General features: G+C 56.5%; 57 protein-coding genes (2 of these 57 running past the window's edge). 44 read left to right on the forward strand and 13 right to left on the reverse strand.

Annotation, left to right across the window (positions count from 1 at the left end; all coding sequences use genetic code 11):
• From MID00_RS16580 to MID00_RS16600, 5 genes are all read left to right on the forward strand, one after another.
• A protein-coding gene (locus MID00_RS16580; protein WP_254499134.1) for a nuclease PIN crosses the window boundary here: on the forward strand, positions 1 to 1,031 show its 3' portion. 421 nt of this gene lie to the left of the window's left edge; only the last 1,031 of its 1,452 coding nucleotides appear in the window; its start codon lies beyond the left edge, outside the window; the stop codon is at positions 1,029 to 1,031.
• Positions 1,032 to 1,077: 46 nt separating this feature from the next.
• On the forward strand, positions 1,078 to 2,319 hold the full coding sequence (locus MID00_RS16585) for an HAD hydrolase-like protein (protein WP_254499135.1): 1,242 nt from the start codon (positions 1,078 to 1,080) through the stop codon (positions 2,317 to 2,319).
• A complete protein-coding gene (locus tag MID00_RS16590; RefSeq protein ID WP_254499136.1) occupies positions 2,316 to 4,043 on the forward strand; it encodes a DNA-processing protein DprA in 1,728 nt (575 codons plus the stop codon). Before MID00_RS16585 ends, MID00_RS16590 begins: the two co-directional genes overlap by 4 nt.
• A 90-nt stretch (positions 4,044 to 4,133) precedes the next feature.
• Complete coding sequence (locus MID00_RS16595) at positions 4,134 to 5,261, forward strand: phosphoribosyltransferase (protein ID WP_254499137.1); 1,128 nt, start codon at positions 4,134 to 4,136, stop codon at positions 5,259 to 5,261.
• Positions 5,262 to 5,428: 167 nt separating this feature from the next.
• On the forward strand, positions 5,429 to 7,408 hold the full coding sequence (locus tag MID00_RS16600) for an ATP-binding protein (protein ID WP_254499138.1): 1,980 nt from the start codon (positions 5,429 to 5,431) through the stop codon (positions 7,406 to 7,408).
• Between the two features lie 241 nt (positions 7,409 to 7,649).
• Here the strand turns inward: MID00_RS16600 and MID00_RS16605 are convergent, their stop codons facing one another.
• Positions 7,650 to 9,104, reverse strand: a complete 1,455-nt coding sequence (locus tag MID00_RS16605; RefSeq protein ID WP_254499139.1) for an integrase arm-type DNA-binding domain-containing protein — start codon at positions 9,102 to 9,104, stop codon at positions 7,650 to 7,652.
• A 210-nt stretch (positions 9,105 to 9,314) separates the two neighbouring features.
• On the opposite strand from MID00_RS16605, the gene MID00_RS16610 reads away from it, so the two are divergent.
• The 9 genes from MID00_RS16610 to MID00_RS16650 are packed head-to-tail and all read left to right on the forward strand — an operon-like array spanning position 9,315 to position 16,924.
• Complete coding sequence (locus tag MID00_RS16610) at positions 9,315 to 9,716, forward strand: hypothetical protein (RefSeq protein ID WP_254499140.1); 402 nt, start codon at positions 9,315 to 9,317, stop codon at positions 9,714 to 9,716.
• Positions 9,713 to 10,315 carry a pilus assembly protein TadE gene (locus MID00_RS16615; RefSeq protein ID WP_254499141.1) on the forward strand — a complete coding sequence of 201 codons (603 nt, stop codon included), beginning with the start codon at positions 9,713 to 9,715 and terminating at the stop codon, positions 10,313 to 10,315. The genes MID00_RS16610 and MID00_RS16615 overlap by 4 nt, the downstream gene beginning before the upstream one ends.
• Positions 10,312 to 10,932 carry a hypothetical protein gene (locus MID00_RS16620; RefSeq protein ID WP_250755804.1) on the forward strand — a complete coding sequence of 207 codons (621 nt, stop codon included), beginning with the start codon at positions 10,312 to 10,314 and terminating at the stop codon, positions 10,930 to 10,932. The genes MID00_RS16615 and MID00_RS16620 overlap by 4 nt, the downstream gene beginning before the upstream one ends.
• Positions 10,929 to 11,810 (forward strand): Flp pilus assembly protein CpaB, encoded by an 882-nt coding sequence (gene cpaB / locus MID00_RS16625; RefSeq protein WP_254499142.1) that lies wholly within the window; start codon positions 10,929 to 10,931, stop codon positions 11,808 to 11,810. Before MID00_RS16620 ends, cpaB begins: the two co-directional genes overlap by 4 nt.
• 32 nt (positions 11,811 to 11,842) lie before the next feature.
• Positions 11,843 to 13,177, forward strand: a complete 1,335-nt coding sequence (locus MID00_RS16630; RefSeq protein ID WP_254499143.1) for a type II and III secretion system protein family protein — start codon at positions 11,843 to 11,845, stop codon at positions 13,175 to 13,177.
• Positions 13,164 to 14,816, forward strand: coding sequence for an ATPase, T2SS/T4P/T4SS family (locus tag MID00_RS16635; protein WP_254499144.1), 1,653 nt, complete (start codon positions 13,164 to 13,166; stop codon positions 14,814 to 14,816). Before MID00_RS16630 ends, MID00_RS16635 begins: the two co-directional genes overlap by 14 nt.
• Positions 14,813 to 15,658, forward strand: coding sequence for a type II secretion system F family protein (locus MID00_RS16640; protein ID WP_254499145.1), 846 nt, complete (start codon positions 14,813 to 14,815; stop codon positions 15,656 to 15,658). The genes MID00_RS16635 and MID00_RS16640 overlap by 4 nt, the downstream gene beginning before the upstream one ends.
• Before the next feature lie 2 nt (positions 15,659 to 15,660).
• Positions 15,661 to 16,521: a type II secretion system F family protein gene (locus tag MID00_RS16645; protein WP_250755795.1), complete on the forward strand. Its 861-nt coding sequence runs from the start codon at positions 15,661 to 15,663 to the stop codon at positions 16,519 to 16,521.
• 4 nt (positions 16,522 to 16,525) lie between these two features.
• Positions 16,526 to 16,924, forward strand: a complete 399-nt coding sequence (locus tag MID00_RS16650) for a hypothetical protein (protein WP_250755793.1) — start codon at positions 16,526 to 16,528, stop codon at positions 16,922 to 16,924.
• Here the strand turns inward: MID00_RS16650 and MID00_RS16655 are convergent.
• On the reverse strand, positions 16,921 to 17,697 hold the full coding sequence (locus tag MID00_RS16655; RefSeq protein WP_026483380.1) for a BPSS1780 family membrane protein: 777 nt from the start codon (positions 17,695 to 17,697) through the stop codon (positions 16,921 to 16,923). The genes MID00_RS16650 and MID00_RS16655 overlap by 4 nt on opposite strands.
• A gap of 14 nt (positions 17,698 to 17,711) precedes the next feature.
• The gene (locus tag MID00_RS16660; protein ID WP_021446523.1) at positions 17,712 to 18,683 is read right to left on the reverse strand and encodes a homoserine kinase; all 972 of its coding nucleotides are present in this window, start codon (positions 18,681 to 18,683) and stop codon (positions 17,712 to 17,714) included.
• A 203-nt stretch (positions 18,684 to 18,886) separates the two neighbouring features.
• On the opposite strand from MID00_RS16660, the gene dusA reads away from it, so the two are divergent.
• A complete protein-coding gene (gene dusA, locus MID00_RS16665; protein WP_254499146.1) occupies positions 18,887 to 19,879 on the forward strand; it encodes a tRNA dihydrouridine(20/20a) synthase DusA in 993 nt (330 codons plus the stop codon).
• Positions 19,880 to 19,899: 20 nt separating this feature from the next.
• Here dusA and MID00_RS16670 read toward each other — a convergent pair whose 3' ends face one another.
• The gene (locus MID00_RS16670) at positions 19,900 to 20,361 is read right to left on the reverse strand and encodes a CBS domain-containing protein (protein ID WP_009462173.1); all 462 of its coding nucleotides are present in this window, start codon (positions 20,359 to 20,361) and stop codon (positions 19,900 to 19,902) included.
• Entirely contained in the window at positions 20,345 to 21,724 is a 1,380-nt protein-coding gene (locus MID00_RS16675) for a YihY family inner membrane protein (protein WP_009462171.1), read from the reverse strand. The genes MID00_RS16670 and MID00_RS16675 overlap by 17 nt, the downstream gene beginning before the upstream one ends.
• 56 nt (positions 21,725 to 21,780) lie before the next feature.
• Between MID00_RS16675 and MID00_RS16680 the strand changes: the two genes are divergently transcribed.
• The 7 genes from MID00_RS16680 to MID00_RS16710 all read left to right on the forward strand — a co-directional run bounded on the left by MID00_RS16680 (position 21,781) and on the right by MID00_RS16710 (position 28,634).
• Positions 21,781 to 22,191 (forward strand): DUF2069 domain-containing protein, encoded by a 411-nt coding sequence (locus MID00_RS16680; RefSeq protein ID WP_009462169.1) that lies wholly within the window; start codon positions 21,781 to 21,783, stop codon positions 22,189 to 22,191.
• A 10-nt stretch (positions 22,192 to 22,201) separates the two neighbouring features.
• Positions 22,202 to 23,668, forward strand: coding sequence for a YdiU family protein (locus tag MID00_RS16685; RefSeq protein ID WP_254499147.1), 1,467 nt, complete (start codon positions 22,202 to 22,204; stop codon positions 23,666 to 23,668).
• A gap of 93 nt (positions 23,669 to 23,761) precedes the next feature.
• A complete protein-coding gene (gene aroC, locus MID00_RS16690) occupies positions 23,762 to 24,823 on the forward strand; it encodes a chorismate synthase (protein WP_045929988.1) in 1,062 nt (353 codons plus the stop codon).
• 66 nt (positions 24,824 to 24,889) lie between these two features.
• Positions 24,890 to 25,717 (forward strand): M48 family metallopeptidase, encoded by an 828-nt coding sequence (locus tag MID00_RS16695; protein ID WP_254499148.1) that lies wholly within the window; start codon positions 24,890 to 24,892, stop codon positions 25,715 to 25,717.
• A 220-nt stretch (positions 25,718 to 25,937) separates the two neighbouring features.
• Complete coding sequence (locus MID00_RS16700; RefSeq protein WP_254499149.1) at positions 25,938 to 27,404, forward strand: sensor histidine kinase; 1,467 nt, start codon at positions 25,938 to 25,940, stop codon at positions 27,402 to 27,404.
• Positions 27,401 to 28,039: a response regulator transcription factor gene (locus MID00_RS16705; protein WP_254499150.1), complete on the forward strand. Its 639-nt coding sequence runs from the start codon at positions 27,401 to 27,403 to the stop codon at positions 28,037 to 28,039. The genes MID00_RS16700 and MID00_RS16705 overlap by 4 nt, the downstream gene beginning before the upstream one ends.
• 94 nt (positions 28,040 to 28,133) lie before the next feature.
• A complete protein-coding gene (locus tag MID00_RS16710) occupies positions 28,134 to 28,634 on the forward strand; it encodes a heme-binding protein (protein WP_196784024.1) in 501 nt (166 codons plus the stop codon).
• A 259-nt stretch (positions 28,635 to 28,893) separates the two neighbouring features.
• Here the strand turns inward: MID00_RS16710 and MID00_RS16715 are convergent, their stop codons facing one another.
• Positions 28,894 to 29,325 carry a carboxymuconolactone decarboxylase family protein gene (locus tag MID00_RS16715; RefSeq protein WP_088450159.1) on the reverse strand — a complete coding sequence of 144 codons (432 nt, stop codon included), beginning with the start codon at positions 29,323 to 29,325 and terminating at the stop codon, positions 28,894 to 28,896.
• Between the two features lie 181 nt (positions 29,326 to 29,506).
• Here MID00_RS16715 and MID00_RS16720 point away from each other — a divergent pair, with 181 nt between their 5' ends.
• From MID00_RS16720 to MID00_RS16775, 12 genes are all read left to right on the forward strand, one after another.
• Complete coding sequence (locus MID00_RS16720) at positions 29,507 to 30,934, forward strand: PLP-dependent aminotransferase family protein (RefSeq protein WP_254499151.1); 1,428 nt, start codon at positions 29,507 to 29,509, stop codon at positions 30,932 to 30,934.
• Positions 30,935 to 31,168: 234 nt separating this feature from the next.
• A complete protein-coding gene (gene leuC / locus MID00_RS16725; protein ID WP_009462151.1) occupies positions 31,169 to 32,572 on the forward strand; it encodes a 3-isopropylmalate dehydratase large subunit in 1,404 nt (467 codons plus the stop codon).
• A gap of 13 nt (positions 32,573 to 32,585) precedes the next feature.
• Positions 32,586 to 33,230 (forward strand): 3-isopropylmalate dehydratase small subunit, encoded by a 645-nt coding sequence (leuD, locus tag MID00_RS16730; protein WP_009462149.1) that lies wholly within the window; start codon positions 32,586 to 32,588, stop codon positions 33,228 to 33,230.
• Positions 33,231 to 33,350: 120 nt separating this feature from the next.
• Positions 33,351 to 34,427 carry a 3-isopropylmalate dehydrogenase gene (leuB, locus tag MID00_RS16735; RefSeq protein WP_009462147.1) on the forward strand — a complete coding sequence of 359 codons (1,077 nt, stop codon included), beginning with the start codon at positions 33,351 to 33,353 and terminating at the stop codon, positions 34,425 to 34,427.
• Between the two features lie 45 nt (positions 34,428 to 34,472).
• The gene (gene asd, locus MID00_RS16740) at positions 34,473 to 35,597 is read left to right on the forward strand and encodes an aspartate-semialdehyde dehydrogenase (protein WP_009462145.1); all 1,125 of its coding nucleotides are present in this window, start codon (positions 34,473 to 34,475) and stop codon (positions 35,595 to 35,597) included.
• Between the two features lie 2 nt (positions 35,598 to 35,599).
• Positions 35,600 to 37,006 (forward strand): FimV family protein, encoded by a 1,407-nt coding sequence (locus MID00_RS16745; protein ID WP_254499152.1) that lies wholly within the window; start codon positions 35,600 to 35,602, stop codon positions 37,004 to 37,006.
• 12 nt (positions 37,007 to 37,018) lie between these two features.
• Positions 37,019 to 37,834, forward strand: a complete 816-nt coding sequence (gene truA, locus MID00_RS16750; protein ID WP_137430292.1) for a tRNA pseudouridine(38-40) synthase TruA — start codon at positions 37,019 to 37,021, stop codon at positions 37,832 to 37,834.
• A gap of 184 nt (positions 37,835 to 38,018) precedes the next feature.
• Positions 38,019 to 38,636: a TRAP transporter small permease subunit gene (locus MID00_RS16755; RefSeq protein WP_009462141.1), complete on the forward strand. Its 618-nt coding sequence runs from the start codon at positions 38,019 to 38,021 to the stop codon at positions 38,634 to 38,636.
• A 2-nt stretch (positions 38,637 to 38,638) separates the two neighbouring features.
• The gene (locus tag MID00_RS16760; protein WP_021446531.1) at positions 38,639 to 40,312 is read left to right on the forward strand and encodes a TRAP transporter large permease subunit; all 1,674 of its coding nucleotides are present in this window, start codon (positions 38,639 to 38,641) and stop codon (positions 40,310 to 40,312) included.
• A gap of 59 nt (positions 40,313 to 40,371) precedes the next feature.
• Positions 40,372 to 41,034, forward strand: coding sequence for a phosphoribosylanthranilate isomerase (locus MID00_RS16765; RefSeq protein ID WP_009462139.1), 663 nt, complete (start codon positions 40,372 to 40,374; stop codon positions 41,032 to 41,034).
• A 97-nt stretch (positions 41,035 to 41,131) separates the two neighbouring features.
• Positions 41,132 to 41,947: a TlpA disulfide reductase family protein gene (locus MID00_RS16770; protein ID WP_009462137.1), complete on the forward strand. Its 816-nt coding sequence runs from the start codon at positions 41,132 to 41,134 to the stop codon at positions 41,945 to 41,947.
• Positions 41,948 to 42,174: 227 nt separating this feature from the next.
• On the forward strand, positions 42,175 to 42,657 hold the full coding sequence (locus tag MID00_RS16775; RefSeq protein WP_022983149.1) for a hypothetical protein: 483 nt from the start codon (positions 42,175 to 42,177) through the stop codon (positions 42,655 to 42,657).
• Between the two features lie 91 nt (positions 42,658 to 42,748).
• On the opposite strand, the gene MID00_RS16780 is transcribed toward MID00_RS16775, so the two are convergent.
• Positions 42,749 to 43,753, reverse strand: a complete 1,005-nt coding sequence (locus MID00_RS16780; protein ID WP_009462133.1) for a bile acid:sodium symporter family protein — start codon at positions 43,751 to 43,753, stop codon at positions 42,749 to 42,751.
• 85 nt (positions 43,754 to 43,838) lie between these two features.
• Here MID00_RS16780 and MID00_RS16785 point away from each other — a divergent pair, with 85 nt between their 5' ends.
• A complete protein-coding gene (locus MID00_RS16785) occupies positions 43,839 to 44,666 on the forward strand; it encodes a helix-turn-helix domain-containing protein (protein WP_035271826.1) in 828 nt (275 codons plus the stop codon).
• On the opposite strand, the gene MID00_RS16790 is transcribed toward MID00_RS16785, so the two are convergent.
• Together MID00_RS16790 and crcB are read right to left on the reverse strand one after the other, a co-directional pair.
• The gene (locus MID00_RS16790; protein WP_009462129.1) at positions 44,615 to 45,367 is read right to left on the reverse strand and encodes a glutamine amidotransferase; all 753 of its coding nucleotides are present in this window, start codon (positions 45,365 to 45,367) and stop codon (positions 44,615 to 44,617) included. The two genes, MID00_RS16785 and MID00_RS16790, sit on opposite strands and share 52 nt — an antisense overlap.
• On the reverse strand, positions 45,364 to 45,750 hold the full coding sequence (gene crcB, locus MID00_RS16795; RefSeq protein ID WP_009462127.1) for a fluoride efflux transporter CrcB: 387 nt from the start codon (positions 45,748 to 45,750) through the stop codon (positions 45,364 to 45,366). The genes MID00_RS16790 and crcB overlap by 4 nt, the downstream gene beginning before the upstream one ends.
• Positions 45,751 to 45,949: 199 nt before the next feature.
• Between crcB and MID00_RS16800 the strand changes: the two genes are divergently transcribed.
• The 3 genes from MID00_RS16800 to MID00_RS16810 all read left to right on the forward strand — a co-directional run bounded on the left by MID00_RS16800 (position 45,950) and on the right by MID00_RS16810 (position 48,729).
• A complete protein-coding gene (locus MID00_RS16800) occupies positions 45,950 to 47,602 on the forward strand; it encodes an acyl-CoA synthetase (RefSeq protein WP_009462125.1) in 1,653 nt (550 codons plus the stop codon).
• A 74-nt stretch (positions 47,603 to 47,676) separates the two neighbouring features.
• Positions 47,677 to 48,162, forward strand: a complete 486-nt coding sequence (locus MID00_RS16805; protein ID WP_009462123.1) for a YajQ family cyclic di-GMP-binding protein — start codon at positions 47,677 to 47,679, stop codon at positions 48,160 to 48,162.
• 69 nt (positions 48,163 to 48,231) lie between these two features.
• Complete coding sequence (locus tag MID00_RS16810; protein ID WP_026483352.1) at positions 48,232 to 48,729, forward strand: GNAT family N-acetyltransferase; 498 nt, start codon at positions 48,232 to 48,234, stop codon at positions 48,727 to 48,729.
• Between the two features lie 90 nt (positions 48,730 to 48,819).
• On the opposite strand, the gene MID00_RS16815 is transcribed toward MID00_RS16810, so the two are convergent.
• The gene (locus tag MID00_RS16815; RefSeq protein ID WP_254499153.1) at positions 48,820 to 49,581 is read right to left on the reverse strand and encodes an ABC transporter permease; all 762 of its coding nucleotides are present in this window, start codon (positions 49,579 to 49,581) and stop codon (positions 48,820 to 48,822) included.
• A complete protein-coding gene (locus MID00_RS16820; protein ID WP_009462116.1) occupies positions 49,578 to 50,522 on the reverse strand; it encodes an ABC transporter ATP-binding protein in 945 nt (314 codons plus the stop codon). Before MID00_RS16820 ends, MID00_RS16815 begins: the two co-directional genes overlap by 4 nt.
• A 61-nt stretch (positions 50,523 to 50,583) precedes the next feature.
• On the opposite strand from MID00_RS16820, the gene tadA reads away from it, so the two are divergent.
• From tadA to MID00_RS16850, 6 genes are all read left to right on the forward strand, one after another.
• On the forward strand, positions 50,584 to 51,132 hold the full coding sequence (gene tadA / locus MID00_RS16825) for a tRNA adenosine(34) deaminase TadA (protein ID WP_051359103.1): 549 nt from the start codon (positions 50,584 to 50,586) through the stop codon (positions 51,130 to 51,132).
• A 39-nt stretch (positions 51,133 to 51,171) separates the two neighbouring features.
• On the forward strand, positions 51,172 to 52,134 hold the full coding sequence (locus tag MID00_RS16830) for an LD-carboxypeptidase (RefSeq protein ID WP_060185160.1): 963 nt from the start codon (positions 51,172 to 51,174) through the stop codon (positions 52,132 to 52,134).
• 63 nt (positions 52,135 to 52,197) lie between these two features.
• Positions 52,198 to 53,796, forward strand: a complete 1,599-nt coding sequence (locus tag MID00_RS16835; protein ID WP_035271819.1) for an ABC-F family ATPase — start codon at positions 52,198 to 52,200, stop codon at positions 53,794 to 53,796.
• Positions 53,797 to 53,804: 8 nt separating this feature from the next.
• On the forward strand, positions 53,805 to 54,401 hold the full coding sequence (locus MID00_RS16840; RefSeq protein ID WP_203145786.1) for a YigZ family protein: 597 nt from the start codon (positions 53,805 to 53,807) through the stop codon (positions 54,399 to 54,401).
• Positions 54,402 to 54,609: 208 nt separating this feature from the next.
• A complete protein-coding gene (locus MID00_RS16845) occupies positions 54,610 to 55,071 on the forward strand; it encodes a peroxiredoxin (protein ID WP_254499154.1) in 462 nt (153 codons plus the stop codon).
• A 93-nt stretch (positions 55,072 to 55,164) separates the two neighbouring features.
• Positions 55,165 to 55,428 carry a DUF2024 family protein gene (locus MID00_RS16850; RefSeq protein WP_254499155.1) on the forward strand — a complete coding sequence of 88 codons (264 nt, stop codon included), beginning with the start codon at positions 55,165 to 55,167 and terminating at the stop codon, positions 55,426 to 55,428.
• 63 nt (positions 55,429 to 55,491) lie between these two features.
• On the opposite strand, the gene trxA is transcribed toward MID00_RS16850, so the two are convergent.
• On the reverse strand, positions 55,492 to 55,872 hold the full coding sequence (trxA, locus tag MID00_RS16855; RefSeq protein WP_009462103.1) for a thioredoxin: 381 nt from the start codon (positions 55,870 to 55,872) through the stop codon (positions 55,492 to 55,494).
• Between the two features lie 120 nt (positions 55,873 to 55,992).
• Positions 55,993 to 56,112, reverse strand: the final stretch of a protein-coding gene (locus MID00_RS16860; protein ID WP_021446536.1) for an NCS2 family permease. The gene runs 1,173 nt beyond the window's last position; 120 of the gene's 1,293 nt are visible here — the last part of the coding sequence; its start codon lies off the right edge, out of view — the gene reads right to left on this strand; the stop codon is at positions 55,993 to 55,995.

Raw genomic sequence — 56,112 nt, forward strand, 5'->3', positions numbered from 1 at the left:
TGCGTCGGCTAGAGGCGATGCGCAACGAATTTGATGTGGTTGTGGTGCATTTTCCGGAAGCATGGGGGCCTGCGACTCGAAGTGTGGCGTTTGATGCGCACGATGCCTTGAAGGCGCTGGGGGCCAAGTACAACATTCCCACGCAGGTTATCAACGACAGGGCCTTTCATTTCAGGCACCGGGCATCACTGGCTTGGCGGCTTGCCATCGCACTGTATGTCAAGGCGGGCGGTATTCCCTGGAAGTTGGCCCGTGTGCCGAGCGTGCCCGATGAAACGGCCTATATCGGCCTGGCGTATGCCTTGCGAGGGGATCAACGTGACGCGCACTTTGTGACGTGCTGCTCGCAAGTGTTCGATATGGACGGCGGCGGCATGCAGTTTGTGGCTTTCGAGGCGCGTGACCCCGTGACGAACCTCGAAGAGGCCAGGCGCAATCCGTACCTGAGCCGCGATGATATGCGTGCGGTGCTGGCGCGTAGCCTAGCGCTCTATCAGGACCGAAACGGGGGCAGCCTGCCCAAGCGGTTGGTCATACACAAGACCACCGCTTTCAAGGCCGAAGAGTTGGACGGCGCCTTTGATGCGCTGGCGGGTATTCCGGAGGTCGAGTGCATCGAAATCGGTGCGCGAGCGAACTGGCGGGGTGTTTGGCTGATCGATTCCGGTAGGCAAGTGCCGCCCAGTAAGCCGTCTGCTTACCCCGTGCCGCGCGGCACGGTCGTCGTGCGTTCTGGTGTGTCCGCGCTGCTGTGGGTGGCAGGCAATGCCCCCGACGCGTCCACGACCGGGGACTACTATCAAGGCAAAAAGAGCATTCCCAAGCCGCTGCTGCTTACGCGCCATGCTGGACGCGGCCCGCTGGAAGTGGTGGCTGCGGAGGCACTTGCCCTATCCAAAATGGACTGGAACAACGATGCCTTGTATGACCCGGTGCCGGTCAGTATCCGGTACTCCCAACGGTTAGCCAGAACCATCGCCAACGTGCCGGACCTGCCCGGCAAGATTTACCCGTACCGACTATTCATGTAGCGCCGCCAGCGTAGACAAAGCACTGATGACGAGGAGATAAGTCCGCATGTTTGATATTTGCCTATTCGACCTGGATGACACGCTGGTTCGTACGTCGGATCTGAAGGAGATACGGGAGGCATGTAAACGTAACAGCGACCCCCAACGGTTACACGCGCTGACAGAGCAGCTAGAGGCGGAGGACGGGCGGCATATTTATAGCATTGAGCTCTTGCGGCGGATACGTGCAGAATTTCCTCAATTGAAGCTGGGTGTATTTACCCGGTCTCCCCAAAGCTATGCGCTGACGGTGTTGGACTGGGCGTATCCGGGGTTCCAGTGGGACATTGTGGTGGCCTATGAGAGTGTAGAGCGAACCAAGCCCTATGGGGATGGAATCGACCTGGCGATGGCGACCTTCGACGTTGACCGCCTCGATCGAGTGGTTTTGGTGGGGGACAATGATGTGGACGTGTCCGCTGGCTATCATTGCGGATGCGTGGTGGCGCTGGATAGCAGCGCTTGGCCGTACCGTAAAGAGCCCATGCACTGGAACGCCGTAGGACTTGTCCCAGACGCGGTCATCGACGCTCCCGAGGGCTTATTGGGCGTTTTGCGTCGACCGCTGTCTCATCTTCCCGAGCTGGAGCGACTACTGGCTGATGGGGAGCCGTCGCAGATGCCACGTTTCGATAAAATCAATCATTTCGTTCCGCAGGTGGCGGGTGGGGATCGGTCTGCGTACCCAATTTATGTGGCCGGTAGATCCTTTGCCAACTACGAGTCTGTGAAGTATCGCAAACAGTGGCATGCCCTAACGGAATCTATTGGGGATAATAAGGAGGCGGATGTATTTCCCGATGAATGGATTGCCGCGATTCGGCATTTCATTGATAACCATTACGTAGTGTGGTTTGGCGTATTGCGTGTCGTGGTAAGTGTGGTGCCGCACCGACCTGGACGAAAAGCGCGCTTGGAGATGTTGCTCAAACAGCTTGAGCAGTCTGTGGAAGAACGGCCGATTGAGGGTTTTGAGATTATTTGCCAGCCGGAACTGCTGGCATACAAACAGGGCGTCAAGTCGCAACACAATGATTATTTGGGTCGAGATGAGCGGTTTATGAATGTGAGAGATCACTTATACGTACGAAATCCTGAAGAGGTAGCCGAAAACACATCCTATTTGGTGATTGACGATGTGACGACAACAGGGGCTTCATTGATCTACGCAGGGAAATATCTCAACGCGATTGGTATCAAGGATGTCACGCGTCTGTCCTTGACTAAAAATATAGGCAAGATTGTATGAGTGTTGTTTCGCCAGCCACGCTAAAGCTGCTGACCCTGTCAATGTTGAAAGGGGTGGGGCCGGCCGCGCTGAAAAAAGCAGCGGCCCTGCCTGGCTTTTGCGATAAGCCGATAGACGAACTGGCAAAGGCTGTTCCTGCTATAGAAAAGGCTCTGTCGGAATCCGACGCATGGGCGAATGCTCAGAATGCCGCAGCACACCAAGTTGATGAGGCACATCGGCACGAGGCGCGGATTCTTTCCGCTTTGGATGCGGAGTATCCGCCGTTGCTGGCGGCCACCAAGGACGATCCCTTCATACTGTTTGTCAAAGGTACGCTTGCCCAGCCGCCGGAGCGCTCGGTAGCGATCATTGGCACGCGCGAGCCCACCATGCATGGCCAGCGTATTGCTACGAGCATTGCGAAGTTCTTCATCGAACAAAGGTGGAGCATTGTTAGCGGTTTGGCAATAGGGAGTGATGCTGTGGCGCATCAGGTGACGCTGGATGCCGGTGGCCATACGGTGGCTGTGCTGGCGCACGGGCTGCAGATGATTGCGCCGGCCAAGCACAAGAAGCTAGCGGAAAATATTCTTGCCTCCGGCGGGGCGCTGGTCAGCGAGTATCCTTTCGGGCAAACCGTGCGCAGTCAACAGTATGTGAAGCGGGATCGCACCCAGGCGGGCTTGGCCCAAGGGGTGGTGATGATTCAATCCGATATCAAAGGCGGCAGCCTGTATGCGTCGCGTGCATCGCTGGATTATGGCCGTTGGCTCGCCGTTCCGTATCCCACGGAAAAGGACCGCGAAAGAGAAGAGCCCAAGGTACAAGCCAATCTGCTGATCGCCGATGGGAACGACGATCAACGAATGGATCTATTGCGTTGTTCCAAAAGTCACCTCAACAGAGTGATCGTACTGCATAGCCGCGACGACTATTTTCAGCTGATCGCCCCTGGGGAGGAGGTCGCGCACGCAGGGTCATCGGGGCCGCTCCACGTACAACGTGGCGACCCTCAATCGATATCGAACGTCCCGGCTAAGCCAGCATCGGCGAATGCGCATGCAAGCAACGTCGGTGTGACGAGCAACGGTAGCCCATCGAGCGCTGGACAAAATGATGGGGCAGCGACCGTTATTTCCGAAAGGCCTGCTTCCTTGCGCGAGCCTGCGTTGCACCGGATCGTACTTGATAAGGCCACGCTGTCCGACTTGAGCATTCAGCAGATACCCTCCGAGGATTTTCAAGGCGCTAAAAAAAATGCATCCCAGGTGCCTGATGTTGATTTGTTGGTGGCGTTGTCAGCGCGGTTTCGATATCTCCAGATGCAGCTGGATCTATTGAACCGTCTATATGCTGATAGCCGGGCTATTACGGATAAAGAACGTCGCTTGACGATTCAGTTCGTCGTCGAAGACATGCTCGTGCATATGAAACGGGCCATAGATTCGCTGACGGAACTGACTGGGGAGACTCATCCTGTACAGAACGACCTGTTCGCCACCAAAAGCATGGGGAGTCCGAGGATCCCACAGCAGTACGAACTGGGCGGCATGGCAATGCCAGAGCAAGAGCCCGATTTCTTACGCGGGATGCTGGACGAATTTTTGGGTACATTGCTTCAGCCGTTGAAGTTTGCCGAGGAGGGGGACGGGGCGTACCCATTGTCCGGCGGTGCTGACCTCCGTTTTGATGATCTTGTGACGGCATTTAATGCCTTGATTTCGAGAGGTTTACGTGTGTAGCGAACAATATCTGTCTGCGTTGGGTGACGTGACGGAGCAAAGACGCGAAGAGCGCGTAATAAGAATAAAGGGTTGAGGATGCTGATCATAATGACTTCACCTGACGCGGTGCTACGCGCCGGCGCGCCGGATCCTGAGTTCGTCAATGTACTGATCGAGGCTAAGCGGGCGGGTAATCCTGTGGCTTTGATCTCGAATCATGCGAAACCGCACTGGTTTCAGGACGTATTTGGTGGCAGCGGCGTACAGTTTTTGCAGGAGCGGGGCCGTCAGTCTGGTGAAATTGTCTCGCGTAACGCCGAGCGGTTTAAGTTGAATCCGTTTGATGTCATTGTTCTGGCGTCCAAGGATGTGGACGTCCAGATGGGTAAGAACGGGCGGGCGCTGCTTGTGGCTACCGGGGCGTCGGCGGGAAACCAGGTGCAATCTCTTGGTATACGCGTTCGTGATGCGGATGAGTTTGCTCAGGTAATTCAGTTGACTGCGGGCTGGTCAGGGCATTGGTGGTTTAGCGGTGACGCACCGCATTATTGTGTGCGGGCACTCTCTGATTTATCTGGATATGGTAAGTCGATCACACAGCAGGACTTTGCGCGGCGGTTGACGAATACCGTAAAAAATGGAGGCGCTCGCCTTAATGCCTTGCTGGCGGTCACCGCGCGCTCCTTACTTATAGACGGTGCGGATACAGTCAAAAATTTGGTTTGGGGGGTGTATCCGTCCTCTCAAAGTGCAAACGATGACAGCGATACCTTGTGTGACTTTACGCATCGTTTGCGGACTACCGTTTCACGGGTTCGTTATGCCGAGCGCGGCGAGCCACTTTTTATTCGGCATACCCCGTCGGTGAAGCGATCTGCGGGAGGTGGGGGGGATCGTACCGATCCAAGCGGACAGATGCAGACGGTTCATTTGAATCCTAGATACAACACCGGCAATCAGCTGCGGGGTAAGCACGTCATTGTGGTGGATGACTGCACCACGTATGGCGTGTCGTTTGGGGTGGCGGCCGCGTTCTTGCGCAAGGCGGGTGTTGCTTCGGTCACAGGCCTTGCGCTTGGAAAATTCGGGAATCAACTGCGGCAGTACGACATTGAGATTTTGACTGATCCTTTTGCGCCGGTGATGGCAGGGCAGTATGTTTTTAAGTCGTCGGAACAATTGCACGGAACGGCTAATCCCGCTAGCCAGCAGGTGTTGCAGACGCTTATTTCATAACGCAGACGTGTGTTGATTTATATAGCGAAACTGACTGGGTACCTTAGACATCCATCGGGCAGAAGCGGTCAGTTAGCCCGCTTTCGTGACTCGCCATTTCAGGCGAAAAGCGGTGTCCCTTCGTTCAAGGAGTCAGGGAAAAACCGTCATAAAGGGAGGTGTACCAGATGCCAAAAAAGCCAGTCGTGAAGGGCAGTGCTGCCATCGGCAATTCCGGAATCAAGAAGCACTTCAAGAATGCGGAGCCCTGGCAACCTCTGTTCGAACTGGTTTGGAACGGCTTTGATGCCGCCGCGAGTTTCGTATCGATCAATGTGATCGAGAACGAGATGCATGGCTTGGAGCGGGTTGTTGTACTAGACGATGGTGATGGTATTGAGTTCGACGCCCTGAACGAAACATTCGGTAGTTTTAACGAATCGGCAAAGAAAGCGAGCCTCACGTTGAAGGGCGAGCATGGCCGTGGACGCCTTGCGTTCCATCGGCTTTGCCGCAACGCTTCATGGTTCACCAAGTGCAACGGCATTGACGCAGTCATCGATGTTTCCGAGCCGACCATCAAAGATTTCGAAGGTCGGCTGTTGGACGAAGTCGAGCAGAAGGCGGATATACTGAAGCAGGGAAAAGGCACTCTCGTGGAGCTTACGAATTTCACGGGCGTTCTGCCGGAGTCGGACGCGCTCCGCGAAAAGTTCTCCGTCGAGTTCGGGTGGTACCTTGCCGTGCATCCCGACAAACAAGTGGTGCTAAACGGCGTCACCATTCAGGTTCCGAAGCATGAAGCGGTGCAGCAGGAGATTGCGGCAGACGACGCTATCTTCCAAGTTCAGGTGATTCGTTGGGAGCAGCGGCCCACCTCGGAGAAATCGTACCTATACCTGCTCAATTCCAGCGGTACTCCGGTCTACAAGGTACTGAGTTCGCTTAACCAGAAGCCTAACTTCTTCACCAGCGTGTGCGTAACGTCGACATGGGCTGATACCTTCTCGAAAGAGCAGGATCTGCTGAATTCGGGAGCGCACACGCTGGCATCACCAACCTGGAAGAAGTTTAAGTCCCAGCTGGATCGCCTGAGTCAGGCCATCTACGACAAGTTCTTGCGTATGCGAGCCGAAGAGGTGGTGCAGAGCTATGAGGATGAAGGCTACTTCCCGAGTTACGTAGGACTGGATGATACGGAGAGGGCGTGGCGACATCAGCACACCCGTGACTTGGTACGAAATCTCTACATCGCCGAGCCGCGTGTGTTCAACAGCGCCACCAAGAAGCAGGCGAAGCTCATTATTCGACTGCTGGACCGACTCGCTGTCTCAAACGAGAACGAGGCGCTGTTCGAGGTACTAGAAGGTGCGCTTGAGCTCGATGCGAAGTCGATGCAAGCCCTCGCGAAACAGCTGCATCGGACGACCCTAGAGAACATCGTCGCGAGTATCGAGGTATTGCAGCGACGAGCCACTGCAGTACAGCAGCTGCGACACGTCATGAACGAGCACTACCGCGAAGTTCTCGAGACGCCTGACCTGCAGAAAATCATCGAGAACAACACGTGGCTGTTCGGACCACGCTACGAGACTATCGGTGCGGAAGAAGACACCTTTGCGAAAGTGGCTCGTCGAATGCGTGATGAGGTCATGGATCGAGCTTCCGTGAGCATGGACGACGTAGACGATGAGGAGGACCTGCCGGGGGCAAGGCGGCAAACAGACCTCTTTTTGGCACGTAAGTTCCCGTCTACTGACTCTTTGGGGAACAAGGTCTACAGATGTATCGTGGTGGAGATAAAGCGGCCGGCGATTTCGCTGAATAAGAAGCACCTTCGACAGCTCGAAGACTATGCAGACATCATCAAGCGTCAGCCCGAGTTCAAGTCGGAAAAGATGCATTTCGAGCTCATTCTGCTCGGACGTCAAATATCGTCAGCGGACACCATCATTCCTAGTCGCTTGAATAACCTCATTGCGCGCAACGACCCCGGGCTGGTGACAGACGACCCGCGCATGAAGCTATACGTTATGAATTGGTACACGTTGCTTGATGGGTTTGAGTTGACTCACGGATTCATGCTCGACAACCTCAAGCTCAAGCGAGATGACTACACCGCTGCGACCAGGGAGGACTTGGTTGCTGAGTTGCAGACGGAGCATTGAAAACAAGAGTGACGCAACCGAATGAGCGTAGGCGGGATGGGAAGGTTGTATGGAGCTTTCTCCGCACATCGTAAGCTTGACTGGAAGCATTGTTCCCTGGCATTGCCGCGCGGCCTTTTCCCTTTTCACCGTGCGGGTGACTAGAGCTAGGTGAGCCGATTCCGCTGTAGAGTTGCCGTTAAAGCCTGAATCCAGAACGACAACGAGGGGCCTTTCTGTGTCGTTGGAACTGACCACATAGTTAGTGGGAGGACGCCGATTCGGTCAGAAACGCGTTCAACCGGTTCTGTAGCTGTAGGCGGTCGATGCCACTTGGGGACTGATGAAGCTCTGCGAGCAGTTTTTGTGCGACTTGTGCGGCCAGCAGCTTTTCATCGCTTTCGGGGAGATGGGACGCCGTTGTCCATTGCGTGTGCGCGCTGGGCAGCAGCACATGTTCCGGGTTGGTTTCTTGCGGCACCTTGTGCCAGTCCTTGGGATGCCCCAGCAGGGCGATCAGGTAGTCGCTGAGCAGATCGAACGCAGCTTTTCGGTCATGCAGCCGCTGTTGTTGTTGGTAGGTATAGACGAGAGCACTTTCAGCGGTGCGATGGTTGAGGCATTTTTCGATGACTTCCTCGGGAATACCGAGCTCTCCCATTAGTGTGGCACCGGTTCGTCGTATGTCGTGCATCACCCATGCGCCATTGGGCATGACCAGTGTGCCAGCGTCTTCAATCTGTGCATCTTTTTTTTGACGCTGGGTGATCTGATGCGAAAAGCTCGTATTCTTGGCGTGCACAGCGCCTCGTGTGCCTGGAAAAAGATAGTCGTCACGCCGAAACGGGCTATCACGAAGTTGGCAAAGCCAGTGGTAGGCGAACTCGGACAGGTGGATAAGGTGTTCGCGCTTGGATTTGGTCTGATGGGAGTGGAGGAACCAGGTTCGCTTTTCCCAGTCGATCTCTTGCACGCGCAGCCGGGCCAGCTCACCGGCTCGGGCCAGAGTGGATAAGGAGAGCCATATGCCGGCTTTGCAGGCATTGGTCATCCGGATGTGGCGGGTGAGGGCGTTGCGAAGCAGGACGAGTTCGTGAGGGAAAAGCACGCGCTTTCTCACGACGTCGACGATATCAAGGTCACGTTTTTTCAGATTGCGTACGGGGTTCATGGCGATCCAGTGGCGGTCTTCCGCGTAATTGAGCATTTGAACAAGGTCGATGAGGATGCATCCTGCTTGGGCGGGTCGCCCGCTGGTTCGAACTCTGTCTAACAGAGCGATGATCTGTGGACGGGTAACGGTGCGGAGCAGGTTATTGCCGATCTGCGAAAGAACGTCTTTCTTTAGCCTGAGTCGGCAGGCATAAATGCCGCGGTCATTGCGTCGTCGCTTCAAGGATTCGTTGATCCATTGGGCAACTGCCTGGTTGACCGTTTTTGGAACGTTCTGCGGCTTTGATCGGGGATCGATGCCATCGAGCAAAGAGCGTTTGCACTTGACAGCGATTTCCCGCGCATTGGCTAGCGTGCGGGCGGGATACGATCCCAAGGCATACTTTGCGGCCTTTCCTGAAAGATCCGTGTATCGGTAGTACCATGTTCTACTACCGCTCGGCATGACCCGCAGATAGAGTCCGCTGCCATCTCTGAGCACATACTCTTTTTCTCGGGGTCTGGCGGCTGCTACCTGACGGTCAGTCAGGAGATGTTGGGCCATTTCTTGCTCCTCACGCTATAGCTGTACCTGAAAACGTACCAAGGGACGGATTCGGGGACATTTGTGCATGCGCTCAAATGAGCCGTTACGAGACAAAAAGAAACTAACCTATTGATTTATAAGGTTAATTATAGCTCATCCCTGAATCGTCGCGATACCTCTTGACGACGATAATTGTGCTCCTACCGCGAATATGCCATGGCGTGGGCCTTGCAAACGCCAACTCATGCGTCCGGAATTGATGCGCCAGACGACTTTTCAGGGCAGAGCTTCTGGAAGTGGGCGCTGGAGCAGGGCAATAGCTCTTTGCTATCGGCTCAAGGCAATACAGTGGCGCAATCCTGGGCGCGGCGAGATGCCAGACCCTGGAGTCAAAGGTCATGGGTAGACGGGTATGCCTTGGCTGATTCTGAAAAGAGAGCAGGCCCCGATCTGGTGCTGACATTACAGGCTCAAGGCCATTGGGGACAAACCGTTCATACACGGGCGGCGGCGCAATCATTTTTCTCCCTGCCACCGGATAGGGCAGATTCTGGTGTGGATGCCAAGCCCAGCCTGTTTTTGCCCTTTTGGCAGGCACGGCTGATGGATGCAGGAGGCCGCCAATTATGAACACGCGACAAAAAGGGATCGCACTGGTCGAGGCCTGTTTGCTGGGTGTGGTGTTGGGCCTGATGGTGATGGCGGGACGTTGGCTGATGCAGCAGCAGTATCGCTTGCAGCAAATGCAGCAGAGTACACACTTGAGCCTGTTCACGCACGATGCCCATGGCAAGCCAGTTCGAGCAGCGAGCAGCCCCGTTCAAGAAGCAGTACCGACCCGTTTTTCGGAGTCGCCGATAGCGACAACCCAGCCCTTGCAATGGGAGCTTTTGAGCTTGCGCAGTGGATTCTGGACGGCACAGTCGCGTGTTTCCATTCCGTGGCCGCGTTGGCTGGCAACTCTGTCCATCAAAACACAGTTGCAGCGCCAATCCCGGCTGTGGGCGGCTGCGGGGCAGGCTAGCAGTACACAACAAACACGTCAGCGTCTGGAAAACAGTACGACTGCTTGGGGTGAGGCCATGGCCTCAAGCCGGCCCGCTGCCAGAGAAACGATACGGCAGGCAGGGCCTATGGACGCGGCCTGGGGGCGGACACGAGCCGATTTGGATTGGCTGAGCCGGTGGCAGGATTACGTGCCGGATCATGGCCCCAAGGAGCGACCATGAGACAGCTGCTTGCCTTGATCTTGCTGTTTTTCTTGATGTTCAGCCCTTTGCCGGCCAAAACGCGGCCCTTGCTCCTACCTTTGCAGGACTCCCAAGTTCAGTGGGGTCAAGGGCAAATGGCACAGACCGATGTTGGACCTGTGTATAGCTGGGGACTGAGCACAGACCTGGATGCGCAGACTTTGGCTTCTCGTTTGGAGCCATTCTGTGGAGCTCATTACGGCGCAATCAGATTGGAAGGGCAATGGGTATTTCTGCGTGCCAAAGATGGCAGGAATTGCGTTTTGTGGTTGGAGGATATACAGGCCTCGACCTTGTCGGGTTTGTTAAGTGTTTCCGAACACAGTCAGCCTGTTTCCCCCTCATCGGTTTGGTCAGCGCCACCCGTTGCTGGTGCCGTCCTGTGGCAACACGAACAGCCAGGGCAAGTGCAAAGCTGGCTGTTGAAGGCCGAGCCTGGATGGCGAGCCGATTTGCGGCGCAAGGACTGGGGAGCCGAGGCGGGCGAGCGTTATTGGCGCAAAGGCCCGGCCGAACTGGATGTCATGGAGCTGGAGCATGAGCGGCAGCGCTACTTGCTCTTGATCTGCCGTGCCTGTGGAAAGGAGGCCTCATGATACGGGCGAAATTCTTGTGGCTATGCCGTCATCCCAGCGCAGGGTTTGGCCTGCTGGCCTTGGTGGCTGGTTTGATGGCCGCCGGGACCAGCAGCCGTTACTTGGACCGGCAGGAAGAGGCTCTGCGGCAAGCGGCGCATCGTGTGCAATTGGATAGGGTGGTAGCCGCCTCCAGTCTGACAGCGGGGACGGTGTTGCAGGCGGAGCATTTGGCCGCCCGCGCCTTTCCTGCTGAACTGGTGCCTAGTGACAGCTGGGATGTAGCGCAGTTTGAGAGTCTGCTAGGGCAAGTGCTCAGCCAGCCTTTGCGGGCAGGGGATTTGATCAGCAAGGCGCATGTGCAGGAGGTCAGCAGTCCATTTTCACAGCAATTGCTCTCTGGCAGGCGTGCCCTGACTGTGCCGGTGGATGCGATCAGTTCGGTGTCGGGGTTGATCCGGCCAGGAGATCTGATCGATATCTATGTCAGTTTTGATGATCGGCAGCGGCGGGTAACGGCCCCCTTGCTGCAGTCTGTTCTGGTTCTGGCGACCAGACAAAGGTCGGGTGAAGGCTCGACCACGGCCAGATTGGATCAGGACGTCTACAACACCTTGACCCTGGATGTAGGCCCGGACGATGCCTTGAAGTTGCTGGCAGCCAGGCAACATGGACGCATCAGTGCCTTGCTGCGCAATCCGGATGACCATACACCCCATCAGGCTGCCGTGCGGGGTGAGCTGGCTGACATTCTGGGTCTGGGGCCGGGTGCAAGGCCCAAACAGCCTGTACAAGTTTTGTACGGCAACAGACCGGCAGGGCAACTTGGCCAGACAGAAGTGGAGCGTCTGGGTTGGCTGGATATGCCGGACGGCTTTTCTGTGGGGCAGCAGCCATGAGCAAAAATCGCTATTGGTGTAGGCGGGCCGCTGTGAGTTTGCTGTCTGGTGCCCTGTGTAGTGCAACTTTGCAAAGCCAGGCCCAGGGCTTGGGGCTGCAAGTCGGTGAGTTGATGGTTCTGCCTGACACGCAGGTGGAGCGGGTGGCGGTCGGCGACGGTGATATTGTTCACGCTGTCACCACGGAATCGGGCGAATTGATTCTGTTTGCACGCAAGACGGGCAGCACGGTGGTGCAAGTCTGGTCCCATTCCGGGCAAAGCCAGTCCTACCAAATTGAGGTGTCGCCAGAAAATCATAGGCAAACCTTGGCGGAGCTACGAAGTTTGCTGGAACGCATTCCCGAGTTACGCATCAGCGAACTGGGTGGCAAGCTGGTGCTGGAAGGAGAAGGTTTAAGTGATCAGGACAAGCAACGCATTCAGGCATTAAGTCAGGAGCATCCTCAATTGCTGGATTTCACGCAGCAGGACGGTTGGGAACCGATGGTCTTGCTGGATGTGCAGGTAGTGGAGGTGCCGCGCAACAGTCTGCGAGAGCTGGGAGTGCGTTGGGATGGGAGCTCTCAGGGTGGTTTGAGTATGGGCGGTGCCTGGGATGCGGCTACTCATCAGTTTTTGGACAGGCCAGGTGAAGCTGTTTTGCCTTTGGCGTTTCCTGCCAAGCAGGGGGCAGCATTCTTTGGTGTTGGCGCCTTGATGTCTGCTCGCGTTCAGGCCATGGCACAGGAAGGACATGCGGTTGTACTGGCGCAACCGCAGCTATTGGCACGCAGTGGTTCTCAAGCCGAGTTTCTGGCCGGGGGCGAGCTGCCTTACACCACCACGGACGACAAGGGAAACAGCAAGACCAGCTTCAAGCCTTACGGTGTGTCGCTGCGCATTGTGCCGCGAGTTGAGCGTGGCGGGTTGGTGCGTTCGCAGATCGAGGTGGAGGTTAGCTCCGTTGACGCCAGCCTGTCCCAACCCGCCGGGCCGTCTTTGAAAACCCGACGAGCTTCGACCGAGTTCAATGTCCGTTCAGGACAAACGCTGGTGCTGGCAGGGTTTATCTCGCGTGAAGAATCTCGGCATGTGGATCGTCTACCGGGATTGGCCAGTTTGCCAGTGCTGGGCGCCTTGTTTCGTTCCGAACGCTTTGCCCGACAGGAAACGGAGTTGGCGGTATTTGTGACGCCGACTTTGGTGGCGGCAGAGCATCCTGATTTGCTGGCTCGGCAGGCGAATGCTGCCCAGTGGTTGGATCAAACCTTTCCTGATGCTCCGCGCTTGAATACACCTGTGCGTGCCATCCCCAAGGGAGCAGGGCGAGGCACCTGGTCGCAATGGGTAGAACCTGATAGTGAGGTATTTCGTGTTGAACCTTGAGCTTGAGTCGGAGCTGGGGACGACGCGCCCCTGCACGGTCAGTTTGCCGGCCTTGATAGGGCGTGACCCGGCCTGTGATGTGGTTCTGCCGTCCTGGCGTATCGCGCGCCAGCATGCCAGTTTTCTGAAGCGGGCGGGGGCGGTGTACATCCAGGATCATGGCTCTTTGACGGGCGTTCAGCTTAATGGCAAACGGGTTTATGACGATGGGCCTTTGCGCTTGGGCGATGTGCTGGTGCTGGGAGGGTTCAAGTTGCGCATCGTCGGTTTTGGGCAGAAGGTTCTGCCCAGAGTTGACATGGCCGCTTCGGACTTGGGAAACCCACCGGAAACCTCAACACCGCAGTCCTTTACGAGGGAAGAACCGCGTCAGACACCACAGGGTGAGCAAGGTTTTTTCCCTCCTGGGCAAGCTGATCTTCCGGTATCCGATAGTGCTCTGTTCAGACAGGAACAGCAACGCCTGCATCAAGCCTTGTTGAGTGCGTTGGAATTGGAGCGTCGAGACCTCTCCCGCGTCACAGACAGACAGTTGAAGCAGGAAGCCTTTGATTGCTTGGGTCGTTTGATCCAGGCCCAATGTGCTGTCCCCAAGCATGAGCAAGCCAGCCTGCAAGCCAGTGTTTGTGCCGAGGCGGTGGGTTTGGGCCCTCTGGAGCCTTTACTGGCTGATACCTCGGTTTCGGAAATTATGGTCAATCATTATGATCGGGTATTTGTTGAGCAGGCGGGGCGGCTTCAGGCCCATCCCCTGGTGTTCAGCAGCGAGTCGGCCTTGCGGGCGATTATTGACCGCATCCTGGCTCCCTTGGGTAGACGGCTGGATATCAACTCGCCCGCAGTGGATGGGCGCTTGGCCGATGGCTCGCGTTTTCATGCGGTACTGTCGCCCATTGCGGTCAAGGGAACCTGCGTGACCATACGCAAGTTCCCCAAACGACGCCTGGGGCTGGAGGATCTGTTGCAGACGGGCAGTTTGTCGCCGGAGATGGCCGCTTTCCTGCAACAGGCGGTGCAGCGACGCTGCAATATTCTGGTTTCGGGTGGAACCGGGACAGGCAAAACGACGTTGCTGAACGTGCTTAGCACCTGCATTGATTCAGGTGAAAGAATCGTGACCCTGGAAGACGCGGCTGAGCTGCAGTTGCAGCACAGTAATTGGGTGGCTTTGGAGTCCCGACCCGCGAATGCAGAAGGTCAGGGGCAAGTGGATATACGGAGCCTGTTACGACAAGCCTTGCGAATGAGGCCAGACCGGATTGTGGTGGGGGAGTGCCGGGGCGCAGAAGCTTTCGATATGTTGTCGGCCATGAACACCGGCCACGAAGGCTCGATGGGGACCTTGCATGCGAATACGCCTCGCGATGCTTTGTCCCGCCTGGAAGGGATGGTGTTGATGGCAGGTCTGGATTTGCCTTTGCTGGTTGTGCGAGAGCATATCGCGCGGGCTTTGCACATTATCGTGCAACTGAGCCGCTTGCCTGATGGCAAGCGTTTGGTGCACGAGATTGTGGAGGTGACCGGCATCGAGGCGCAGCGTATTCAACTGCAAACCTTGTACCGCTATCGCCCGGAGTTCGGTTTTGCCGCCAGTGGCTTGCGTTCCGAACATGTTTCGTCTGCAGAGAGGCAATCATGAGATTTCTCAGTATTTTGCTGATTGTCTTGGGTACCACGGCGTTGGCCTATGTATTGCTACGTTCAGGACAGCGTCTTGCCAAGCGTTATAGGCAGCAACTGCTCAGGCAGTCCGAGCAGAGTTTGCAATCACATTTTGTATTTGTGCGCAGTCAGTATTTGGCTTTTGGGGCCTGGGCTTTATTGCCCCTGATCTTTTTGACGGCTTGGTGGCTGATGCAGTCGTTCTGGCTGGCAGCGATGGTAGCCCTGCTGGCTGCAGTCACGCCTTTACTGGTTCTGCGCTGGATGGGACAGCGGCGCTTGGCAAGCTTGCGACGACAGTTGCCTGACTTTGTTCTGTCTTTGGCCTTGAGCCTGCAAGCAGGTTTGGCCTTGCAAGCGGCTTTGCAGCAGCTGTCTCAATCTTTGCCTGCGCCCTTGGGGCAAGAGCTGCGTTTGCTATTGCGTCAGCAGCGCTTGGGGGTGAGTGCCAAGGACTCGTATCAAGACCTTCTGGATCGAGTGCCGGTGTCAGAACTGGCCATGTTGTTCAGTGCCTTGCAGATGGGCCAGAGCACGGGGGCTGGATTGGGGGAGCGTTTGAAAATATTGGCGCAAACCATTCGGGCGCGACTGACCATCGAGGACAAGATTGTTGCCTTGACCACGCAGGCCCGTTTGCAGGCGCGCATCATGTTCTGCTTGCCGGGTTTTGTGGCGGGCGCCTTGTACCTTCTGGATGCCACGGCATTTGAGCAGGCCTGGTTCAACACATTGGGTGTTTGGGTGGCGGGGGCGCTAGTGGCCATGCTGCTGATGGGGCTGTGGTGGATGCAAGTGATCCTGCGAGGGGAGGGGTGATCATGCTCACACTGATCTGGATGCTCTCTGCCTTGAGTGCAGCCTTGTTCCTGATGGCATTCCTGTGGGCTTGGCGCGGTCGTTATCTGCTTTTGCTGCAAGGAGGCAGCAGTTTGGGGCAGGCGGCCTGGCAGGCTTGGGAAGCCCCGTTTTCCAGAACTCTGAATCTCTGCCTGTCCTTGCCTTTTATGCATGAGTGGCCCGAGCGATTGTGGGGTTCGTATGCCAAGGAAGTACGGGGGTTTTTAAGCAAACGTTTGGCCTTGACTGGATTGCTCACGAGTCTTGTCAGTGCTTTCTTGTTAACTCAGGGAGCCTCATTGATGGAGCTTGCAGGGCTGGCTGTGACTGGCTTCTTCCTGAGCGTACTGCAAGCTATCTCACGAGGAAGAAAACTGCAGCGTCAGTATCATTTCCGTTGCCGCCGGGACTTGCCATTTTTTCTGGATCTGCTGGTGCTGGCTGTCGAATCCGGACTGGGCTTGCAGCAAGCCTGGGCGCGTGCAACGCAGGCCCTACCGCAAGGCAGTCTGCTGATCAGCTTGAACAAGGTACAGGGCGAGGTTCGGGCGGGACGACGTTTGCCGCAAGCCATGCGCAATGTCGCTTTGAGTTTCAGGCAGGCAGAGCTGGAAGAATTGGCTTTGTCTTTGGAACTGGCACAGGACACGGGTTTGTCTTTGGCTTTGTTGCTACGCGCTCAAGCTGAAAAATTGCGTAGTCATTTGCACTTGGAAGCTGAGCAAAGAGCCCTCAAGCTGCCTGTTTATTTGCTGGCCCCTTTGGTCGTGTGCATTTTCCCCTGCACGTTTCTGGTGATTGCGATGAGCCTGTTAGGCCCTTGGCTGGCAGGGGGAGGCTAGGGCGATGTCTATCTCAGTACTGATCAAACAGCCGCTGCAACAGGTGCCACAGCAGCCCTTGTATCTGTTCGACGCCAATATTTTCTGGGCCCGTTGGCGTGGCTGGAAGGCATTGCCACAGAACAAGAGTTTCGCAGTTGCGGTGTGGCTGCGGCCTTGTAGGGCGGTGCACCTATGGGGAATGCGGCAGGCTCTGGATATCTGCTTTCTGGATGAAGATGATCAGCCCTTGAGGTTTTGTCCGGCTGTACCTGCGGGAGCGATACGTTGGCACAGAAAAGCCAGATCGGTACTGGAGGCGCCGGTCACTTCTCTGTCGGGGCCGGAGCAGTTTTCGCCCTGGGCCGCCGCCCTGCAGGAAATACGTCAAACAGGGGGCGGGGTATGGCTGGACCGGGCTTAGCCTTGTGCGGCGTCGCGCATCGGATCACCAAACACGCTGCGGTAAGCCGGGTAGAAGCTGGCGTACAGGATGGCAGCCATCGCCAGATTGATAGGCGTCAGCACCATGGTGGCCGTGCCTGGGCTTAAACCTGCACCCAGCAGCAATTCGCCCAGGGTCTGGATGGCGAAGAAAGCAGCCGCCCAGCACAGGCCGTACAGCAGGAAGGCGGCCTTGTTGCGCCAGCAAGCCACCATGGAAAAGAACAGGGCTTGCTTGACCGGGATGGCATGCCAGCCTACCAGGGCCGGAGCGTGCCAGAACAGGGCGGACAGGCCCAGGTACAGCACGAAGAACAAAATGATGGGCTTGCGAAAGGCCGCCATGACTTCCTGTGGAGTGGCATTGCTGTTGTCCATCAACTGGGACAGCTCATTCACAAAAGGGAAAGTCGCCACAAAGCCGACGACCAGGCAGGCCAACAAGTAAATGATGCCCAGTTTGATCAGGCGGTTGCGTACCGGGGCGGGCTTCAAGGGCTCGGTCCACATGCCCAGGCGAATGACCTCTCCCTCATGAATGCGGCGACAGGCATTCTGAATGATAAAGGTCATGGTCGGGACCAGCACGATCAGCACCATCTGGCCGATGATGGGGAAAATATTGCTCAGGTTGATCAGGATGGAGGTGATCAAGCTCCAGAAGAACAGAGCAGCCGGTTGCAGCTTGAACAAGCGCAATCCTTCCTGAATCCAGTACCACCCGTAAAGAAAGGGGAGCTTGGCAGCTTGCATATCAGTATCCGTATTTATCGAGGGAGCGCCGGTACAGCATGGTCGCGACGCTGGCGCAGCACACGCTCAAAGTGCCGCGGGTCATGCGGCTTGAGGGTTTGAGCGGGGCGGGGCAGATAAAAGTCGTACAGGCGCGAGATCCAGAAGCGCAGCGCGGCGGCCTGGATCAGTATAGGCCAGGCGCTGTGTTCGGCTTCGGTAAAGGGGCGCACCTGGGCGTAGGACTCCAGCCAGGCCTGGGCTTTTTCCAGGTTCAGGGCACCGCTCAGGCGGTCGATACACCAGTCGTTCACGGCCACGGCCACGTCAAACAGCCAGGTGTCGCAACCGGCAAAGTAAAAGTCGATGATGCCGCCCATCTGGGGCGCTTCCGAGGTGCCGGCAAACAGCACGTTGTCGCGGAACAGGTCGCAGTGAGCCGGGCCTTGTGGCAAGGCGCGATAGGTGTCGCTGTCGGCAAAACGGCTTTGCTCTTGCAAGACGGTCTGGATAAGCTCGGACTGGCTCTCGTCCAGAAAGGGCAGAACCTGGGGAACGGTGGCTTGCCACCAGCTCAGGCCGCGCAGATTGGGTTGTTCCAGAGGGAAGTCCTGCGCAGCCAGGTGGGCCTGAGCTTGTGTACGGGCGATCTGGCGACAATGTTCAACCGTGGGCTCGGGCTCGTAACCACCACGCAGGCGCGTCACAATCGAGCACGGCTTGCCGTGCATGACACAGATGCGTTTGCCATCGCGGCGTGTCATGGGCTCGGGCACCGGCACGCCTTTGGCGGCCAGGTGGTGCATCAGCTCGATATAGAAAGGCAGTTGTTCCAGCGTCAGGACTTCAAACAAGGTCAGAACATACTCGCCCTGGGTGGTGCTCAGAAAGTAATTGGTGTTTTCAATGCCGGCGGTAATACCACGTAAGGAAACAAATTCGCCAATTGTGTATTGTTCCAGCAGTTCGCGGGCGTCAAGTTCGCTGACAGAAGTAAAAACAGCCATGCTTTCAGTGAGGGTCCGGTTGTTGGCGCACTATCAGGCGCGCAAGTATGTCAAACGGCCGATTTTAGACCAGTGTGCCCGCTTTTTGGAGCCTTGCGGCGATTTACCGCGCTTTATCTTCATCCTGTGGTCGGCTGAAACCACTAAAATGGGTGTTTACCCTTTTTCACCAAGCCTGCGATCAGGCTATTTGCCCCCTGTTTATGACTAATTTTGTGATGCCGGACAGCCAGATGTGGCGTTTGAGTGTGGCGCCCATGATTGACGTGACTGACCGCCACAGCCGCTTTTTTCATCGTCTGCTGGCGCCGCGCGCTTTGCTGTTTACTGAAATGATCACCACGGGCGCACTGACGCACGGCGATCAGGCACGTCATCTGGATTTTGATCAGGCGGAGCATCCAGTTGCCTTGCAACTGGGGGGCAGCGACCGGGACGCCTTGGTGACCAGCGCTCTGGCAGGTGAAAAGTGGGGCTACGACGAAATTAATCTGAACTGTGGCTGCCCCTCGGAGCGGGTTCAAAAAGGCGCTTTCGGTGCCTGTTTGATGAACGAGCCGCAGTTGGTGGCAGACTGCGTTAAAGCCATGCAGGACGCGGTCTCTGTGCCTGTGACGGTCAAGCATAGGCTGGGGCTGGATTACAACGAGTCCTATGGCTTTGTGCGGGACTTTGTGGGGATTTTGTTCGATTCCGGGTGCCGTGTCTTTACGGTTCATGCCCGCAATGCGGTCTTGAAAGGCTTGTCACCCAAGGACAATCGGGAGATTCCGCCTTTGCGCTATGACATGGCCATGCTGTTGAAAAAGGACTTTCCTGAAGCACTGTTCATCTTGAATGGCGGCATTCAGGAGCCGGATCAGGCGCTAGCGCTGGAGGAACAGTTCGATGGTGTGATGCTGGGCCGGGCAGCCTGGCATACGCCGGCGGTATTAAGCGAGATTCATCGTCGGCTGTGGCCTGAGCATCCCTTGATGGGCGAGGATGCCGTGGTGGAGCAGATGATTGCTTATGCCCGGCACCATGTTCAGGCAGGTGTGCCGTTACGCATTGTGATCAAGAGCATGTTGGGCTGGCCGCACGGCAAGAAGGGCGCACGTCAGTGGCGTCGTACCTTGTCAGATCACAATTGGTTGGCCAAAAACGATCCAGGCCTGCTTGCGCAGGCCTGGGAAGAATTGCAACGCCGTCAGTAAAGGCGGCCTGATCCAGGGGATCAGGATGCGCTGGCTTGCTCGGAATCGGTAGGCCAGTCGCGGATGTAGGCTTTGAGCATATTGTTCTCGAACTGCTGGGCGTGAACAATGGCGCGGGCCATATCAAAGAAGGAAATAACTCCCATCAGCACGGGACCGTCCATCACGGGCATATAGCGTGCGTGGTTGTTCAGCATCAGGCGCTGCACCTCGTCGGCGCTGGTGTTGGGGGTGACGCTGACAGGGGCGTCATCCATGATGCTGCGCACCGTAAAGCCCTGGGCCTTGTCGCCCTGAGCGTGCCAGTGGCGAATGATCTCGCGAAAGGTCAACATACCCACCAACTGACCATGCTCCATGATCACCAGCGAACCAATATCCAGCTCGCTCATGCTCTGTACCGCTTTTTCAACGGTCATTTCGGGGGTGCCTGTATAAAGCGTGTCTCCCTTGACACGCAGGATTTCACTGACTTTTAGCATACTGGGTCTCCTGACCGGGATCGGCGTTTAGTATGGCTGGTTGTCCTGTCAGAATGCCTTGCGGCGACTCAAACAGTTCTTCCAGATTGGATAGTCGCTGATCGAAAAACTGAGAAAGATAATTGAATACATATTCTAGCGGACCCTCGTGGGTATGGGAGCGGTCCAGCAGAAATGCCTTGGTAAGTTGTTTCAGGCTGACCTGACGCAGATCGCAACTCAGTACCCACTGTTCGTCATTGTCTTGCTGGGTGTCAGCAATCAGTCCCATGGACTTGAGCTTGCATAAAATGCTGTAGAGCTCGTCCGGGTCGCGTTCCAGCTTGTGGCTGAGTTCACGTACGCTAAGTCCCTGCTGGCTCTGACGGTTCAGCCACAGCTGGTAGAGCAGGTTCACGGCATCGGTAAAGGCGATGCCGGGCACATTGGTCTTGACCCAGTTGCGGCCACGCCAGTCGGGCAGAATCGCCACCATGGAGGCACCCAGCAGGACGATCAGCCAGGAAATGTAGATCCACAGCAGGAAGATCGGCAGGATGGCAAAGGCGCCGTAGATAATCGTGTAGGTGGGAAAGCGGGTCAGGTAAAAGGCGAAACCGGCCTTCATCAGCTCCAGTAAGGCAGCGGTAACCACCCCGCCAATCAGCGCATCGCGCCACCATACGCGGCGGTTGGGCACATACATGAACAGCGCCGTCAGCCCCAGGGCGGTAAACAGGAAGGGGACGTAAGACAGGGCAAAGGTCACTATGCCGGACAAGTCGCCGATATAACCCAAGGACTCCCGAGCCAGAATGGTCGTGGCCCACAGGCTGGCGCCGGTCAGAATCGGGCCCAGCGAAATAATGGCCCAGTACACCAGCAGGCGTTGTCCCAGTGGGCGTTGCACGTGGACCTGGAAAATATTGTTGAAGGTCTCGTCAATGGTCATGATGAGCATGATGGACGTGACAATCAGGAACAAGCTGCCTACCGCCGTCAGGCCTGACGCTTTGGAGGCAAACTGGTTCAGATACAACATGATGTTTTCTGACACCACTTCGGGCATCAGGTTACGGGTCAAAAACCCTTCCAGGGCACTTTCAAATTCCTGGAACAGTGGAAAGGCCGTGAACAGCGCCAGTACCACCGTCAGCATGGGGACAATGGCCAGGATCGTGGTGTAGGTCAGGCTGGAGGCCACCTTCATCAGATCTTTTTCAGCCACCCGCTTGATGGCAAAGCGCGCCACACTTAAAAAGTGATGCTTGGCGGTGGGGGCGGGCGGGGGCTCCTGCGCGGAGACAGGATCGGTGTTATCTGGGTTCAAGTCTGTTTGTTCAGCTTGCTCAGAGGGCATAGGGAAGTTCTCGTCGTTTTTCATAGCGGTTTGATGCGGCGGACGCTGCTTTTCGACAGGGTTCAGGTGATAATAACAGCATGCATGAACCTTTAAACCCCATACTTCATCGAGTGGCGGCCCTGGCTTTGGTCGCCTTGATTGCTTTGTGCCTGGCCTGGGAGCTTCATTTTGCGCCCTTGAAACCTGGTGGCTCCTGGCTGGTGCTGAAAGTGATTCCTTTGGTGCTGCCGCTGCGCAGCGTGCTCAAGGGCAATTTATATACCCTGCAATGGACGTCCATGATGATTCTGCTGTACTTCGCAGAAGGGGTCATGCGTGCCTGGTCGGACCCGGTGGCTGAAGTTATGCCCTGGGCGATTGCAGAAATTGTCTTGTCCCTGATTTATTATTTCTGCGCCATTTTTTATCTTTGGCCAGCCAAGAAAGCGGCCAAGCAGCGCAGCAAGGCCGAAAAAGCCGAGGCTGCCAAAGCCGCCAAATCGGCCTAAGGGGGTCTGTATGTCCAGCTTGTTCGATGGCCTGGCCATCAGTCATCATTTTGCGGATTTGCCCTCGGCTTTCCATACGGCGGTTCCGCCGCAACCCCTGGCCAATTCCCGCCTGCTGCACGTCAATAAGGAATTGGCGGCGCAACTGGGTCTGGATGTCTCCCGTTTGGGGGAACAGGAATTTCTGGATGTAGTCAGCGGCCAAGCCCCCTTGCCGGGTGGCCTGACGGTGTCGGCTGTCTATAGCGGTCACCAGTTTGGTGTCTGGGCAGGACAGTTGGGCGATGGCCGCGCGCATTTGCTGGGGCAAATCGACACCCCCACGGGCCCGCAGGAATTGCAGTTGAAGGGCGCCGGTAAAACCCCGTATTCCCGTATGGGCGATGGCCGTGCCGTGCTGAGATCCAGTGTGCGCGAATATCTGGCCAGTGAGGCCATGGCCGGTTTGGGCATTGCCACCAGCCGGGCCCTGGCCCTGGTCACTTCGGATACGCCTGTGTACCGGGAAACCGTGGAAACGGGCGCGATTGTGACACGTGTTGCCCCCAGTTTTGTGCGTTTTGGCTCGTTTGAACATTGGGCCAACGACGCAAGCCGTGTGCGTGAATTGTTGGACTATGTGCTGCGCGAGTTCTATCCGGAACTGCTGGTCGAAGGCGATTCGGAGCAGGAGCGCGTCTGCCGCTTCTTGCAGGAAGTGACGCATCGCAGCGCAGAAATGGTGGCCGACTGGCAGACTGTCGGCTTTTGCCACGGCGTCATGAATACCGACAATATGTCCATTCTGGGCCTGACCATTGACTACGGACCGTACGGCTTCATGGACCGATTCCGCGTGAATCACGTCTGCAATCACAGCGACAGTCAAGGTCGTTACGCCTGGAATGCACAGCCTGCGATTGTGCATTGGAACCTGTACCGCCTGGCCAGCGCCTTGATGGTGCTGGATCCAGATGTGGATGCGGTGAAAGAGCGTTTGCAGACGTTTGAAGCCAGTTTTCTGAAGCGCTATCACGCCAATTTGCAGGCCAAGCTGGGCTTGCGCACCTGGCAGGCGGATGACGCGCAACTGGTCGATGACTGGTGGCGCTTGCTGCACAACAGCGGGGCGGATTTCACCTTGTCCTTCCGTGCTCTGGCACAGGCCAGCAAGGCACCCGAGGCTTTCCTGAGCCTGTTTGAGGGTTCCGAAGATCAGGCCCGGGCCTGGTGGCAAGCCTATAGCCAGCGTCTGAAGCTGGACGGTTCCGACACGCCAGAGCAGCGCGAGTCCATGAATCGCGTCAATCCTTTATATGTGCTGCGTAACCATTTGGCTGAGCAGGCCATCCAGGCTGCTGCCAAGGATGACGCCAGCGAAATCGACACCTTGCTGATGCTGCTGCGCGACCCATACACCGAGCGGGCCGGTTTTGAGGCCTATGCCATGCCGCCGCCAGAAGGCAGTGCGGAGCTGGCCGTCAGTTGCTCTTCCTGAAAGACCGGGCGCGGCGCATGTCCGGATTCGGGAACAATGCCATAATCGTGCCTGTCTTTCATTTTTCCTCATTTCTTTGCGTTCACTTTCTCTATGTCCGGCAATACTCTAGGTAAAAGCTTCCGCGTCACGAATTACGGCGAATCTCATGGTCCAGCGATCGGCGCAGTGATCGACGGCTGCCCTCCGGGCCTGGAGCTGTCTGAACAGGATATTCAGTTTGAACTGGATCGCCGCCGTCCTGGCACCTCGCGCCACGTGACTCAGCGCCGTGAGCCGGATCAGGTGGAAATTCTGTCCGGTATTTACGAAGGTCGTACAACTGGCACGCCCATTAGCCTACTGATTCGCAACTCCGATGCGCGCAGCAAGGATTATGGCAATCTGCTGGATACCTTCCGTCCCGGCCATGCGGATTACACCTACTGGAAGAAGTTCGAGAACCGCGACCCGCGTGGTGGTGGTCGCTCTTCAGCTCGCCTGACTGCGCCTACCGTGGCGGCCGGTGCAATTGCCAAGAAATGGCTGGCCGAGCACTTCGGCGTGAAGATTCGCGGCTATATGAGCCAACTGGGCCCCATCGCCATTCCTTTCAAAAGCTGGGATGTGGTCGAGCAGAATCCCTTTTACGCGCCAGACCTGGACGTGGTGCCGCAGCTGGAAGCCTATATGGACGAGCTGCGCAAAGAAGGCGAATCGATTGGCGCACGCATTGAAGTTGTGGCCGAAGGCGTGCCCGCTGGCTGGGGTGAACCTATTTACGACCGTCTGGATGCCGATATCGCCCATGCCATGATGGGTTTGAACGCCGTTAAAGGCGTGTCGATTGGCGCTGGCTTTGATTGCATTACGCAAAAAGGCTCGGAGCACGGTGATGCGCTGTACCCTGATGGTTTCAAGACCAACCAGGCCGGTGGCGTATTGGGTGGTATTTCCTCCGGGCAGGCCGTGACGGTTTCCCTGGCGATCAAGCCTACTGCCAGCATCCGTACCATGCGTCCTTCCGTGAATCGAGCCGGTGAAGCGGTTGAAGTGCAGACACTGGGCCGTCACGATCCTTGTGTGGGTATTCGTGCCACGCCGATTGCCGAAGCCTTGCTGGCCATTGTGTTGATGGATCATTGTCTGCGTCATCGTTCGCAGTGCGGCGTCTGAAACTGAGGGTTTGCGCAGGATCCTAGCACTTCATTTTCTTGTCAGGTTTGTTTTTTGGAGCTGAGCATGAAAGGTATTGCGAAAGGAAAACGCTTTTTGGCGGCGGGGTTGATACTGGCCATGACGGGCTGTGCCACGGTGCAGACGACGGAAAGCGGGACGGTAGGTGTCGAACGCAAACAATTTATCTCCAATCTGGTGTCCGAGGCCGAGCTCAATCAGGCGGCGGCCCAGAATTATGCTCAGGTCTTGTCCCAGGCTCGGCAGCAAAAGGCGCTGGATACCGATGCGGCCCAGAGTCGTCGGGTCAAGTCCATTGCCCAACGCCTGATCGATCAAGTCGGTGTTTTCCGGGCGGACGCCCGTTCCTGGAATTGGGAAGTCCACGTCATCAATGAGGACGAAGTTAATGCCTGGTGCATGCCGGGCGGCAAGATGGCGGTTTACAGCGGCTTGATCAAACGGATTCAGCCAACGGACGCGGAACTGGCTGCTGTCATTGGGCATGAGATTGCTCACGCCTTGCGCGAGCATTCGCGTGAGCAGGTTTCCCAGAAAATGGCGACTTCTTTCGGTTTGACGGTGCTCTCCGCCCTGACTGGTGTGCAGGCTGTGAACGATTTGGGCGGTACGCTCAGCGAAGTCATGTTTGAACTGCCTAACAGCCGCACTCACGAATCCGAGGCCGATCTGATCGGGGTTGAGCTGGCTGCGCGTGCAGGCTACGACCCGCGTGCTGCGGTCAGCTTGTGGCAGAAGATGGGGGCCCTGGAGCAGGGCAGAAGTCAGCCGGAGTTCCTGTCTACTCACCCGGCTTCCTCAACCCGTATTGCGGATTTGCAGGCGATCTCGGAACGCGTCATGCCCTTGTATCAGCAGGCGGCCAAGCCGTGAAAGGCTGGCTTCAGAGGTTCATGATCTGAAATGAACAACACCCTTGATGAGGCTTTGTTGGAGATTGCCAAGCTCAGCTCTCATCATGGAGTGGGAACTGAGATCCAGACCTTGCCGCTCGCAACGGCGCGGGACAGGGACATTGTTTAGTATAGGAAAGCCTGGTTTCTCGACCCGTCGACCTATTTATCTGATTGCTTCCCATACTCACAATGCACTCATGAAATCGCGCCATCGCACTTTTCTGTATGGTTTGTTGATTTGGCTCGGCCTGTCTTTGGCCGGCGCCATCGTGTTGACGCGCGCTGAACTGGCGCGGCAGCAGGAGGCATTCACGGTGCAAAGCAATATAGCCTACCGGCTGCTGGGCCAGCGTCTGGCCCAGCATGACGCCATTTTACAAATGCTGGCCCTGTTGCAGCCGCCCGTGCAGCGCATTGAACGTCTGGGAACGCTGAAAGCCATGTTTCCCCAGATCATGGCGATCTATCGCGAAGAGAGCGACGTCGCGTGGGCCAATCCTCAATGGCAGCAGGCGCAGTTGCAGTCTCTAAAGGCCGAGCGCGCCGTGTTGACGGATGTGCAACTGGCACAAGGGCGCTATGTTCTGCTGGTAGCGGCGCATCCGGCCAGCTTTGCCGTGCTGCTGGATTTGAATGCCGCCATCGCCTGGGACGAATGGCCTTTTCGGCGTGATGGCAGTCCCGTGCGCGTGGTGCTGGAGTGGCAGGACCAACAATGGGTGATCAGTCCTGGGTTGGACCATGCCGGGCCTGTGGTATTCCAGTCAGGCAAGACAATGACTTCCACCAGCCAACCCTTTCAATTGCACACGCGTCGCGTCGTGGGCTATGCCGACCTGCCTTGGGGACAGGCGGCACTGTTCGCCCTGGCCAGTGCCTTGCTGGTGGCGCTGGTCATCTATGTGCGCAAACAGCGTGAACAGACCTTGCGCGCTCAGGAGTTGCTGCGTATCGGTCAGGTGGGCCGTTTGAATGCGCTCGGTGAAATGGCCGCGGGCCTGGCGCATGAATTGAACCAACCTTTGACCTCCGTATTGGCCAATACACAAGCCAGCCTGCGGCTCTTGCAGGATGATCCCCCCGACCTGGAGCCGGCACGTGAAGCCATGGCGCATTCGGTGGAGCAGATCAAGCGTGCGGCCAGCGTGTTGACACGCCTGCGGCACAGCTTGCGTGAAAGCGGTCTGGCTGAGCAGTGCTGCCCGGTGTCCTTGACGCGGGTGTTGGGCGAGGCTGTGCATTTGCTGATGCCGGAGTTGGAGCGGCATGGTATTACCCTGGAAAAACGCCTTCCTTCACACGATGTCGTTGTTGTTGGTGAACCCGTGGCGCTCGGACAAATCATCCACAATCTGCTCAATAATGCCGTATCCGCTTTGGGCGTAGCCCAGATCAGCAATCCGCGCATCTGGCTCGAGGTGTTGCAGCGCCAAGGGCGCGTGGAATTGACCGTGCGTGACAATGGTCCGGGAATAGTCCCGCAGCATCTGGATCGTGTGTTCGAGCCTTTTTTTACGACGCGCTCCGACGGCCTGGGGCTGGGCCTGAGCCTGAGCGAGTCGCTGGCTCAGGCCATGGGCGGCGGCTTGAAGGCGTTCAACGATCCCATGGGGGGAGCCGTGTTTGCGCTGGAACTGCAACTCGTGGATGAGGAAGCATCATGAACCCTACTGAAAATGGCTCTAGCCTGTCGCCCTTGATCCACCTGCTGGACGATGATGCCGCCGTGCGTCAAAGCTTGTCCTTGCTGATCAGCACAGTCGGGTTACGGGTGCAGACTTGGGCGGATCCGCAGCAGTTTCTGGAGTCTTTTGATCGGCAGTCTATCGGGGCATTGATTCTGGATGTGCGCATGCCCGGCATCAGTGGATTGACCTTGCTCGATACCCTGATTGAACAAGGCGTGGATCAGCCTATCATTCTGTTGACCGGGCACGGCACGGTGGATATGTGCCGGCGCGCCTTCAAGGCGGGTGCTGTCGAGTTCCTGGAAAAGCCGGTCAGTGACGATGTGTTGCTGGACACGGTTCAGCAGGCCGTGCGTCAGCACGCGCGCCGTCGTGAGCGTCTTGCGGCCGACCAGTGGGTGCGTGAACGTTACACAAGTTTGTCCGAGCGCGAGCGCGAGGTGCTGGCGCTGATTGTCGAGGGCTTGACCAACAAGGAGATAGGTCGTGCGCTGTCGCTGTCGCCCCGTACAGTTGAAACGCATCGCGCCAACCTGTTTGCCAAACTGCAGGTCGATAACCTCGCCCACCTGATTCGGCATTATGCCAGCTTGGTGAGTGCCTCTCCGTAAAACTACGTAGATGCCAGGGTAAGCGCCCGAATAGTTCCGTTCGGGCGGCGCAAGTATAGTTTTTCCATGCCGACAATGTTGTCGGAACTGATAAATGGAGATTACTGCTATGTTGCGCTCTTCCCTTTTGATGGCGTTGTTGTTTGCCGCTGGTGCCGCCCAGGCCCAGGGTGTGCTGACCGAAAAAAACATCTCCCTGGATCTGGCTAATCGTTTGGCTAGCGAAACCGTCAAGCAATGCTCGACCAAAGGTTACAACGTGTCGGCGGCTGTGGTTGACCGCGCTGGCGTACTGCGTGCGCTCCAACGTGCCGACCAGGCCGGTCCGCATACGGTCAATGCCAGCATCGACAAGGCCTATACGTCCGCTTCGGCCCGCAGCCTGACCAGCGCCATGCTAGAGGGTTCGCAGAAAAATGCCGGTGCCGCCAATCTGGGCGATATCCAGGGCTTTCTGCTGCTGGGCGGCGGCGTGCCGGTCAAGGTCGGCAATGACACGATAGGCGCCATCGGCGTGGGCGGTGCCCCTGGCGGCCACCTGGACGAAGCGTGCGCCGTAGCGGCTCTGGAAACCCTGAAGGCCGATCTGAAGTAGTCGCATTCCTGCAGATTGGGGAGCCGCCCCTGAACTGCCCCCCCCCGGAACTTGGGCATTACTCCAAGCTTCGGGGGTTTGCTTCATGGCTAGTTCAGGGATCGCTTGATGTGTTTGCGGTAAGGCCTGCGGTAAAGGCGGGATTGTTGGCAAATAAGCTGACCGTTCAGTGTTGCCGCTGAACGGTCGTATTCCGTCTGACGATTGACTTCTGGCGTAGGGTTTTTGATTCTTGCCGCTGCAGAATCATCCTTCGCGTTCACTTGCGCATGCTGATGGCCAAGCGATTGAAGGCGCTCATCAAGGCAATCGCAAAACTCAGATCCGAAATTTCTGTATCGCTGAAATGGGCTTTCAAGGGCTCGAAGTGCTCGTCGGGTGCATGAGTGTGAGCAACATCCACCACGGATTCTGTCCATTCCAGGGCCGCGCGTTCGCGTTCGTTAAAGTGCGCACTGACACGCCAGCCTGCCAGGCTGTCTATCTTGGCATTGGCCACGCCCGAGCTGCGCAAGGAGGCTGCGTGCATCTCCAGGCAGAAGGAGCAGCCGTTGATTTGCGAAATGCGCAAATTAACCAGCTCAATCAACTCTTTGCCCAGAGTGCTTTTGTCCAAAGCAAGCTTCGTTTGCAGCAGGCCTTGATAGGCTTTGGGAGACAGGGTGTCGTAGGGAAGGCGAAGTGTACTCATGGCGTATCCAATCGAAAGTAAGACAGAGGGCAGGGCAGACTTTGGTTCTGTGGCTGTGTTTGATGCACTGTTTGTAGCAGTCTAGTCATCAAGCCGGGCTATCTGCTTTACTTGTTGATTATCCCTGAGTAATGTCCCAGTCATCAGTGACAAGAAATCAGTAATTGACTAGGACATGGGTATGGATCTACGCCACTGGAAACCCAGCCGGGAACCAGGCATTCCTGTTTATCAGCAGTTGTACGAGCGCTTTCGGGATGCGATTGCTGCAGGCCAATTGCGCCCCGGCGACCGGGTGCCATCCATACGCAGTCTGGCCAGTGAGCTGAATGTGGCCAAGGGTACGGTGGAGCAGGCCTATCAAATCTTGCTGGGTGAAGGCTACTTTCTGGCACGAGGGCCGGCAGGAACGGTGGTGTCACCGCAGTTGGCCAGTTTGGCTGCGAAAAGATATGCCAGTGTCCCTGCCTCATCCCTGCGTGCCTCGCCATATGTGCCAGCAGAAGACTCACCCCCTTTGCCATTTCAGCTGGGCCTGCCGGCTTTGGATGCCTTTCCGCGCAAGACCTGGGCACGACTGGCCAACCAGAATCAGCGCTCTTTGGGGGGCGTGGCAATGCGTTACCCCGATCCGGTGGGCTATGCGCCGTTGCGGCGGGCTATTGCGGCTTATTTGGGCGTATCGCGCGGCATAGCTTGTCTGCCGGAGCAGATCTTTGTGACGGCCGGGTATTGGGGGGCGCTGGAGCTCGTGTGTCGTAGCGTTCTGAATCCGGGTGACGCGGGCTGGTACGAAAATCCTGGCTATATTTTTGCCCGCCAGTTCTTGAAGCAGGCCAGCATGCACGTGCATGCGGTGCCGCTGGATGAAGACGGCCTGAACCTTATAGCCGGGCAGCAGCATTGCCCACAGGCACGCTTTGCCATCGTGACCCCCACTCATCAGAGCCCTATGGGCATGGCCATGTCCCTACCCAGGCGTTTGCAATTGCTGGAGTGGGCCAGACAGCAGCAGGCCTGGATTGTGGAGGACGATTACGACAGCGAGTTTCGCTATCATGGGCGTCCTTTGCCTGCCCTGAAAAGTCTGGATAGGGACGACAGGGTGATCTATACCGGCACCTTCAGCAAGGTTCTGAATCCCGGTTTGCGGCTGGCGTACTTGGTCGCACCCTTGTCCCAGGTGGAGCGTTTCCAGCAGGCGGCTCACTATTCAGGCGGGCCGGGTTCCATCCTGACGCAGGCTACCGTGGCGGACTTCATGGAGCAGGGCTACTTTGCGCGGCACTTGCGCAAGATGCGGGCTTTGTATGCACAACGTCGGGCTTATTTGGTACAGACGCTGCAACAGATATTGGGGGAGCGCTTGCAGGTGCAAAGCCAGGCAGGCGGGATTCATGTGCTTGCCAATTTGAGGAGGGCAGAAGATGACCGGCCTTTGGCCAAGGCTGCCCAGGAACAGGGCCTGGCCGTTCAGGCTTTGAGCGACTGGCAAATATCGCCTGCGGTGCATAAGGGGCTGTTGATGGGCTTTGCCAATATCAGCGATCAGGGCATGGCCGATGAATGGGTAGAGCGTTTGAGCTTGGCCATTGCTGAACCTTCTTGAACAAGAGTCCGGCCTGAAGCAATCGCCAAGGCTGACGATGTTGGTCTTTCAGAGCTTTCTTTGACAAGGCTCCGGGAGTCCTTGTCGAGGGGCATGTTTCTATTTAGGGTGGTAGTCCCAATACTAGTATGGAAACTGGTCTTGTCCCAGTTACTACGCCTGTCATAATAAGAAAAAATTTATGTGCAGCCCGCTCTGTGCGGACTGTAATTTCAACTGAATCGCGAGAGCGCAATGGCAAAAACCTTATACGATAAGTTGTTCGACGAACACGTCGTGCATCAGGACACGGATGGCACCTGTTTGATCTACATTGATCGCCACTTGCTGCATGAAGTGACCAGCCCCCAGGCCTTTGAAGGCTTGACTCTGGCCGGCCGCAAGCCTTGGCGCATCAGTGCCAACCTGGCTGTGGCGGACCACAACGTCCCCACCACCTCCCGTCAGAACGGTATTGAAGACCCGATCTCGCGCCTGCAGGTCGATACCCTGGACGCCAACTGCGAAGAATTCGGCATTACCGAATTCCGCATGAACGACGTGCGTCAGGGCATTGTGCACATTGTCGGCCCCGAGCAGGGCGCGACCTTGCCCGGCATGACCGTGGTTTGTGGTGACTCTCACACCAGCACGCACGGTGCCGTGGGCGCTTTGGCCTTTGGTATTGGTACCTCGGAGGTCGAGCACACGCTGGCCACTCAGACCTTGCTGATGAAGAAAAGCAAAAGCATGCTGATCCAGGTGGACGGCAAGCTGCCTTTTGGCTGTACTGCCAAGGACCTGATCCTGTACGTGATCGGTCAGATCGGTACTGCTGGTGGTACCGGTTACGCCATTGAGTTCGGCGGCTCGGCAATTCGCGCCTTGTCTATGGAAGGCCGCATGACCGTGTGCAATATGGCGATTGAAGCCGGTGCACGTTCAGGCATGGTGGCTGTGGACGAGCAAACCATTCAGTATCTGCGTGGCCGTCCTTACTCGCCCAAAGGCGTGTTGTGGGATCAGGCTGTGGCTTACTGGAACACCTTGCACACTGACGAAGGTGCCGAGTTTGATCGCGTGATTCGCATCGATGCCAGTCAGATCACCCCTCAGTTGACTTGGGGCACCTCGCCTGAAATGGTCTTGCCTATCGACAGCCGCGTACCCGATCCAGAGAAAGAAAAAGACGAAGTCACCCGCAATGGCATGGAGCGTGCATTGGAGTACATGGGCCTGACGCCCAATATGCCGTTGACCGACATCCGTATCGACCGCGTGTTCATTGGCTCCTGTACCAATGCCCGTATCGAGGACTTGCGTGCGGCTGCCAGCGTGGCCAAGGGTCGTAAAGTCGCTTCCAACGTCAAGCAGGCCATGATTGTTCCCGGCTCCGGTCTGGTGAAACGTCAGGCCGAGCAAGAAGGTCTGGACAAGATTTTCCTGAACGCCGGTTTTGAATGGCGTGAGCCTGGTTGCTCCATGTGTCTGGCCATGAACGCTGACCGTCTGGAGCCGGGCGAGCGTTGCGCTTCGACCTCCAACCGTAACTTTGAAGGACGTCAGGGGCAGGGTGGTCGTACCCACCTGGTCAGCCCAGCCATGGCAGCGGCTGCCGCCATTGCCGGCCATTTTGTCGACGTGCGTTCGTTCAACTGAGGAAATCCACACCATGCAAGCATTTACTACTCATGAAGGTCTGGTCGCTCCCTTGGATCGGGAGAACGTGGATACGGACTTGATCATCCCCAAGCAGTTCCTCAAATCCATCAAGCGCACCGGCTTTGGCCCCAACTTGTTTGATGAGTTGCGTTATCTGGATCACGGCGAGCCCGGCATGGACAATTCCCGCCGCCCGCTGAACCCGGACTTTGTGCTGAATCAGGACCGCTACCAGGGCGCTTCCGTACTGCTGGCGCGCAAGAACTTTGGTTGTGGCTCCAGCCGTGAGCACGCTCCCTGGGCCTTGATGCAATATGGTTTTCGCGCCATTATCGCGCCGTCTTTTGCCGATATTTTCTTCAACAACAGCTTCAAGAACGGCTTGCTGCCCATCGTCCTGAACGAGCTGGATATTGCCCGCCTGTTCGATGAAGTCAAAGCCTTCCCCGGCTACAAGCTGCGTATTGATCTGGCCGAGCAGCGCGTGATCACGCCTGAAGGCCGTGAACTGCCGTTCACCATTGATGCTTCGCGCAAGCACAGCCTCTTGAATGGTCTGGATGAAATTGGCCTGACCTTGCAGAAAGCGGACATGATCCGTCAGTACGAAGCCGAGCGTCTGGCCCGTCACCCCTGGCTGGTTGGCCAGCCTTGAGCCTGGGCGCAGGTTTTGTAGAAGCTTCGCTGTTGCTGCCTTTCTGTGGCAGCCAAGATGCTCCGGCCATCAGGCCGGAGTTCTTCACACTTATTCCCTAATTTTTACGTCCTACTCATCATGACTCATAAAATTGCAGTATTGCCCGGTGATGGCATCGGTCCCGAGATTACCGAACAGGCGCAGCGCGTACTGGGTGCTCTGGGCATGGATCTGGAAATGACCGTGGCTCCCGTGGGCGGCGCCGCTTACGATTTGCACGGCCACCCCCTGCCACCTGAAACGCTGAGCCTGGCTCAAAACTCCGACGCTGTGCTGTTCGGCGCCGTGGGTGACTGGAAATACGACTCGCTGGAGCGTCACCTGCGTCCCGAACAAGCCATTTTGGGTTTGCGTCGTGCCATGGGCCTGTTCGCCAACCTGCGTCCCGCCATCCTGTACCCGCAACTGGCTAACGCCTCTACCTTGAAACCAGAAGTTGTGTCCGGTCTGGATATCCTGATCGTGCGCGAACTGACAGGTGATATTTACTTCGGTCAGCCTCGTGGCGTGCGTACGGTGGAAGAGGGCAACTTCGCGGGCGAGCGTCAGGGCTTTGACACCATGCACTATGCTGAAAGCGAAGTGCGCCGTATCGCTCACGTGGGTTTCCAGGCCGCACAAAAACGTCAGAAGCGCTTGTGCAGCGTGGATAAATCCAATGTGCTGGAAACATCCCAGTTCTGGCGTGACATCATGATTGATGTGGCCCGTGAGTATCCGGACGTGGAATTGAGCCACATGTACGTGGACAATGCCGCCATGCAGTTGGTGCGCGCACCAAAAGAATTTGACGTGATTGTCACAGGCAACCTGTTTGGCGATATCCTATCGGATGAAGCAGCCATGTTGACAGGCTCCATTGGCATGTTGCCTTCGGCATCTCTGAACGCATCCCAGCAAGGTTTGTACGAACCCAGCCACGGCTCGGCACCCGATATCGCCGGTCAGGACAAGGCCAATCCTTTGGCCACCATTTTGTCCGCTGCCATGTTGCTGCGCTACTCGCTCAATGCAGAAGACCAGGCCAAGCGTATCGAAGCGGCGGTTGCCAGCGTGCTCGAACAAGGTTTGCGTACCGGCGACATCTACGAAGACGGTTGCCAATTGCTGAGCACCAGTGCTATGGGGGATGCAGTGCTCAAGGCTTTGCGATAGTATCTTTTATCGTTTTATTTTTTTATATATCCAGGTGGTATTACCATGACTCAAGCGGTAGGTTTGGTCGGCTGGCGTGGGATGGTGGGCTCCGTGCTCATGCAGCGCATGCGCGACGAAGGCGATTTTTCCCTTTTTCAGCCGGTGTTTTTCTCGACTAGCAATGCTGGCGGCGCAGCTCCTTCGTGGGCTGACGGTGCTGGCCCATTGCAGGACGCCCACGATATTGACGCCTTGAAAAAGTTGCCAATTATTGTGACCGCCCAGGGTGGAGATTACACAAGCCAGATCTACCCCAAGCTGCGTGCCGCTGGCTGGAATGGTTTGTGGATTGACGCGGCCAGCACGCTGCGCATGGACGAAAACTCCGTGATCGTGCTGGACCCGATCAACCGTCCTGTTATCGATGCTGCACTGGCCAAAGGTGGCAAGCAGTTCATCGGTGGCAACTGTACGGTTAGCTGCATGCTGATGGGTCTGGGCGGTCTGTTCAACCAGAATCTGGTTGAGTGGATGACCAGCATGACTTACCAGGCTGCTTCCGGTGGTGGCGCACAGCATATGCGCGAACTGCTGACTCAGTTCGGTCTGATCAACCAGTCCGTCTCCAGCCTGCTGGACGATCCCGCATCGGCCATTCTGGATATTGACCGCGGTGTCTTGCAGACACAACGCGACCCCAATCTGCCTCAGAAAAACTTTGGCGTACCCCTGGGCGGTAGCTTGATCCCCTGGATCGACTCCGATCTGGGCAATGGCATGACGCGTGAAGAGTGGAAAGGCGGTGTGGAAACCAACAAAATCCTGGGCCGTGGTGCACAGGACAAGCACATTCCTATCGACGGTCTGTGCGTGCGTATCGGTGCCATGCGCTGCCACAGCCAGGCACTGACCATCAAGCTGACCCGCGATGTTCCGCTGGACGAGATCACCGACATCCTGGCTGAAGGTTCCAAGTGGGCCAAGGTTGTGCCTAACGAGCGTCAAGCCACGGTCCAAGCGCTGACTCCAGTTGCCGTCACCGGCACGCTGGATATCCCTGTGGGCCGTCTGCGCAAGCTGAACATGGGCCCCGAGTACCTGAGCGCCTTCACGGTTGGCGACCAGTTGCTGTGGGGTGCGGCTGAACCGCTGCGCCGCATGTTGCGCATCGCTTTGGGCGAGCTCTAATCATGGCTGGCCGCCTGCATCCTGTACGTACGCTGGGTTCGGCCCTGCTATTGGCCGGGATGCTGGCGGCTGCGCCGGTTTCCGCCCTGGAAATCGGTCATAGTCGTTTTGTGTCGGCTCCTAATCAGGTTTTCAAGCTGGATGTGGGCATTCGACAGATCAGCCCTGAAGAAAGCCTGTCCTTGAAGGTGACACCTGCCCCCTTGTCCGCCTGGCAACAGGCGGGCTTGACCCCTCCGGTTGACTTGGACTCCTTGAAGGCCGTGATCGAGCGGGATGGGCAGGGGCAAGTACGACGCATTCGGTTGTCCTCCGAGCAGATGTTCTCGGGCTCGGTGGCCGATGTGCTCTTGCAGATTCAAAGTGATAGCGGGCAGTTCCTGCATCAGGTCAGCGTACTGGCTCCGGCCCCGGTGGCCGTGAAGGCAGTGGCTCAGCCACAGGCAGCGTATCGGGCACCGGTATCCGTGCAGGCTTCTGCTTCGAGCTCTGCATCCAGTGTGCAGACCCAAAGTGCGGTACGCGTGAAATCGGGTGATACCTTGCATGCCCTGGCGCGCCGCCATGCGGTGGATGGTGTCAGCTCTTATCAGTGGATGATGGCGGTTCAAAAGCAGAACCCGAATGCCTTCATCGACCAGAATATGCATCGCCTGAAGGCGGGCCAAACGCTACAGATTCCTGATGCGGCGGCCATGTTGTCCATTGACGATGCCCAAGCTCGCCGCTTCTATGTTGACCAGGCTCAGGCCTTGCGCTCCGCTGCGCAAGCAGGGCAGGATCAGGCGGATGCGTCTCAAGGTGTAGCACAAACAGGCTCCGGCGAGCCAGGTGCTCAGGTGCAAGGCCAGGATCGTTTGCTATTGTCGGCAGGGGCAGATGCCCGTGACGCCAAACAGCAAATGCAGCACGAGCTGCGCGAGACCGGCGATCGTGTCTCGCAGCTGGAAGAGAATGTCTCCACCCTGGGCCGTGCCTTGCAGTCTCAAGGCGAGGCCGCTAAAGATCTGATCCTGGATTCAGCGCAGGAGCTGGGTCTGGGTGACTCCGGCAGCGATGCTGCTACTGGTAGTACTTCTTCTGGCGCCTCAGGCGCCGCTTCTTCTGCCGCCGTGGCAGGAGCGATTTCCGTGCCGTCCGAGCCCGAACAGGGCAAGATGGCCGGTGCAGTTAACAAGGCAAAAAAGACCGTGTCCTGGATTCAAGAACATATGTTGGCCGTGATGGCCGTAGTACTGGCCCTCATCGTTATTTTGGTGACCTGGGTGTTGCGACGCGCGAATAGCGAGAACCGCAACGGTGACGATTCGCCCGCCCCTGTCAGCGAAGCGATGGTTCGGGAAAAGCTGGAAAAAATCAATCTGGATCTGGACCAGCCGCCTTCGGACGAGCCTCCTGTACGTCAGTAAGGCAAAGCCACCATGAGACGTATCGCACTGGGTGTCTGCTATGAAGGGACATCCTGGCTGGGTTGGCAAAGTCAGGCCGGTGGCAACACCGTTCAAGATGTTCTGGAGCAGGCACTGGGCCGTTTTACGGCCCAGCCTGTTTCTACGATCTGCGCCGGTCGCACCGACACTGGCGTTCACGCCCTCAATCAAGTCGTTCATCTGGACACGGCTGCCGAGCGCAGCCTGGAGTCGTGGGTACGCGGTTTGAATGCCTTGCTGCCGGACTCTGTATCCGTGCAATGGGCACGCGAAGTGCCGGATGATTTTCATGCCCGCTTCTCGGCCCAAGGCCGTCATTACGTTTATCTGCTGCGCCAGCACCGGGTGCGTTCCCCCTTGTTGCATGGTCGAGTGGCCTGGGTGTTTCGTCCTTTGGACCTGGCTCTGATGCAAGAGGCCGCCCAGCACCTGGTGGGCGAACATGATTTCAGCGCGTTTCGTTCCTCGCAATGCCAGGCGGCCAGTCCGGTGCGCACCATGTCGCAGATTCGGATTGAACAGCAGGGCGACTTTTTCCTGTTCCGTTTCAGCGCCAATGCCTTTTTACATCACATGATCCGCAATCTGATGGGCATGCTGATTTATATCGGCCAAGGCCGTCAGCCGCCTGATTGGGTGCTGCATTTATTGGCACAGCGCGATCGCCGCTTGTCAGCCCCGACTTTCGATGCCAGTGGCCTGTATCTGGCCGGGGTGGATTACCCCAAGCAGTTCGATATTCCCGCCAGCAATCCCTACGATTTGCTCTATGAGTTAAGTGGATTGCGTTTTGGTGAAACGGCCTGAAAAAATCATGATTTAGTCCGTTTCTAAAGGGTTTATCCCCGGTATTCGAACCGGCTTCACATGCTTCAATCGTATAAAATGTGAAGCCATTTTCTTCTCTTACATTCTTATCTGTATAAGGCCGACCACCTTCGAGCATTAGCCACAAGCGAATCCTGAAGGCGACCATATCCTGAGCAAGGCCATGAAATTCTTCTTACGATTGTCTAGTTTGATCGACCGTCTGAATACGGTCGTTGGTAAGTCCGTGACTTGGCTGACCCTGATCGTGGTGTTGGTCAGTGCGATTAACGCTGTAGTACGCAAGGTCTACGGCGTCAGTTCCAATCAGTGGCTGGAATTGCAGTGGTATTTGTTCGGTGCAATTTTCTTGCTGGCCGCTGGTTATACCTTCTTTGTGAACGAGCATGTTCGGGTGGATGCCCTGGCGGAACGTTTTCCGCCGCGCGTTCAGATCTGGATCGATATTATCGGCGTGATCTTTTTTCTCCTGCCCGCGACCTTGCTGATTTTCTGGCTCTCGATTCCATTTTTTGAGCAGTCCTACGTGCTTAACGAGCAGTCTTCCAATACGGGGGGGCTGGTACGTTGGCCGGTCAAGTTGCTGATTCCCGTCGGCTTTGCTCTGTTAGCGTTGGCAGGGGTATCCCACCTGATCAAATGCATAGGCTTTTTGCTTGGTGCCTGTCCTAATCCTTTATTAAGGAATGGCGGACTGAGTGCAGAAGAAGAACTTGCCCAGGAGATTCGCGAGATGGCCCAGGCAAATGAAGCGACAACCTCTGTTTCCAAGGGCCAGTAATAATGGAATTTCTCGTTGATAATCTGGCTCCGATCATGTTTTTTAACTTGATCGTATTTTTGCTATTGGGCTTTCCCGTTACCTTCACCTTGTCGGCAATCGGAATTTTGTACGGCCTGGTTGCCATTGAACTGGACATGATGCAGCCGGCCTTGTTCCAGGCCTTGCCTCAACGTGTATTTGGTATTGTCGAGAACGATACCTTGTTGGCGGTTCCCTTCTTTACCTTGATGGGCCTGATATTAGAGCGATCAGGCATGGCAGAGGATCTGCTCGATACCATTGGCCAGCTCTTTGGGCCTTTGCGTGGTGGTTTGGCAATTGCTGTGGTGCTGGTCGGTGCCATGCTGGCAGCTACAACGGGTGTGGTGTCGGCCTCCGTCATCTCAATGGGCCTGATCTCCTTGCCCATCATGCTGCGCTACGGCTATGACCGCAAGCTGGCAACCGGGGTGATTGCCGCCTCAGGCACCTTGTCGCAAATCATCCCGCCCTCCATCGTGCTGATCATTCTGGCTGACCAACTGGGCCGCTCCATCGGTGATATGTACCGTGGCGCCATGCTGCCGGGTCTGCTGCTGGTAGCGATCTACATTCTGTACATTGTGGTGATGTCTTACATCAAGCCCAAGTCGGCTCCCGCCTTGCCACCCGAGGCCCGTGTGTATGTAGAGCCTAACGGCAGTCGTGGTTTGACTTCGCTGATCGCCTTGACGATTGTGGCCTCGGCCGTGGCGTATTTCGGCTCGCAGCATTACTTTGCCACGCATCCCAATATCCCGATGGACGAGCACATTGTCGTGCTGCTGCTGTTGTGGGGCGTAACGGCCTGGGTGATCGCGCTGATCAACAAGCTGCTCAAGCTGAAAATGCTGTCCAAGATCGCCGAACGTGTGGTCTTTGTGATGGTGCCCCCGCTGTTCCTGATCTTCCTGGTGCTGGGTACGATCTTTATTGGGGTGGCAACGCCCACAGAGGGTGGGGCGATGGGGGCGGTCGGTGCCATCATCATGGCGGTATCTCGCGGCCGCCTGTCCTGGAAGCTGCTGCGTCAGGCCATGGAATCGACGACCCGCCTGTCCTGCTTCGTGGTCTTCATTCTGGTGGGTTCGACCGTCTTTAGCCTGAGCTTCCGTGGCATTAATGGCGATCTGTGGGTGGAACACCTCTTGATCGACATGCCCGGTGGCGAGTGGGGCTTCCTGATTATCGTCAGTATCCTGACCTTTCTGCTGGCTTTCTTCCTGGACTTCTTTGAGCTGGCCTTCATTATTGTGCCGCTGCTCGGGCCGATTGCCGACAAGATGGGCATTGACCTGATCTGGTTCGGTGTCTTGCTGGCGGTCAATATGCAGACCTCCTTCATGCACCCGCCCTTTGGTTTTGCGCTGTTCTTCCTGCGTTCGGTGGCCCCCAAAGAGGACTACACCGACAAGGTGACGGGCGAGCGCATCAAGCGTGTGGCCACAACGGATATTTACTGGGGCTCGGTACCGTTTATTATCATTCAGTTGTTGATGGTGGCAACGGTACTGGTCTTCCCCGGACTGGTTACGCACTATAAGCACGGCGAAGTTCTGCTGGAGGATTCGCAAATCCAGTTTGGTACGGAATCGACTTACGGTTCTGACAGCTACGGATTTGGAACGGATGACGCGGCCAGCAGTTTCCAATAAGCTTATTTCATGATTCACACGGGGGCATCTGGCCCCCGTTTTTTATTCAAGGATGTGTGATGTTCAGCCGTACCCGAGTCAAGATTTGTGGCTTTACCCGAGCGCAGGATATTGATGCTGCCGTGCAGTTGGGCGCGGATGCGGTGGGTTTTGTCTTTTACCCGAAAAGTGCCCGTATGCTGAGTACGGAGCAGGCTGTTGCCCTGCGCGCCCGTGTGCCGGCGTTTGTGCAGGCAGTCAGCCTGTTTGTGAATGCGTCCGAGAGCTTTGTTCGGGAAATTCTGGAACAGGTGCAACCGGACTTGCTGCAATTTCACGGTGAAGAAAGCCCGGAAGAATGCCGTCGCTACGCGCATCCGTATATCAAGGCTTTCCGAGTCGGTGCGCCTGGTCTGGATACAGTGGATGGCCTGCTGGAACAATGCTTGAAGTATCAGGATGCCCGTGCCTGGTTGATGGATGGTTATCACGATGCCTATGGCGGCACCGGTACGGCTTTTGATCCGGAGCTGATTCAGGGGCTGCAGGCGTGTCTGGAAGGCCATGACGGGCTGCCGCCGCTGGTCCTTGCCGGAGGCATGCGTATCGACAATGTGGCCGAACGAGTCGCCTTGCATCGCCCCTATGCGATTGATGTCAGCAGTGGAGTCGAGCTGGAACCGGGCATCAAATGCAAAATGAAAATGGGCCAATTCATGCAGATTTTGAGTAGCGCCTCCTGATTGAGGGAATCTTTTAGCAGCGACGCTGTCTGTACTTATTGCCCCGACCCGCTTATGGCGGGTCGATCTTTATTTGGTCTTGTCAGGATTTATGTTTATGCAAAGCATACAGCTCGGTCCCTTTACCTTTGCCACGTCTCTATTTGCTTTTATGGTCGCGGCATTGCTGGGGCTGTTTCTGGCCGCCTGGCTGGATAGACGCAAGCAGACCCGAGCCGAATCGGTGCTGTGGCGCGCGATGATTCTGGGTGTGCTGGTCGGTCGTTTGGGTTTTCTGATCCAGCAATGGCAGTTCTATCAAAGCGAACCCTTGAGCTGGCTGGATTTGCGCGACGGCGGTCTGATGATTCCGGCAGCCGTGACGGCAGGCTGGTTCTATGTGCTGTGGCGCGTGCTGCGTGACAAGGCCGTTTTGCCTGCTGTATCGGGAGGGTTGGCCGTTGGTGTTGCGGCATTTTCGCTAATCATGGTCGCGACAGGGCGAGGGGGAGTGGAAACCGCCATGCCATTGCCCGAGATAGACTTGATCCCTATGCAGCTTGATGTCAGTGCGCCGGAAAATCTGGATTTGTATAAAGGCAAGGTCACGGTCGTTAACTTGTGGGCCAGCTGGTGTCCTCCGTGCCGCCGCGAAATGCCTGCCTTCAAGCAAGTGCAATCCACCCGGTCCGACGTGAATATCGTGTTTGCGAACCAGGGCGAGGAACTGGCCGAGATCCAGAAGTACCTGATAGACGAGAATCTGGAGCTGGATAATATGTGGCGCGACCCGCAAATGCAGCTGGGCCAGGCCGTGCGCAGCCGTGGCTTGCCTACCACCTTGTTTTTGGACGAGCAGGGACGTTTGGTGGATGTCCGAGCCGGGGAGTTGTCTGCTGCAACCTTGAACGACAAGATCAATAAGCTGAAATAGAAATATTTTGCTGCTATTGATTCCGGTTTTTTCTTTTTATTTTTGACTGTTTTTTATTTTTTTGAATAAACAAGTTTTTATTCAAATAATATAAAGATGCTAATTAGGCTGTCGCCTTGTTTTCAATTAGTTAATTCAATCGATAATCAAGCTTGGTTTCAGGTTTTTAACTGAATCCGACTGCTACTATAGGCCCTTGTTTTTTATCTGTTTACAAGGGTTTAGCCATGAATTTGACAGAGAAAGGAACGAAGACGGCGAAGCTTTCAGCGTCCGATAGAATTATCTATGCAGATAATCACCTGATCCATGGGCCAGATGATATTACGGCTTATATGAAAGGTGTGTGTTATGACGCCGCTGCCTATATGCGTTATTTATATAATGCGAAAATCAGTTTTGATCAGCTGACTTCCATTTCGGCGCAGAACTGGCTGCCGGTATTCAAGTTTGCTGAAGGCAGAATGTGGGATGGTCGGAATTCCTTGCCTGGCGGCAAGGCCATTGGCTTTTGTCGAGTCAAGGGCATGGAGTTCTTCCATGCTGCCGTCGCGGTTGGAGGGACCGAAATTCGGGCGATCAATGGCGGTTTGCTGGGAGCAGGTTGGCTACATCCGGTCGATTTGCGCAAGGTGCTCACTCAAAAAAATCCCGATGGCTCGTTCAAGTACGACGGCACCGATATCTTTGTCTACATCTCGAATCTATGAATAAAGAAACCGGCATCAAGCCGGTTTCTTTTTGTGCCGCTGTCTCCAAAGCAAGCCCCACGTGTCGGGGGCTGCTGACGATGGAGTGCTATCAGGCCTTTTGCAAGCTGATCGCTTCCTCAGGAGTCTCAGGCCGTTGCGCATACTTATTCGCAATGAATGCACAAGCCATCAACTGGATCTGGTGGAAGATCATGATGGGCAGCAGGGCTGGGCCAATGGCGGCGCCAGTAAACAGCACTTGGGCCATAGGTACGCCAGTGGCCAGACTTTTCTTGGAGCCACCGAAGACAATCGTGATTTCGTCTTCTTTATTGAAGCCCAGCTTGCGGGCCAGCCAGGTGGTCAGGAACAGGATGATGGCCAGCAAGACCAGGCAGACTACGGCCAGGATAGCCAGGGACTTGGGCGGTACGGTTTGCCACAGGCCACCAATCACCGAGGCGCTGAAAGCGGTGTAGACCACCAGCAAGATGGAGGACTGGTCCACGCTGCGCAGCCATTTACGGTTGCGATCCATCCATTTGCCAATCAGGGGGCGCATCAAGTGGCCGACCACAAAAGGCAACAACAATTGCAGGCTGATCTTCTTGATGGCGTCCAGGGTCGAAGTGGCCGAACCACCGTCTGCATCAAGCAGCAGTTTCAACAAGACGGGGGTGAGCACAATACCGATCAGGCTGGAGGCCGAGGCGCTGCAAATCGCGGCAGGCACGTTACCGCGAGCAATCGAGGTAAAGGCAATGGCCGATTGCACGGTGCCGGGCAGGGCGCACATGTACAGAATGCCCACAAATAAGGGCATGCCCAGCAATGGCAGCAAGATGGGCTTGGACAGCAGGCCCAGCAGGGGGAACATGACAAAGGTGCAGCCAAAGACCAGCAGGTGCAAACGCCAGTGGGTGGCCCCAGCAATGATGGCTTCGCGGGATAGCTTGGCCCCGTGCATGAAAAACAGCAGGGCAATCGCCAGGCCAGTGATCACGTCAAAGAACACCGCACCTTGGCCGTAGGCGGGAAAGAAACTTGCCAGTGCCACTACGCCGATCAGGATCAGGGTGAAGTTGTCAAAAAGCAGTCGCAGTTGAGAGAACATGGGTTTGTTAGAGGCTTGAAAGGCTTGCGTTATGAAAGGCCTCACTTTACCGTAGACCTTTTTGGGGGTTTATCGCTAAACGGATATGGATTATCGACAAACGGACATTCTGATGCCTGCGGAGCGAATTCCGGAGAGTTTGCAGCAGTTGCGCTATCTACCCAGGCCTTTATATGGTCAGGAGCGTACCTTGCCCAATCAGGCCATTGCCCGCCCACACCGGCATCCCTGGGTGCAGTTTTCCTATGCGCTGACGGGGGTGATCGAAGTGCGTACTGCCAGCGGGCGTTTCATGGCGCCGCCTCAGCAGGCGGTGTGGGTGCCTGCGGGTGTGGAACATGGGGTGCGTAGCTCGCCTGATGCGCAGATTCGTAGTCTTTATATTGATGTCAGCGCCTTGCCAGAGGCCCCTACGGTGTGTCGAGTGGTTGTGGTAGACCGCTTGCTGCGTGAACTGATACGCGAGTTCAGCCTTTTGCCTGTGCTGTACGAGCGTGAGGGGGCGCAGGGGCGTCTGGTGCAAGTCCTGCTGGATCGTTTGCTGGCGGCGCCTGAAAGTGGCCTGATTCTGCCTTGGCCTTCGGACCCGCGTCTTTTGCAGGTCTGCGAACAATTGCAGGCCCAGCCTTCGGGCGATTGGAGTTTGCAGGATTTGGCAGAGCAACAGGGTTTGTCAGAAAAAACCCTGAGCCGTCTGTTTCGTCAGCAGACCGGGCTGACGTTCCGGGTCTGGCGTCAGCGACTGCGCGTCATGAGTGCCTTGCCTTTGCTGGAGCGGCAAGAGCGTGTCACTGATGTTGCGTTAGCTTGTGGCTATGAAAGCATGTCGGCCTTTGTGGCGGCTTTTCGGGATTTGATGGGTCAAACGCCCGGCGAGTTTTTCCGTCGGCCATTAGGGCCGCTGGACGAGTAAGCCTGTACAAAATTGCACAGCAGACGATGGGCGTCGGGCGTGTCCTGAATAGGGTCTGCCAGTGTTTGGGGATCTATGCCTTGGGCTCGCCAGGATTCGGCCTTGCGTAGCACGCAGTAACGTAGCAGGCCGGCAAAAAATTCAGGGTGAAACTGAATCGACCACTGCGCGGGGCCATAACGCAATATTTGATGCGGATCATGCGCAGAGCTGCCCAGTATTTCCACATGCTCGGGCAAGCTCAATACGCTTTGTTGGTGCGTCAGCAGGGCAGGAAATTGCATGGGCAGATTGGCAAGCAGTTCATGCTCGTGGGCCTGCTCGGACAAGTGAATGGGCAGGTAGCCGACCTCGGCCCCCTTGGGGTGGTAATCCACGCGCCCGCCCAAGGCGTGGGCCATTAACTGATGGCCGTAGCAAATACCCAGCAAAGGCATTTGTGTCTGATAGCGTTCCCGAATCCAGGCGGCCAGGTTTTCACTCCAGTCCAGTTTGTCGGTGACCATGTTCCAGGAACCACTGATTACCACCGGGTCGGGGCAGTCCGGCGCTGGCAGGGCATCATCCTGATGGACTCGCCAGGTGTGGACATTGACATCCAGGGGCTGCAAAGCGCGTTTGAACCAGGCATTCTGGTTGCCAAAACGCTGCTCGACATCAGGAGGAGGGGAGCCGGCCTGAAGAAAATGGACGTCTATCATGCTTGCCCCCGAAACAGGCTCCACGTGGCCATGCCCAGACCCAGCATGAGCAGGGAACCGGCAACGTGGATGGCAATGCCGCCCATGGCCCACAGATAACGCTGCTGCATCATCAAGGTCATGATCTCGGCGGAAAAGGTGGAAAAAGTGGTCAGGCCACCCAGAAAGCCCGTCATGACGAACATGCGCCAGCCTTCGTGACCCAGGCCCAAGCCGCTGAAATAGGCCATTGCGATACCCATTAAATAGCCGCCAATCAAGTTAGCCAGCAAAGTACCGGGGGGCAGGGTGGGGAACAGGGCATTCAAAGCCTGACTCAGGAACCAACGCGCCAATGCGCCCAGGGCACCACCGGCGGCAATATACAGCATGGCTACGGGCATGAAGAGCCTTCAGGTAGGGGGCAAACTGTCAGCGAGCAGTCAGCCGGTCGCGATATATACCTAGGATAGCGTGTCATTATGCGCCTCTATAGCTAAAAAGGCGATCTTGCCCAAAGGCGCGTAGCCAGCTAATGTAAGAGCGCAATTATCAGACGGACCGCCGTGAATTTCGGTTAGCCCGCCCTTTTTTGGAGACTTTGTGGTGAGTATTTACGATCAGGATTTGCCCCAGACAGACGCCAATTATCGTGTTTTGTCGCCGCTGGATTTCATCGAGCGCAGTGCTTTTGTCTACCCTGACTACCCGGCTCTGGTTTACGGGCCCGCCCAAAACGGCATCAAGATGAGCTGGTCGCAGCTGTATGCCCGTACTCGTCAGCTGGGCAGTGCGCTGTCCAAGGCTGGGGTTGGCAAAGGCGATACCGTGGCCGTGATGTTGCCCAATACTCCGCCCATGGTTCAGGCACACTTTGGTGTGCCCATGTGCGGTGCCGTACTGAATACCTTGAATACCCGTCTGGATGCCAGCACCATCGCTTATATGCTGGATCACGGCGAAGCGCGTGCGGTGCTGGTGGACAGCGAATTTGCCGCCGTCATGAAAGAAGCCTTGAGCCTGCGCGAAAGCAAAGAGCCCATTCTGGTCATCGACGTCGTGGACAATTATTTTGACACCGGCGCAGAACGTATCGGCTCGCAAACCTACGAAGAGTTCGTGGACGGTGGTGACCCGGATTACGACTGGCAATTGCCCGCCAACGAGTGGGATGCGATTGCCCTGAACTACACCAGCGGTACCACCGGCAAGCCCAAAGGCGTGGTCTACCACCACCGTGGCGCGTATCTGGGGGCCTTGTCCAATGTCTTGGAATGGGACATGCCCAAACACGCGGTCTATCTGTGGACCCTGCCCATGTTTCATTGCAATGGTTGGACTTTCCCCTGGGTGATTGCGGCCCGTGCTGGTGTGAACGTCTGTTTGCGCAAGGTGGAAGCCCAGGCCATGGTCGACAATATGGTCGATTACGGCGTCACCCACTACTGTGGTGCACCGATTGTGCACTCCCTGCTGGTCAACTCCGACGAAGCGCTGAAGTCCCGCCTGCCCAAGGGCGTGTCGGCCATGGTGGCAGGCGCTGCACCTCCGGCCACCATGATTGAAGGGATGGAGCGCATGGGCTTTGCGCTGACCCACGTTTACGGCCTGACCGAAACTTATGGCCCCGCCTCGGTCTGTGCGCAGCATGCACCCTGGAGTGAACTGGATATCCAGGAACGTGCGCAGCGCAATGCCCGTCAAGGTGTGCGTTATCACCTGCAAGGGGGCGTACAGGTTTTGAATCCGCAAACCATGGAGCCCGTTCCTGCCGATGGCGAGACTATGGGCGAGATCATGTTCCGCGGCAATATCACCATGAAGGGGTATTTGAAGAACGCGCAGGCCACCCAGGAATCCCTGGGCGGTGGCTGGTTCCATACCGGCGACCTGGCCGTGTGCGAGCCGGACGGCTACGTACGCATCAAGGACCGCAGCAAGGACATCATCATTTCCGGGGGCGAGAACATTTCTTCCATCGAGATTGAAGACGTCATGTATCGCCATCCAGCCGTGCAGGCGGCGGCCGTTGTAGCCCAGCCGGACGAGCGTTGGGGTGAAGCGCCTCACGTTTATGTGGAGCTACGCCCCGGTGCGGAAGTGACGGTGGAAGAACTGCGAGCGCATTGCCGTCAGTACTTGGCTGGCTTTAAAATACCGCGACATTTCAGTTTTATGGAGTTGCCCAAAACGGCAACAGGTAAAATACAGAAATTCGCGCTGCGTCAGCAGGCCAAGCAAGCCGCTTCGGACTAAGAGCAGCGTTTTCTAAAAAGCACACAGGTCGCTTCATGCGGCCTGTCTGCACTTAAGGAACAGGACGGTTAGGAATGCCATCTTTTGACGTTGTATCCGAGGTCAACACCCACGAACTGCGTAATGCAGTGGAACAAGCCAGCCGCGAACTGGCTACCCGTTTTGACTTCAAAGGTACGGATGCCAAATTTGAACTCGAAGACGAGAACACCATTTTGCAATCGGCTCCCAGCGTGTTTCAGCTCGAGCAAATGATGCAGATTCTGCGTGGCCGTATTGCTGCCCGCGGTATTGATGTGCGCTGCCTGGAGACCGAGAAGGTTCTGGAAAACGTGGCCGGCGCGCGGCAGAAAGTGAAAGTGCGTCAAGGTCTGGACCAACCTACGTCCAAGAAACTGATCGCCGCCATCAAGAACGCCAAGCTGAAAGTGGAGACGCAGATTCAAGGTGAAAAACTGCGTGTAACCGGCAAGAAACGGGACGACTTGCAGGCTGCCATCGCTTTGTTGAAACAGACCGATGTGGAATTGCCTTTGCAGTACGATAACTTCCGCGACTAAACCGAGTGAAACGGCACGGTGGCGACGTGACGCCGCCGTGTATCAGCTATGAATGTACGAATTGAATTAATGCGTGTGCACGATCTGGGTCAGGTGCTGGAAGTCCAGGCGGATGTGTACGACGCGGATATTCTGGAAGACCGCAGCTTCTATCAGAACCGTCTGGATCTGGCTCCGGATAGCTGCTGGGTGGCACGTGATACTGACAATCAACTGCAGGGTTATTTGGTGTCCTACCCTTGGGCGGGCCTTTTGCCGCCGTCCCTGGGCGATGCGTTGAATAGCCTGCCTTCGCCCGCAGACCAATGGTTTATTCACGACTGCGCCGTGATGCGTCGCGCGCAAGGCCGTGGGGTGGCCGGAGCTTTGTTGCAAGCCGGTCGCCGCTATGCCTGGCAGCGTGGCTTGCGTCGCTGCAGTCTGGTGTCCTTGGGGCCTGCCGTGGCTTATTGGCAGCGTCTGGGCTACAAGCCGATTGAAGGGGTGCCTGCACCCGTGCTGGAAGCAAAGCTGCGTCAGTATGGAGAGCAAGCCAGTTTTATGGATTGCGCTGTGCATCCCGATTGAACTGTTCTGAGGGGACGTTCAGTATTTAGCGACTGCGTGTCCTGTTCGAGTTCCCAAAAAAGGCCGGGAAATATTCCCGGCCTTTTTTATTTACGGGCGCAATCGATAGCCCGTTTTGAAAATCCAGCCCGCCACGGCAAGAAACACACTTAAAAACAGCAGTGTCATGCCCAGGCTCAGCCACACACTCACATCGGCCAGATCAAAGAAACTCCAGCGAAAGCCGCTGATCAGGTACAGCACCGGGTTCAGCAAGGTCAGTTTTTGCCAGAACTCGGGCAGCATGTCGATGGAATAGAAGGTGCCGCCCAAAAAGGTCAGTGGCGTCAGAATCAGCATGGGCACGAATTGCAGCTTTTCAAAGTTGTCGGCCCAGATACCGATAATGAAACCCAATAGACTGAAGGTCAGGGCGGTTAAGGCCAGAAAGCACAGCATCCAGATAGGGTGGGCAATTTCGTAAGGCACAAATAGCCGCGCCGTGATCAGGATGATAGCCGCCAGAAACAGTGACTTGGTGGCTGCTGCGCCCACAAAGGCCAAGGTCACCTCGAAGTGTGAAATGGGCGCAGACAGAATCTCGTAGATATTGCGCGTAAAGCGCGGAAAGTAAATTCCGAAGGCGGCGTTGGAGACGCTATGGGTCAACACCGACAGCATGGTCAGCCCAGGCACGATAAACGCGCCATAGGGCACGCCGCCGATTTCATTGATACGATGGCCAATGGCAGCGCCAAACACCACAAAATACAAGGCGGTGGAAATCACGGGGGCTACGATGCTTTGCAGCAGGGTGCGTCGGGTGCGAGACATTTCGTAGCGATAAATGGCCAGGATGGCGTACCAGTTCATGACTGTGCCCCTACAAACTCAACGTAAATATCTTCCAGACTGCGCTCGCGGGTATGGATGTCGGTAATGGTCAGCCCCGCTTGCCCAACTGCCGCCAGCAAATTGCTCAAGTCATGACCTTGTTCGCGGTTGGTCAAGGGGTAGAGCAGGCTCATGCCGTCGGCAGTGCTTTGCAGTCCCAGCGTTTCCAGCGCAGCGGGCAGGGCGCTGATCGGCTCGGCCAGATTCAGGCTCAGGGTTTTACCGCCCAGGCGGCGCATCAGATTGTCTTTGGTTTCCACCAGTTGCAGTGAACCTTTATTGATGAAGCCGATGCGGTCGGCCATCTCCTGGGCTTCTTCGATGTAGTGGGTGGTCAGAATAATGGTGACCCCCTGGCTGCGCAGCCGTTTCACCAAGGCCCACATACCTTGGCGCAAGGCCACGTCCACACCGGCGGTAGGTTCATCCAGAAACAGGATTTCCGGTTCATGGGAAAGCGCCTTGGCGATCAGGACGCGGCGTTTCATGCCGCCCGAGAGCGTAATCAAGGGGCTGTCTTTCTTGTCCCATAGCGACAAGTCCTTCAGAATCTGTTCGATCAGGGCCGGATTGGGGGCTTTGCCAAACAGGCCACGGCTGAAGCTGACGGTATTCCAGACTGTTTCGAAGGAATCGGCGCTTAGCTCTTGCGGCACCAGGCCAATTTTCTGGCGGGCGCGCTTGTAGTCGGCGACATTGTCTGCGCCATCTACCAGAACGGTGCCGCTGCTGCGATTGACCAGCCCGCAGATAATACTGATCAAGGTGGTTTTGCCTGCGCCGTTGGAGCCGAGCAGGGCAAAAATCTCGCCCCGCCAAATATCCAGGTCCAAAGCGTGCAGGGCTTGATGCCCGTTTGCGTATTGTTTGCTCAGGCCTCGAACACGCAAAATAGCGTGAGAATCAGGAGTGTTCTGCATAGACAGTAAAATGACCCTTTTGCTGTGCCGACAGGGTTTGAATAACGCAATGGATTTGACGATGCCAACTAGCTTACCACCGCCAACAGAGAGTGACGTTTTGAGTGATGCTCAGGCTATGGCTTTAGCCTTGGAGCAGGCTCAACTGGCGGCCAGCATCGGCGAGGTGCCCGTAGGTGCCGTACTATTGGATGCGGACGGCAGGCTGCTGTCTGTGGGCTCCAATCGCACGGTTTGTGATCACGATCCCACCCAGCATGCCGAGATCGTGGCCTTGCGCGCCGCGACGCGTAAAGTTGGCAATTACCGTTTGCCCGGAGCCAGTCTGTTTGTGACTCTTGAGCCTTGCATGATGTGCTTGGGGGCCTTGTTGCATGCGCGTCTGTCGCGGGTGGTGTGGGCCGCAGCCGATCCGAAGACCGGAGTGTGTGGCAGTGTGGAGTCCTTGCATTTGCATCCCACTCTGAATCACCACACCCGTGTCTCGGGTGGTTTGATGTCCGAAGAGGCGGCCCAGGCCTTGCGGGATTTTTTCCGCGAACGACGCGAACAAAAGAAGTTGCAAAAGCAGGCTCAAACAGTCCAATCGCCGCTGGATGGCGCCCAGTAGTCTCGCTAAAATGTCAGCACTTTATTTTCAAGGTTAATCATGAGCAGCCCCGAGCACGACCATCATCACCATCACCACGAACATGGCCAGTGCCATTGTGGGCAGCAGGACAGTTCGGGCATTTACCTGTTTTCGCCCTCTGGCCAGATCCTTGAACCCAAACGCCTGGAGCTGGCAAGCCAGCGCCTGAACCAACTGGGCTTTGCCGTGGACATAGACGCGGATGCCCTGGCGGTGGATGAACGCTTTGCCGGCACGGACGCTCAGCGTCTGGCTGCGGTACAGCGTTCCTTGCAACAGCCTCAGCCCATTGTGATGGCGACACGCGGTGGCTACGGTTTAAGCCGCATCCTGGGCCAGATCGACTGGCGCGCGGTAGCCGACAGTGGCAAGCGTTTTGTCGGCATGTCGGATTTCACGGCCTTCAATCTGGCCTTGCTGGCGCAAACTGGCGCCATCAGCTACACCGGCCCCACCGCCATTGCAGACTTTGGTGGCGATGAAACCGATGAATTGACGACCGAACTGTTTGGCGAATTGATGCGTGGCGAGCTGGAGCTGTTCAGCTTTGAGTCCGAGGGTTCGGATGCCGTCGATGGTCACGGTGTTCTGTGGGGCGGCAATCTGGCCCTGGTTTGCTCCTTGCTGGGCACGCCGTACTTCCCCAATATCAACGGCGGTATCTTGTTCCTGGAAGACGTGGGTGAAGCACCGTACCGAGTCGAGCGCATGTTGACGCAGCTCTGGCATGCCGGCGTGCTCAATCGTCAGATGGCGGTGGTATTGGGCCGTTTTACGGCTTACAAGACAGGCGCTTCGGATAATGGCTTTGATATGGATTCGGTGGTGCGCTGGTTGCGTGAAACCGTCAAAGTCCCGGTCGTAACGGGCCTGCCTTATGGACATGTGGACGTCAAGGTCAGCCTGCCTATTGGCAAGGAAGTGGGCCTGGCTACCGAGGACGGCATGGCTTATCTGGTTCTGGATGAGCACGAACACTAACGGATTTCGCGCCTGCTTGATACACTACTGGGTTGAACTCAACCTTTTTCAAAGTACGTTTACGTGATCTCCACCGCTAATTTAACGATCCAGTTTGGTGCCAAGCCTTTATTTGAAAACGTCAGTGTCAAACTGGGCGGAGGCAACCGCTATGGCCTGATTGGTGCCAACGGGTCGGGCAAGTCTACCTTCATGAAAATCATTGGCGGCGACCTGGAGCCAAGCGGGGGTAATGTATCGCTGGATCCGGGCGTGCGCCTGGGCAAGCTGCGTCAGGACCAGTTTGCCTACGAAGACAAACGTGTGCTGGACGTGGTGCTGATGGGCCACACAGAAATGTGGAGCACCATGCAAGAGCGTGACGCCATCTACGACAATCCAGAGGCCACCGAAGAAGACTATATGAAGGCCGCCGAACTGGAGGCCCGTTTTGCCGAGTACGACGGTTATACCGCCGAGAGCCGTGCCGGTGAATTGCTGATGGGTCTGGAAATTCCGGTCGAACAGCATCAGTTGCCCATGAGCGAAGTGGCTCCGGGCTGGAAACTGCGTGTGCTGTTGGCACAGGCCCTGTTCTCCAACCCGGATGTCCTGCTGCTGGACGAGCCGACCAACAACCTGGATATCAACACCATCCGTTGGCTGGAAGATGTGCTCAACAGCTACCAGAGCACCATGATCATCATTAGTCACGATCGTCACTTCCTGAATCAGGTCTGCACTCACATGGCTGACCTGGATTACGGCGAGCTGCGTGTCTACCCCGGCAACTACGACGACTACATGCTGGCGTCGGTGCAGTCGCGCGAACGTGTGCTGGCGGCCAACTCCAAGGCCAAAGAGCGTATTGGCGAGCTGCAGGACTTTGTGCGCCGTTTTGCCGCCAACAAGTCCAAGTCCCGTCAGGCTACCTCGCGCCTGAAACAGATTGGTCGCCTGAAGGCAGAGACCATCGAAGTGAAGCCTTCTTCGCGTCAAAACCCGTTTATTCGTTTTGAACAGAAAAAAGTTCTGCACCGCCTGGCCGTGACGGTCGAGGGCTTGAGCAAGTCCTACGATCATCCCATCATCAAGAACTTCTCGGCCATGATTGAAGCGGGCGAGAAAATTGCGATTGTGGGTGCGAACGGTGTGGGTAAGACGACTTTGCTGCGTTTGCTGGCCGGTGATCTGACTCCTGACAGCGGCTCGGTGGTCTGGTCCGAGAACGCTGATATCGGCTATATGGCTCAGGACGTCTCGGACGAGTTCGATACCGAAGACAATGTGTTTGACTGGATCAGCCAGTTCCGTCAGGCCGGCGACGACGATCAGTCTTTGCGCTCGGTGCTGGGCCGCATGTTGTTCTCGGCCGATGACATCATCAAGCCCGTGAAAGTGCTGTCGGGTGGCGAGAAAAACCGCATGACTTTCTCGCGTCTGATGCTGGGTCGTCACAACGTCATGCTCCTGGACGAACCGACCAACCACCTGGATATGGAATCGATCGAGTCCTTGCAGATGGCCATGGAAAAGTTTGAAGGTACTCTGATCTTCGTGTCCCATGACCGCGAGTTCGTCTCCGGCGTGGCAACCCGCATTATCGAAGTGATGCCTGAAGGCCGTCTGGTGGATTACCGCGGTGGCTACGAAGACTACCTGGCCAGCCGCGAGCAGGACTGAGGCTAGGGGTGGCCGTCTTTACCCTGCGTGAGCCCACCAGCTTTGAGCAGGACATCAAAAAAAGCCGTTTTCTGGCACTGGCTGCGCCTGTAGACAGTGCCAGCCAGGCTTTGGCTTTTTTCCAGGCCAAGGGTGTGCCCGATGCCACGCATAATTGCTGGGCCTACAAGATCGGGTCGGAATACCGCTTTAACGATGATGGCGAACCCGGCGGCACGGCCGGGCGTCCCATTTTGCAAGCCATAGAAGGCCAGGATTGCGACCGTGTTGCGGTACTGGTGATACGTTGGTTTGGGGGCGTCAAGCTGGGTACGGGTGGCCTGGTGCGCGCCTATGGCGGCGTGGCCGCTCAATGTTTGCGTCTTGCTGACAAGCAGGAGCTTATTCCCATGGCGGCTTTGCGCTGCCGTTGCTCCTTTGCCGATCTGGCTTTGGTTCAATCCCGTTTCGACAGCTTTGGCGTTCAGGTTCAGGACGAGCAATTCGATGCTGAAGGTGTGCAGTGGCTGTTGAATCTGCCGCTCGAGCATAAAGCTGATTTTCAACAGTCCTTTATCAATATGACGCGTGGTCAGGGGGAATGTGAACCCCTGGAGCAAGCCTAAGTCATCCTCGGTTCTGCCCAAGGTCTGCAATGGACCTCTGGTCGCCATCCGCCTTGATTGAGCTTTCTGGACGAAAAGGTATCTTCTCCAGACGATTATCCCTCTGCACCGTCCAGGCAGTGGCCATACTAAATACCTCTGATTCCTTCTAAGTCTGTATCCAGCCTGCGGGTATGATCGGGTTTAGTCAGCATTGTGGGTGTAAGCCATGTCCTACGAGATCCATGCCAGCCAGTGGCTCAATACGACCGCTCCATTAAGCTTGGCGTCCTTGCGTGGCCGCGTGGTGGTGGTCTCGGCCTTTCAGATGCTTTGCCCTGGTTGTGTCATCAACAGCCTGCCGCAAGCCAAGAAACTGGATACGCTGTTCTCGCGCGATGATCTGCGCATCATAGGCCTGCATAGCGTGTTCGAGCATCACGACGTGATGGGCCCTGCAGCTTTGCAGGCGTTTGCCCATGAGTACCGCTTGAATTTCCCCATCGCCATTGATCAGCCTTCAGACAGCGGCCCCTTGCCGCGCACCATGAAGGAGTGGGGCCTGGGCGGGACACCATCTACCATTATTTTTGACCGTGATGGCAATCTGGCTCTGAAGGAATTGGGCCATCTGGACGATCTGCGTCTGGGTGCGTTTGTCGGCCAACTGATTGCTCGCCGCCCGGTGTAAGCAGACAAGAAAGAGGGGGTGGCGGACAAGCAGGATTCTTCCTCTTGCGGGCCGACCTGTACCTACTAGGTTTTTTGCTGAAAAGGGTTTGTCATGAAGATTGCGGTGTTTGATACCTACGTTGTGCGTCCTGACGGGCGTCGTATGCACTTTGATATCTTGGTCAGCGACGATGCCAAGGATATGGACAAGGTCTTGAGTTATGGTCAGCGCTATCTGGCGGCCAAAGGGGTGAGTGTGGAAAACTTCACCTCGCGCGAGTGCCGCTTCTGCCATACGGAAATGGCTTCTGCGCCGGTCGAAAATGAAATCAAACGCAGTGGCTTCGCGATTATCGAGTTGGAAAACTGCGACTAAATCGCATTCATGCAAAAAAAACGCCAGACAAATCGTCTGGCGTTTTTTCTGGGGCCGGGCAAATCAGGCCTGGTCAGGCTGCTGGTTTTGCTGGGCAGCAATTTCAGCATGGACTTTTTCCATGTCCACAGCCTGGACCTGTTCGATCAGATCGTCCAGCTGGGCAGCGGAAAGGGCACCGGCTTGCGAGAACAGCAAGACGTTCTCACGGAAGACCATCAGGGTAGGAATGGAGCGAATACGCAGGCCAGCGGCCAGTTCCTGCTCTTCTTCCGTGTTCACCTTGCCAAAGGTCACGCCGGGGTGCTTGGCCGCAGCTGCGTCAAAGACAGGGGCGAATTGGCGACATGGACCGCACCAAGGAGCCCAGAAGTCGATGATCAGGGGTTTGCCGTCTTCTACTGCAGCCTGGAATGTTTCTTCGTTCAGTTCGACGATGCTCATGGGGGAGCCTCCGCAATAAAAAAGCGGCTGATGGTGTTCAGCCGCTTCGTTAAACATGCAATCAGTGTACTCGTTTTCCAGGCAGCCCTAAAGCGCCAAACGAGTTTGCTAAAGGGTTTTTCATTCCGTAGCGATTGCGTACTTGATCACAAACAAGATGGCGACAATCAGTGTGGCCAGGTGGATACTGCGCCAGCGGCCGGTTGTCAGCTTCAGGATCACGTAGCTGATAAAACCAAA

Origin of the sequence: Alcaligenes sp. NLF5-7 (genome assembly GCF_024266725.1) — a bacterium.
Classification (GTDB): Bacteria; Pseudomonadota; Gammaproteobacteria; order Burkholderiales; family Burkholderiaceae_B; genus Alcaligenes; species Alcaligenes phenolicus.

Bases quoted from the DNA above. Each gene is read 5' to 3' on its own strand.
- MID00_RS16585 (WP_254499135.1), top strand. From the start codon at position 1,078: ATGTTTGATATTTGCCTATTCGACCTGGATGACACGCTGGTTCGTACG.
- MID00_RS16590 (WP_254499136.1), top strand. From the start codon at position 2,316: ATGAGTGTTGTTTCGCCAGCCACGCTAAAGCTGCTGACCCTGTCAATG.
- MID00_RS16595 (WP_254499137.1), top strand. From the start codon at position 4,134: ATGACTTCACCTGACGCGGTGCTACGCGCCGGCGCGCCGGATCCTGAG.
- MID00_RS16600 (WP_254499138.1), top strand. From the start codon at position 5,429: ATGCCAAAAAAGCCAGTCGTGAAGGGCAGTGCTGCCATCGGCAATTCC.
- MID00_RS16605 (WP_254499139.1), bottom strand. From the start codon at position 9,104: ATGGCCCAACATCTCCTGACTGACCGTCAGGTAGCAGCCGCCAGACCC.
- MID00_RS16615 (WP_254499141.1), top strand. From the start codon at position 9,713: ATGAACACGCGACAAAAAGGGATCGCACTGGTCGAGGCCTGTTTGCTG.
- MID00_RS16620 (WP_250755804.1), top strand. From the start codon at position 10,312: ATGAGACAGCTGCTTGCCTTGATCTTGCTGTTTTTCTTGATGTTCAGC.
- cpaB (WP_254499142.1), top strand. From the start codon at position 10,929: ATGATACGGGCGAAATTCTTGTGGCTATGCCGTCATCCCAGCGCAGGG.
- MID00_RS16640 (WP_254499145.1), top strand. From the start codon at position 14,813: ATGAGATTTCTCAGTATTTTGCTGATTGTCTTGGGTACCACGGCGTTG.
- MID00_RS16645 (WP_250755795.1), top strand. From the start codon at position 15,661: ATGCTCACACTGATCTGGATGCTCTCTGCCTTGAGTGCAGCCTTGTTC.
- MID00_RS16650 (WP_250755793.1), top strand. From the start codon at position 16,526: ATGTCTATCTCAGTACTGATCAAACAGCCGCTGCAACAGGTGCCACAG.
- MID00_RS16655 (WP_026483380.1), bottom strand. From the start codon at position 17,697: ATGCAAGCTGCCAAGCTCCCCTTTCTTTACGGGTGGTACTGGATTCAG.
- MID00_RS16660 (WP_021446523.1), bottom strand. From the start codon at position 18,683: ATGGCTGTTTTTACTTCTGTCAGCGAACTTGACGCCCGCGAACTGCTG.
- dusA (WP_254499146.1), top strand. From the start codon at position 18,887: ATGACTAATTTTGTGATGCCGGACAGCCAGATGTGGCGTTTGAGTGTG.
- MID00_RS16670 (WP_009462173.1), bottom strand. From the start codon at position 20,361: ATGCTAAAAGTCAGTGAAATCCTGCGTGTCAAGGGAGACACGCTTTAT.
- MID00_RS16675 (WP_009462171.1), bottom strand. From the start codon at position 21,724: ATGAAAAACGACGAGAACTTCCCTATGCCCTCTGAGCAAGCTGAACAA.
- MID00_RS16680 (WP_009462169.1), top strand. From the start codon at position 21,781: ATGCATGAACCTTTAAACCCCATACTTCATCGAGTGGCGGCCCTGGCT.
- MID00_RS16685 (WP_254499147.1), top strand. From the start codon at position 22,202: ATGTCCAGCTTGTTCGATGGCCTGGCCATCAGTCATCATTTTGCGGAT.
- aroC (WP_045929988.1), top strand. From the start codon at position 23,762: ATGTCCGGCAATACTCTAGGTAAAAGCTTCCGCGTCACGAATTACGGC.
- MID00_RS16695 (WP_254499148.1), top strand. From the start codon at position 24,890: ATGAAAGGTATTGCGAAAGGAAAACGCTTTTTGGCGGCGGGGTTGATA.
- MID00_RS16700 (WP_254499149.1), top strand. From the start codon at position 25,938: ATGAAATCGCGCCATCGCACTTTTCTGTATGGTTTGTTGATTTGGCTC.
- MID00_RS16705 (WP_254499150.1), top strand. From the start codon at position 27,401: ATGAACCCTACTGAAAATGGCTCTAGCCTGTCGCCCTTGATCCACCTG.
- MID00_RS16710 (WP_196784024.1), top strand. From the start codon at position 28,134: ATGGAGATTACTGCTATGTTGCGCTCTTCCCTTTTGATGGCGTTGTTG.
- MID00_RS16715 (WP_088450159.1), bottom strand. From the start codon at position 29,325: ATGAGTACACTTCGCCTTCCCTACGACACCCTGTCTCCCAAAGCCTAT.
- MID00_RS16720 (WP_254499151.1), top strand. From the start codon at position 29,507: ATGGATCTACGCCACTGGAAACCCAGCCGGGAACCAGGCATTCCTGTT.
- leuC (WP_009462151.1), top strand. From the start codon at position 31,169: ATGGCAAAAACCTTATACGATAAGTTGTTCGACGAACACGTCGTGCAT.
- leuD (WP_009462149.1), top strand. From the start codon at position 32,586: ATGCAAGCATTTACTACTCATGAAGGTCTGGTCGCTCCCTTGGATCGG.
- leuB (WP_009462147.1), top strand. From the start codon at position 33,351: ATGACTCATAAAATTGCAGTATTGCCCGGTGATGGCATCGGTCCCGAG.
- asd (WP_009462145.1), top strand. From the start codon at position 34,473: ATGACTCAAGCGGTAGGTTTGGTCGGCTGGCGTGGGATGGTGGGCTCC.
- MID00_RS16745 (WP_254499152.1), top strand. From the start codon at position 35,600: ATGGCTGGCCGCCTGCATCCTGTACGTACGCTGGGTTCGGCCCTGCTA.
- truA (WP_137430292.1), top strand. From the start codon at position 37,019: ATGAGACGTATCGCACTGGGTGTCTGCTATGAAGGGACATCCTGGCTG.
- MID00_RS16755 (WP_009462141.1), top strand. From the start codon at position 38,019: ATGAAATTCTTCTTACGATTGTCTAGTTTGATCGACCGTCTGAATACG.
- MID00_RS16760 (WP_021446531.1), top strand. From the start codon at position 38,639: ATGGAATTTCTCGTTGATAATCTGGCTCCGATCATGTTTTTTAACTTG.
- MID00_RS16765 (WP_009462139.1), top strand. From the start codon at position 40,372: ATGTTCAGCCGTACCCGAGTCAAGATTTGTGGCTTTACCCGAGCGCAG.
- MID00_RS16770 (WP_009462137.1), top strand. From the start codon at position 41,132: ATGCAAAGCATACAGCTCGGTCCCTTTACCTTTGCCACGTCTCTATTT.
- MID00_RS16775 (WP_022983149.1), top strand. From the start codon at position 42,175: ATGAATTTGACAGAGAAAGGAACGAAGACGGCGAAGCTTTCAGCGTCC.
- MID00_RS16780 (WP_009462133.1), bottom strand. From the start codon at position 43,753: ATGTTCTCTCAACTGCGACTGCTTTTTGACAACTTCACCCTGATCCTG.
- MID00_RS16785 (WP_035271826.1), top strand. From the start codon at position 43,839: ATGGATTATCGACAAACGGACATTCTGATGCCTGCGGAGCGAATTCCG.
- MID00_RS16790 (WP_009462129.1), bottom strand. From the start codon at position 45,367: ATGATAGACGTCCATTTTCTTCAGGCCGGCTCCCCTCCTCCTGATGTC.
- crcB (WP_009462127.1), bottom strand. From the start codon at position 45,750: ATGCCCGTAGCCATGCTGTATATTGCCGCCGGTGGTGCCCTGGGCGCA.
- MID00_RS16805 (WP_009462123.1), top strand. From the start codon at position 47,677: ATGCCATCTTTTGACGTTGTATCCGAGGTCAACACCCACGAACTGCGT.
- MID00_RS16810 (WP_026483352.1), top strand. From the start codon at position 48,232: ATGCGTGTGCACGATCTGGGTCAGGTGCTGGAAGTCCAGGCGGATGTG.
- MID00_RS16815 (WP_254499153.1), bottom strand. From the start codon at position 49,581: ATGAACTGGTACGCCATCCTGGCCATTTATCGCTACGAAATGTCTCGC.
- MID00_RS16820 (WP_009462116.1), bottom strand. From the start codon at position 50,522: ATGCAGAACACTCCTGATTCTCACGCTATTTTGCGTGTTCGAGGCCTG.
- tadA (WP_051359103.1), top strand. From the start codon at position 50,584: ATGCCAACTAGCTTACCACCGCCAACAGAGAGTGACGTTTTGAGTGAT.
- MID00_RS16830 (WP_060185160.1), top strand. From the start codon at position 51,172: ATGAGCAGCCCCGAGCACGACCATCATCACCATCACCACGAACATGGC.
- MID00_RS16845 (WP_254499154.1), top strand. From the start codon at position 54,610: ATGTCCTACGAGATCCATGCCAGCCAGTGGCTCAATACGACCGCTCCA.
- MID00_RS16850 (WP_254499155.1), top strand. From the start codon at position 55,165: ATGAAGATTGCGGTGTTTGATACCTACGTTGTGCGTCCTGACGGGCGT.
- trxA (WP_009462103.1), bottom strand. From the start codon at position 55,872: ATGAGCATCGTCGAACTGAACGAAGAAACATTCCAGGCTGCAGTAGAA.